General features: G+C 72.4%; 60 protein-coding genes and 1 tRNA gene (1 of these 61 cut by a window edge). 27 read left to right on the forward strand and 34 right to left on the reverse strand.

The window, feature by feature from the left end:
• The coding region (locus tag C2L59_RS04865; protein WP_103348304.1) for an ATP-binding protein at nt 1-2,088 on the reverse strand (2,088 nt) is incomplete at its 3' end.
• A gap of 598 nt (nt 2,089-2,686) precedes the next feature.
• Nucleotides 2,687-3,343 carry a transcriptional regulator gene (locus tag C2L59_RS04870; RefSeq protein ID WP_103348305.1) on the reverse strand — a complete coding sequence of 219 codons (657 nt, stop codon included), beginning with the start codon at nt 3,341-3,343 and terminating at the stop codon, nt 2,687-2,689.
• A 198-nt stretch (nt 3,344-3,541) separates the two neighbouring features.
• Here C2L59_RS04870 and C2L59_RS04875 point away from each other — a divergent pair, with 198 nt between their 5' ends.
• The gene (locus tag C2L59_RS04875; RefSeq protein WP_103348306.1) at nt 3,542-5,398 is read left to right on the forward strand and encodes a long-chain fatty acid--CoA ligase; all 1,857 of its coding nucleotides are present in this window, start codon (nt 3,542-3,544) and stop codon (nt 5,396-5,398) included.
• A 96-nt stretch (nt 5,399-5,494) separates the two neighbouring features.
• Here C2L59_RS04875 and C2L59_RS04880 read toward each other — a convergent pair whose 3' ends face one another.
• On the reverse strand, nt 5,495-6,391 hold the full coding sequence (locus tag C2L59_RS04880; RefSeq protein WP_103348307.1) for an SDR family NAD(P)-dependent oxidoreductase: 897 nt from the start codon (nt 6,389-6,391) through the stop codon (nt 5,495-5,497).
• 304 nt (nt 6,392-6,695) lie between these two features.
• Here C2L59_RS04880 and C2L59_RS04885 point away from each other — a divergent pair, with 304 nt between their 5' ends.
• Nucleotides 6,696-7,943 carry an MFS transporter gene (locus C2L59_RS04885; RefSeq protein WP_103348308.1) on the forward strand — a complete coding sequence of 416 codons (1,248 nt, stop codon included), beginning with the start codon at nt 6,696-6,698 and terminating at the stop codon, nt 7,941-7,943.
• Nucleotides 7,944-8,263: 320 nt separating this feature from the next.
• Nucleotides 8,264-9,670 carry a GGDEF domain-containing protein gene (locus C2L59_RS04890; RefSeq protein WP_103348309.1) on the forward strand — a complete coding sequence of 469 codons (1,407 nt, stop codon included), beginning with the start codon at nt 8,264-8,266 and terminating at the stop codon, nt 9,668-9,670.
• Here the strand turns inward: C2L59_RS04890 and C2L59_RS04895 are convergent.
• Nucleotides 9,648-10,517 (reverse strand): hypothetical protein, encoded by an 870-nt coding sequence (locus tag C2L59_RS04895; RefSeq protein ID WP_103348310.1) that lies wholly within the window; start codon nt 10,515-10,517, stop codon nt 9,648-9,650. The two genes, C2L59_RS04890 and C2L59_RS04895, sit on opposite strands and share 23 nt — an antisense overlap.
• 162 nt (nt 10,518-10,679) lie before the next feature.
• On the opposite strand from C2L59_RS04895, the gene C2L59_RS04900 reads away from it, so the two are divergent.
• The 3 genes from C2L59_RS04900 (at nt 10,680) to C2L59_RS04910 (ending at nt 15,300) form a co-directional block, all read left to right on the forward strand.
• A complete protein-coding gene (locus C2L59_RS04900) occupies nt 10,680-12,833 on the forward strand; it encodes a phospholipase A2 (RefSeq protein WP_103348311.1) in 2,154 nt (717 codons plus the stop codon).
• A gap of 145 nt (nt 12,834-12,978) precedes the next feature.
• Nucleotides 12,979-14,649: an LCP family protein gene (locus C2L59_RS04905; RefSeq protein ID WP_103348312.1), complete on the forward strand. Its 1,671-nt coding sequence runs from the start codon at nt 12,979-12,981 to the stop codon at nt 14,647-14,649.
• 180 nt (nt 14,650-14,829) lie between these two features.
• Complete coding sequence (locus C2L59_RS04910) at nt 14,830-15,300, forward strand: helix-turn-helix domain-containing protein (RefSeq protein ID WP_103348313.1); 471 nt, start codon at nt 14,830-14,832, stop codon at nt 15,298-15,300.
• Nucleotides 15,301-15,355: 55 nt separating this feature from the next.
• On the opposite strand, the gene C2L59_RS04915 is transcribed toward C2L59_RS04910, so the two are convergent.
• A complete protein-coding gene (locus tag C2L59_RS04915) occupies nt 15,356-16,813 on the reverse strand; it encodes an NAD(P)/FAD-dependent oxidoreductase (RefSeq protein ID WP_103348314.1) in 1,458 nt (485 codons plus the stop codon).
• Between the two features lie 113 nt (nt 16,814-16,926).
• Between C2L59_RS04915 and C2L59_RS04920 the strand changes: the two genes are divergently transcribed.
• Nucleotides 16,927-17,484, forward strand: a complete 558-nt coding sequence (locus C2L59_RS04920) for a TetR/AcrR family transcriptional regulator (RefSeq protein WP_199198925.1) — start codon at nt 16,927-16,929, stop codon at nt 17,482-17,484.
• 205 nt (nt 17,485-17,689) lie between these two features.
• Entirely contained in the window at nt 17,690-18,112 is a 423-nt protein-coding gene (locus tag C2L59_RS04925; RefSeq protein ID WP_199198926.1) for a hypothetical protein, read from the forward strand.
• A gap of 3 nt (nt 18,113-18,115) precedes the next feature.
• Here C2L59_RS04925 and C2L59_RS04930 read toward each other — a convergent pair whose 3' ends face one another.
• Complete coding sequence (locus C2L59_RS04930) at nt 18,116-18,337, reverse strand: DUF3618 domain-containing protein (RefSeq protein ID WP_004559246.1); 222 nt, start codon at nt 18,335-18,337, stop codon at nt 18,116-18,118.
• A gap of 99 nt (nt 18,338-18,436) precedes the next feature.
• Here C2L59_RS04930 and C2L59_RS04935 point away from each other — a divergent pair.
• Nucleotides 18,437-18,510, forward strand: a tRNA-Leu gene (locus C2L59_RS04935).
• Nucleotides 18,511-18,533: 23 nt separating this feature from the next.
• Here C2L59_RS04935 and C2L59_RS04940 read toward each other — a convergent pair.
• Nucleotides 18,534-19,481 carry a saccharopine dehydrogenase NADP-binding domain-containing protein gene (locus tag C2L59_RS04940; protein WP_103348400.1) on the reverse strand — a complete coding sequence of 316 codons (948 nt, stop codon included), beginning with the start codon at nt 19,479-19,481 and terminating at the stop codon, nt 18,534-18,536.
• A 71-nt stretch (nt 19,482-19,552) separates the two neighbouring features.
• Between C2L59_RS04940 and C2L59_RS04945 the strand changes: the two genes are divergently transcribed.
• Nucleotides 19,553-20,470, forward strand: a complete 918-nt coding sequence (locus tag C2L59_RS04945) for a helix-turn-helix domain-containing protein (RefSeq protein ID WP_199198920.1) — start codon at nt 19,553-19,555, stop codon at nt 20,468-20,470.
• Nucleotides 20,471-20,500: 30 nt separating this feature from the next.
• On the opposite strand, the gene C2L59_RS04950 is transcribed toward C2L59_RS04945, so the two are convergent.
• Nucleotides 20,501-21,583, reverse strand: coding sequence for an aldo/keto reductase (locus C2L59_RS04950; protein WP_103348318.1), 1,083 nt, complete (start codon nt 21,581-21,583; stop codon nt 20,501-20,503).
• 117 nt (nt 21,584-21,700) lie between these two features.
• On the opposite strand from C2L59_RS04950, the gene C2L59_RS04955 reads away from it, so the two are divergent.
• The 5 genes from C2L59_RS04955 to bcp all read left to right on the forward strand — a co-directional run bounded on the left by C2L59_RS04955 (nt 21,701) and on the right by bcp (nt 25,054).
• A complete protein-coding gene (locus C2L59_RS04955; protein ID WP_103348319.1) occupies nt 21,701-22,579 on the forward strand; it encodes an AraC family transcriptional regulator in 879 nt (292 codons plus the stop codon).
• Between the two features lie 41 nt (nt 22,580-22,620).
• The gene (locus tag C2L59_RS04960) at nt 22,621-23,508 is read left to right on the forward strand and encodes a hypothetical protein (protein ID WP_103348320.1); all 888 of its coding nucleotides are present in this window, start codon (nt 22,621-22,623) and stop codon (nt 23,506-23,508) included.
• Nucleotides 23,509-23,637: 129 nt separating this feature from the next.
• On the forward strand, nt 23,638-23,820 hold the full coding sequence (locus C2L59_RS04965; protein WP_020640913.1) for a hypothetical protein: 183 nt from the start codon (nt 23,638-23,640) through the stop codon (nt 23,818-23,820).
• A 191-nt stretch (nt 23,821-24,011) separates the two neighbouring features.
• Complete coding sequence (locus tag C2L59_RS04970) at nt 24,012-24,557, forward strand: hypothetical protein (RefSeq protein ID WP_103348321.1); 546 nt, start codon at nt 24,012-24,014, stop codon at nt 24,555-24,557.
• 23 nt (nt 24,558-24,580) lie between these two features.
• Entirely contained in the window at nt 24,581-25,054 is a 474-nt protein-coding gene (gene bcp, locus C2L59_RS04975) for a thioredoxin-dependent thiol peroxidase (protein WP_103348322.1), read from the forward strand.
• 101 nt (nt 25,055-25,155) lie between these two features.
• Here the strand turns inward: bcp and rdgB are convergent, their stop codons facing one another.
• The 5 genes from rdgB to C2L59_RS05000 are packed head-to-tail and all read right to left on the reverse strand — an operon-like array spanning nt 25,156 to nt 28,783.
• Nucleotides 25,156-25,758, reverse strand: coding sequence for an RdgB/HAM1 family non-canonical purine NTP pyrophosphatase (rdgB, locus tag C2L59_RS04980; protein WP_103348323.1), 603 nt, complete (start codon nt 25,756-25,758; stop codon nt 25,156-25,158).
• Complete coding sequence (gene rph / locus C2L59_RS04985) at nt 25,755-26,531, reverse strand: ribonuclease PH (RefSeq protein WP_103348324.1); 777 nt, start codon at nt 26,529-26,531, stop codon at nt 25,755-25,757. Before rph ends, rdgB begins: the two co-directional genes overlap by 4 nt.
• Before the next feature lie 22 nt (nt 26,532-26,553).
• Nucleotides 26,554-27,321, reverse strand: coding sequence for an MBL fold metallo-hydrolase (locus tag C2L59_RS04990; RefSeq protein ID WP_103348325.1), 768 nt, complete (start codon nt 27,319-27,321; stop codon nt 26,554-26,556).
• Between the two features lie 29 nt (nt 27,322-27,350).
• Nucleotides 27,351-28,157, reverse strand: a complete 807-nt coding sequence (gene murI, locus C2L59_RS04995; protein WP_103348326.1) for a glutamate racemase — start codon at nt 28,155-28,157, stop codon at nt 27,351-27,353.
• Nucleotides 28,154-28,783 (reverse strand): rhomboid family intramembrane serine protease, encoded by a 630-nt coding sequence (locus C2L59_RS05000; RefSeq protein ID WP_103348327.1) that lies wholly within the window; start codon nt 28,781-28,783, stop codon nt 28,154-28,156. The genes murI and C2L59_RS05000 overlap by 4 nt, the downstream gene beginning before the upstream one ends.
• A 93-nt stretch (nt 28,784-28,876) precedes the next feature.
• Between C2L59_RS05000 and C2L59_RS05005 the strand changes: the two genes are divergently transcribed.
• Nucleotides 28,877-29,737, forward strand: coding sequence for an arylamine N-acetyltransferase (locus C2L59_RS05005; protein WP_103348328.1), 861 nt, complete (start codon nt 28,877-28,879; stop codon nt 29,735-29,737).
• On the opposite strand, the gene C2L59_RS05010 is transcribed toward C2L59_RS05005, so the two are convergent.
• The 4 genes from C2L59_RS05010 to C2L59_RS05025 form a co-directional block, all read right to left on the reverse strand.
• Nucleotides 29,695-30,411 carry an aspartate/glutamate racemase family protein gene (locus tag C2L59_RS05010; RefSeq protein WP_103348329.1) on the reverse strand — a complete coding sequence of 239 codons (717 nt, stop codon included), beginning with the start codon at nt 30,409-30,411 and terminating at the stop codon, nt 29,695-29,697. The two genes, C2L59_RS05005 and C2L59_RS05010, sit on opposite strands and share 43 nt — an antisense overlap.
• Before the next feature lie 152 nt (nt 30,412-30,563).
• Nucleotides 30,564-31,514 (reverse strand): PLP-dependent cysteine synthase family protein, encoded by a 951-nt coding sequence (locus C2L59_RS05015; RefSeq protein WP_103348330.1) that lies wholly within the window; start codon nt 31,512-31,514, stop codon nt 30,564-30,566.
• Nucleotides 31,515-31,517: 3 nt separating this feature from the next.
• Complete coding sequence (locus C2L59_RS05020) at nt 31,518-31,790, reverse strand: MoaD/ThiS family protein (RefSeq protein ID WP_004559268.1); 273 nt, start codon at nt 31,788-31,790, stop codon at nt 31,518-31,520.
• A gap of 65 nt (nt 31,791-31,855) precedes the next feature.
• Nucleotides 31,856-32,263, reverse strand: a complete 408-nt coding sequence (locus tag C2L59_RS05025; RefSeq protein ID WP_103348331.1) for a Mov34/MPN/PAD-1 family protein — start codon at nt 32,261-32,263, stop codon at nt 31,856-31,858.
• 81 nt (nt 32,264-32,344) lie between these two features.
• Here C2L59_RS05025 and C2L59_RS05030 point away from each other — a divergent pair, with 81 nt between their 5' ends.
• Nucleotides 32,345-32,725, forward strand: a complete 381-nt coding sequence (locus C2L59_RS05030; RefSeq protein WP_103348332.1) for a hypothetical protein — start codon at nt 32,345-32,347, stop codon at nt 32,723-32,725.
• Between the two features lie 5 nt (nt 32,726-32,730).
• Here C2L59_RS05030 and C2L59_RS05035 read toward each other — a convergent pair whose 3' ends face one another.
• The 5 genes from C2L59_RS05035 to clpS are packed head-to-tail and all read right to left on the reverse strand — an operon-like array spanning nt 32,731 to nt 35,326.
• Nucleotides 32,731-33,225 (reverse strand): hypothetical protein, encoded by a 495-nt coding sequence (locus tag C2L59_RS05035; RefSeq protein WP_103348333.1) that lies wholly within the window; start codon nt 33,223-33,225, stop codon nt 32,731-32,733.
• Nucleotides 33,222-33,464, reverse strand: a complete 243-nt coding sequence (locus tag C2L59_RS47365; protein WP_103348334.1) for an ATP-dependent Clp protease adaptor ClpS — start codon at nt 33,462-33,464, stop codon at nt 33,222-33,224. Before C2L59_RS47365 ends, C2L59_RS05035 begins: the two co-directional genes overlap by 4 nt.
• Before the next feature lie 31 nt (nt 33,465-33,495).
• Nucleotides 33,496-34,476, reverse strand: a complete 981-nt coding sequence (locus C2L59_RS05045; protein ID WP_103348335.1) for a P1 family peptidase — start codon at nt 34,474-34,476, stop codon at nt 33,496-33,498.
• A complete protein-coding gene (locus C2L59_RS05050; RefSeq protein WP_103348336.1) occupies nt 34,473-35,030 on the reverse strand; it encodes a DUF2017 domain-containing protein in 558 nt (185 codons plus the stop codon). Before C2L59_RS05050 ends, C2L59_RS05045 begins: the two co-directional genes overlap by 4 nt.
• Entirely contained in the window at nt 35,027-35,326 is a 300-nt protein-coding gene (gene clpS, locus C2L59_RS05055; protein ID WP_103348337.1) for an ATP-dependent Clp protease adapter ClpS, read from the reverse strand. Before clpS ends, C2L59_RS05050 begins: the two co-directional genes overlap by 4 nt.
• 74 nt (nt 35,327-35,400) lie before the next feature.
• Between clpS and C2L59_RS05060 the strand changes: the two genes are divergently transcribed.
• The 3 genes from C2L59_RS05060 to C2L59_RS05070 are packed head-to-tail and all read left to right on the forward strand — an operon-like array spanning nt 35,401 to nt 37,953.
• Nucleotides 35,401-36,702: a nicotinate phosphoribosyltransferase gene (locus C2L59_RS05060; RefSeq protein ID WP_103348338.1), complete on the forward strand. Its 1,302-nt coding sequence runs from the start codon at nt 35,401-35,403 to the stop codon at nt 36,700-36,702.
• Between the two features lie 31 nt (nt 36,703-36,733).
• On the forward strand, nt 36,734-37,312 hold the full coding sequence (locus C2L59_RS05065; RefSeq protein ID WP_103348339.1) for an isochorismatase family protein: 579 nt from the start codon (nt 36,734-36,736) through the stop codon (nt 37,310-37,312).
• A complete protein-coding gene (locus C2L59_RS05070; RefSeq protein WP_103348340.1) occupies nt 37,309-37,953 on the forward strand; it encodes a bifunctional 4-hydroxy-2-oxoglutarate aldolase/2-dehydro-3-deoxy-phosphogluconate aldolase in 645 nt (214 codons plus the stop codon). The genes C2L59_RS05065 and C2L59_RS05070 overlap by 4 nt, the downstream gene beginning before the upstream one ends.
• Nucleotides 37,954-38,018: 65 nt before the next feature.
• On the opposite strand, the gene C2L59_RS05075 is transcribed toward C2L59_RS05070, so the two are convergent.
• Nucleotides 38,019-38,636 carry a choice-of-anchor P family protein gene (locus C2L59_RS05075; protein ID WP_103348341.1) on the reverse strand — a complete coding sequence of 206 codons (618 nt, stop codon included), beginning with the start codon at nt 38,634-38,636 and terminating at the stop codon, nt 38,019-38,021.
• A 211-nt stretch (nt 38,637-38,847) separates the two neighbouring features.
• Here C2L59_RS05075 and C2L59_RS05080 point away from each other — a divergent pair, with 211 nt between their 5' ends.
• The 3 genes from C2L59_RS05080 to C2L59_RS05090 all read left to right on the forward strand — a co-directional run bounded on the left by C2L59_RS05080 (nt 38,848) and on the right by C2L59_RS05090 (nt 41,988).
• Nucleotides 38,848-39,435, forward strand: a complete 588-nt coding sequence (locus C2L59_RS05080) for a biotin transporter BioY (RefSeq protein WP_103348342.1) — start codon at nt 38,848-38,850, stop codon at nt 39,433-39,435.
• Nucleotides 39,436-39,539: 104 nt separating this feature from the next.
• Nucleotides 39,540-41,588: an ATP-dependent DNA helicase gene (locus C2L59_RS05085; protein WP_103348343.1), complete on the forward strand. Its 2,049-nt coding sequence runs from the start codon at nt 39,540-39,542 to the stop codon at nt 41,586-41,588.
• 58 nt (nt 41,589-41,646) lie between these two features.
• A complete protein-coding gene (locus tag C2L59_RS05090) occupies nt 41,647-41,988 on the forward strand; it encodes a hypothetical protein (protein ID WP_103348344.1) in 342 nt (113 codons plus the stop codon).
• 53 nt (nt 41,989-42,041) lie between these two features.
• On the opposite strand, the gene C2L59_RS05095 is transcribed toward C2L59_RS05090, so the two are convergent.
• The 4 genes from C2L59_RS05095 to ctaD form a co-directional block, all read right to left on the reverse strand.
• Entirely contained in the window at nt 42,042-42,443 is a 402-nt protein-coding gene (locus C2L59_RS05095) for an OsmC family protein (RefSeq protein WP_103348345.1), read from the reverse strand.
• Between the two features lie 16 nt (nt 42,444-42,459).
• The gene (locus C2L59_RS05100) at nt 42,460-43,239 is read right to left on the reverse strand and encodes a peptidyl-tRNA hydrolase (RefSeq protein WP_103348346.1); all 780 of its coding nucleotides are present in this window, start codon (nt 43,237-43,239) and stop codon (nt 42,460-42,462) included.
• Nucleotides 43,236-44,465 (reverse strand): phosphoserine phosphatase SerB, encoded by a 1,230-nt coding sequence (gene serB / locus C2L59_RS05105; RefSeq protein WP_103348347.1) that lies wholly within the window; start codon nt 44,463-44,465, stop codon nt 43,236-43,238. Before serB ends, C2L59_RS05100 begins: the two co-directional genes overlap by 4 nt.
• A gap of 120 nt (nt 44,466-44,585) precedes the next feature.
• On the reverse strand, nt 44,586-46,373 hold the full coding sequence (gene ctaD, locus C2L59_RS05110; RefSeq protein WP_103348348.1) for a cytochrome c oxidase subunit I: 1,788 nt from the start codon (nt 46,371-46,373) through the stop codon (nt 44,586-44,588).
• A gap of 134 nt (nt 46,374-46,507) precedes the next feature.
• On the opposite strand from ctaD, the gene C2L59_RS05115 reads away from it, so the two are divergent.
• On the forward strand, nt 46,508-47,323 hold the full coding sequence (locus tag C2L59_RS05115) for a phosphotransferase (protein ID WP_103348349.1): 816 nt from the start codon (nt 46,508-46,510) through the stop codon (nt 47,321-47,323).
• Here C2L59_RS05115 and C2L59_RS05120 read toward each other — a convergent pair.
• Nucleotides 47,311-48,072 (reverse strand): alpha/beta fold hydrolase, encoded by a 762-nt coding sequence (locus tag C2L59_RS05120; RefSeq protein ID WP_103348401.1) that lies wholly within the window; start codon nt 48,070-48,072, stop codon nt 47,311-47,313. The two genes, C2L59_RS05115 and C2L59_RS05120, sit on opposite strands and share 13 nt — an antisense overlap.
• Between C2L59_RS05120 and C2L59_RS05125 the strand changes: the two genes are divergently transcribed.
• On the forward strand, nt 48,071-48,610 hold the full coding sequence (locus tag C2L59_RS05125) for a GNAT family N-acetyltransferase (protein WP_103348350.1): 540 nt from the start codon (nt 48,071-48,073) through the stop codon (nt 48,608-48,610). The genes C2L59_RS05120 and C2L59_RS05125 overlap by 2 nt on opposite strands.
• Nucleotides 48,611-48,644: 34 nt before the next feature.
• On the opposite strand, the gene C2L59_RS05130 is transcribed toward C2L59_RS05125, so the two are convergent.
• The 3 genes from C2L59_RS05130 to C2L59_RS05140 form a co-directional block, all read right to left on the reverse strand.
• A complete protein-coding gene (locus tag C2L59_RS05130; protein WP_103348351.1) occupies nt 48,645-48,953 on the reverse strand; it encodes a hypothetical protein in 309 nt (102 codons plus the stop codon).
• A gap of 167 nt (nt 48,954-49,120) precedes the next feature.
• Entirely contained in the window at nt 49,121-50,221 is a 1,101-nt protein-coding gene (locus C2L59_RS05135; protein ID WP_199198922.1) for an NAD/NADP-dependent octopine/nopaline dehydrogenase family protein, read from the reverse strand.
• Between the two features lie 104 nt (nt 50,222-50,325).
• Nucleotides 50,326-51,450: an alkaline phosphatase family protein gene (locus C2L59_RS05140; RefSeq protein ID WP_103348352.1), complete on the reverse strand. Its 1,125-nt coding sequence runs from the start codon at nt 51,448-51,450 to the stop codon at nt 50,326-50,328.
• Nucleotides 51,451-51,541: 91 nt separating this feature from the next.
• Between C2L59_RS05140 and C2L59_RS05145 the strand changes: the two genes are divergently transcribed.
• The gene (locus C2L59_RS05145; RefSeq protein ID WP_103348403.1) at nt 51,542-51,754 is read left to right on the forward strand and encodes a zinc ribbon domain-containing protein; all 213 of its coding nucleotides are present in this window, start codon (nt 51,542-51,544) and stop codon (nt 51,752-51,754) included.
• Here C2L59_RS05145 and C2L59_RS05150 read toward each other — a convergent pair.
• Nucleotides 51,751-52,869, reverse strand: coding sequence for a PLP-dependent aspartate aminotransferase family protein (locus tag C2L59_RS05150; protein ID WP_103348353.1), 1,119 nt, complete (start codon nt 52,867-52,869; stop codon nt 51,751-51,753). The genes C2L59_RS05145 and C2L59_RS05150 overlap by 4 nt on opposite strands.
• A gap of 58 nt (nt 52,870-52,927) precedes the next feature.
• On the opposite strand from C2L59_RS05150, the gene C2L59_RS05155 reads away from it, so the two are divergent.
• Entirely contained in the window at nt 52,928-53,404 is a 477-nt protein-coding gene (locus C2L59_RS05155) for an Lrp/AsnC family transcriptional regulator (RefSeq protein ID WP_103348354.1), read from the forward strand.
• Between the two features lie 2 nt (nt 53,405-53,406).
• Here the strand turns inward: C2L59_RS05155 and C2L59_RS05160 are convergent, their stop codons facing one another.
• Both C2L59_RS05160 and C2L59_RS05165 read right to left on the reverse strand, forming a co-directional pair.
• On the reverse strand, nt 53,407-53,931 hold the full coding sequence (locus C2L59_RS05160; protein WP_103348355.1) for an AAA family ATPase: 525 nt from the start codon (nt 53,929-53,931) through the stop codon (nt 53,407-53,409).
• Nucleotides 53,915-54,250, reverse strand: partial view of an Lrp/AsnC family transcriptional regulator gene (locus C2L59_RS05165; protein WP_103348356.1) — the 3' portion only. The gene runs 129 nt beyond the window's last position; only the last 336 of its 465 coding nucleotides appear in the window; the start codon falls outside the window, past its right edge; its stop codon occupies nt 53,915-53,917. The genes C2L59_RS05160 and C2L59_RS05165 overlap by 17 nt, the downstream gene beginning before the upstream one ends.

Consider the following 54,250-nt stretch of genomic DNA (forward strand, 5'->3'; position numbering starts at 1 on the left):
CGCCGGGGCGGGCGGCGGGACGGTGACCGGCGGGACCGGCGTCGGCGTCACGGCGGCGGGCGCCGTCACGGGCGGGGCCGGCGGCTCGGTGCGGTGCCGGGCCGGGCGGCGCACCGGCCGCTTGAGCGGCGCGACCTCGTCGTCGGCCGTGGTCTCCGGCTCGACCGGGTTCGGCACCAGCTCCGGCTTCGGCGGGGTGATCGGCTGCTCCGGCTCGCTTTCGGCGAGCGGGGCCAGCAGGTCGGTGCGCACCAGCACGATGGCCCGGGTGCCGCCGTAGGCCGACTCCCGCAGGTGCACCTGGATGCCGTGCCGCGCGGCCAGCCGCGCGACCACGAACAGGCCCAGGCGCGGCTCGTCCGACAGCGCCATGATCCCGAAGTCCGGCGGGTCGGCCAGCATCGCGTTGATCTCTTCGGTCTGGTCCGGCTCGAGCCCGAGGCCCTGGTCCTCGACCTCGATCACGACACCCTTGCCGACCACGTTGCCGCGGATCTCGACCCGCGACTGCGGCGGCGAGAACGACGTCGCGTTGTCGATCAGCTCGGCGAGCAGGTGCACGAGGTCGCCGACGACCGGGCCGCGGATGGCGATCTGCGGCAGCACCGCCGTCTTGACCCGCGCGAAGTCTTCGGTCTCGGCGGACGCGCCGCGGACCAGCTCGGCCAGCCCGACCGGGTTGCGCCACTGGCGGCCCGGCTGGCCGCCGCCGAGGATGATCAGGTTCTCGGCGTTGCGGCGGGCGCGGGTGGAGAGGTGGTCCAGCTGGAACAGCGTGTCCAGCTGCTCCGGGTCCTCCTGCTTGCGCTCGGCCTGGTCGAGCACCTTGAGCTGGCGGTGCACGATGACCTGGCTGCGGTGGGCGATGTTGAGGAACACCGCCTTGGTGCCCTCCTTGGTCTTCGCCTCGTCGATGGCGGCCGCGATGGCGGTCTGCTGCGCCTTGTTGAACGCGTCGGCGACCTGGCCGATCTCGTCGGTGCCGTGGTCGAGGAAGTGACCGCCCTCTTCGAGGTCGACGGGCTCGCCCGCCTGGACCCGGGCGACCAGCTCGGGCAGCCGGACCTCGGCCGCGTCGAGGGTGTCCTCGCGCAGCCGGTGCAGCCGGCCGATGAGCCGGTTCGACAGCCGGACGGCGACGAAGACCACGAAAACCGCGAACAGGACGGCGATCACACCGGCGATCAGCGACTCGGTGAACGTCGAGTCGGCGTCGTCGATCGCGGCCTGGCTGGCGTTCGAGCTCTGCAGGACGAAGATGCCCATCAGCGCGTCGCCGACCTGGCGGGCGGCCGCGCGCCACTGGTCCTGCGGCACCGGCAGCTTCGACAGGTCGCCGCGCAGGAACGCGGTCTCGACCTGGTTCACCGTCTGCCACGGCTGGCTGGCCAGCAGCTGGTCGTACTTGGCCTTGACGTCGGGGATCATCTTCGGCGCCGACGCGTCGAGCTGGGCGTGGTAGGCACCGACCTGGCCGACGTAGGCGCGGAAGTCGTCGTTCGTGAGGCCGCCCGCGGCGAGCCCGGCGGCGGCGAGCGCGTCACTGCGCTGCATCGCGTCGGCCGCGGTGAACAGCGGGATGGCGGTCAGCCGGTCGAACGCGTTCTGCGCACCACGGGCGTTCTGCGCCAGCCCGGCGACGCCGTCGGTGAACTGGTCGAACAGCCGGTTGTAGTAGGTGAACGCCTGGCTGATCTGCATCTGGCCGCTGTCGACCGCCTGCCGGGTCTGCGGCAGCTGCTGGAACAGCCCGAAGAACGTGGCGATGTTCTTCTGCACGCTCGGCGGGGTGTTGTCGTAGTCGGCGAAGTTGTCGCGGAGGTTCTCGATCTCCTTCGCGGCGGTCGCGTCCGTCTTCGGGCGGACGGCCGCGAGCACGGCGCGCTGGTTGCTCTGGCCGGCCAGCAGGCTCAGCGTCGCCTGGCGCTCCTGCTGGAGCGCGGCGAAGAACGGGATCGCGGGGGCTTCCGAGTTCCGGATGCGGCTGGTGTAATCACGAGCGGTGACCGCGTCGTAGATGAGGTAGCCCGCGAGGGCCACGCCGACCAGCAGCAGGGCCACACTGGGGATCAGCGCGATCGTGAGCACGCGCTTCCGAATCGAGGATCCCCGGTTGCGTCGAAGAGAAATCTGCTTCACCTGGGTCCGTTTTCCTTCCGGCAGTACATGGTTTCGGGTCGCCCGAGGTGGTCTGCACCCGGATTCCGACCAGCCGGATCAACATCACCGTGGTCTGCTTCGCCCGCGACGACGTTAGGCAGCCCTCCAGGGCGCGTCAAGTCCGTGGCGAGAACGTGATCTTGAACCGGTGACCCGTCCACACTTGCTGCCTGCGCTTCGAAAGTCCACCACCGCAAGTCGTGACTTTCATCGCAGGGCCACTTCGGTTCCCCGCACGGATGTGAGTACTGGAAGCGCTCCCGGTTCCGCTGCGCGTCCGGGCCGGCACCCTCTACGTACGACAGCGCCGGATCGTTCGGTGACAAACATCACGGACCTCCGCGCGGACCACCGCACACCGCGTTCGTCCGGAGTAGACAGCCGCGGGAAAGCGGAATGCGCAGGATCGGCAAAGAAGGCCGCGGATTCATCGGCTGCCGGGGCGGAATTCCCGTTATTCCGCATACGCGCTCGGCCGATCACCCGCCGTCGCGCCGAAACCGGTTCCGCGGCGCCGCCGGCCCGGTCAGCCCGGGAACTCGTCGGCGAGGGTATTCCAGAACAGCAGCTCGTAGCTCTGGAACAGCCGGGCGCAGCGGTGCGCCTCGCGCTCGTCGAGCCGCCGCGCGTCGAGCCCCGCCTGGATCGCGGCCAGCGCTTGTTCTTCTATTTCCGGGACGTCAGCGGCAAAAAAGTCGAAGAACGCGCACTGCGCATCGGTGAAGCCGTAGTGCCGGCGCATGCCGGCGGCGACGTCCCGGCAGTACCGGCCGAAGGCGGAGAAGTTGGCGAAGATCCCCGCCGCGGTCGCCGACGACTCGCCGTTCAGCGCGAGCCAGGCGACGTAGGCCGGGTACGCCTGGCAGCCCGCGCGCGGCCGTTCTTTCCCATGGTCCGGACCAGTCGCCGCCAGCAACGCGTCCAGCATCCCGTTCGCCTGCTGCTCGCCCGGCGCGAGCCCGCCGAAGAAGGTGCGCGCGTCCGGTTCGTCGGCCCGCGCGGCCAAGGCGTGGAAGCTCCGCCAGTCGCTCGAGGTGATCAGCTTCTCCTCGGCGGCGAGCGCGGCGAACACCGCGCGCGGCGCCCGGCCGGCGGTGATCAGCGGGACGAGCCGGTTGTCGCCGTCGCGCGGCGCGAGTTCGGCCTGGATCTTCACGAGCAGTTCACGAGCAGACCGCGTCATCGGTTCCCCCCTGGCGTCCGTGGCCCCTTCATTGAAGCGCGGATCGCGCGCGGCCGCCCGTGTACACAGTGGACACTCGTGGGGGCCTGACCGCTATGTCCGTTTCCCCGGCGACGCTTGACGTGGCCGCGATTCTCTATCCACCCGAGCCGGGAGCCCCTACAGTGTGGCCATCCGCAGCTTTCGAGGAGGCCAGCGTTGACCACCCCGTCCGTCGCCGAGCAGACCGAAGGCCAGACGATCCCGCGGCTGCTGCACCGCAACGCGGTCGACTACCCGGACCTGCCGGCGATCACCTCGCTCGACATCGAAGGGCACCCGACGCTGAGCTGGCGGGAGTTCCGCACCGCCATCGCCGAGGTCTCCCGCGGGCTGGCCGGGCTCGGGCTCGCCCCGCGCGACCGGCTGCTGATCATGGCGCCCGGCTGTCCGGACCACATCGTCGCCGACCTCGCCGCGACGCACCTGGCCACCATCCCCTGCACGGCCTACGCCACCCTCAGCCCGGACCAGATCCGGTTCGTCGCGAGGCACAGCGCGGCGCCGGTCGTGGTGCTCGGCGGCGAGAACGAGCTGGCGCGCTGGCGCCCGGTGCTCGACGACCTCCCGGCGCTGCGGCACATCGTCGTGCTGGACGAGGCCGCGATCCCCGAAGGCGACGACCGCTTCCTCTCCTTCGCCGAGCTCCGCGCCCGGGGCCGGGAAGCGCTTGCCGACGACCCGGAGGCGTTCGAACGGTCGTGGCCGGAGATCAAGCCGGACGACCCGCTGTCCATGATCTACACCTCCGGTACCACCGGTGACCCCAAGGGCGTCGTCCTTTCCCACCGCAACGCGATCCACCAGGCGTACGCGGTCACCGAACTGCACCACCCGCCGATGCACGCGACGAACATCGCGTACCTCCCGCTCGCGCACATCGCCGAGCGCGAGCTGTCGATCTACCTGCCGATCGTCTGGGCCGGGCACGTGCACACCCTCGCCGACCCGTCCGGCGTCGTCGGCGCGCTCGGCCAGGTGCACCCGCAGAGCTTCTTCGGCGTCCCGCGCGTGTGGGAGAAGATGGTCGCCGGGCTCAAGAACATGCTCGCCGGCGTGCCGGAGGACCGGCGCACCGCGCTGCTGCAGGCGAACGAGCTGCTGCAGCAGGGCTACAAACTGCGCAGCGCCGGGAAGCCGGTGCCCGCGGAGCTGGCCGAAAAGATCCGGCAGACCGACGAGGCCGCCCTGGCCCCGGTGCGCGCGCTGCTCGGGCTGGACAAGGTGCTCGTCGCCTCCAGCGGGGCGGCCGCCCTCCCGGTGGAGATCATCTACTTCATCGCCGGCCTCGGCATCGAGATCTGCGAGGTCTGGGGCCTGTCCGAGACGACCGGCGCGGCGACGTCGAACTCCGGTTCGGACTTCCGCGCGGGCACCGTCGGCAAGCCCCTCGACGGCGTCGAGGTGAAGGTCGCCGAAGACGGCGAACTGCTGGTCCGCGGCCCGATCGTGTTCCTCGGCTACCTCCAGGAGGACGGCACGATCGCCGACGCCACCGACGCCGACGGCTGGTACGCGACCGGCGACATCGGCACGATCGACGAAGACGGCTTCGTGACGATCACCGACCGCAAGAAGGAACTGATCATCACCTCGAGCGGCAAGAACATCGCGCCGACCCGCATCGAGGGCCTGCTCAAGGAGCACCCGCTGATCGGCCAGGCGGTCGCGGTCGGCGACGACCGTCCGTACGTGACGGCCCTGATCGTCATCGACGACGAGATCGCCCCCGGCTGGGCCGCGGCCAACGGCGTCGAGGCGGCCCCGGACGAGCTGGCGACGCACCCGGCGGTCCGCGCGGAGCTCGAGCGCGCGGTCGAGTCGGCGAACAGCCGGCTCGCGCGGATCGAGCAGATCAAGCGCTACCACGTGCTCCCGAAGACGTGGACGCCCGAATCCGGCGAGCTGACCCCGACGCTCAAGCTCAAGCGCCGGGTCATCAACGACCGCTACTCGGCCGACATCGAAGCCCTCTACGCCGCGGTCCGCGACCCCGAGCCGGCCGCCGGCGCGTAGCCCCAAGCGCCCCAATGTGGCGTTCGGTGCGTCCAACGCACCGAACGCCACATTGGGTGCGTTGGACGCAACCAACGCCACATTGGGGCGTTCGGGTCAGGCGGTGCGGGGGGAGGTGTCCGTCCACTTGCGCAGGCGCGGCGGGACGCGCTTCTCCAGGCCGTAGTTCTCCAGGTGGGCGGAGAACACCTCGTCGAACGCCTTCTGCACGGTCTCGGTGTCCCACACCGGGCGCTCGAGGATCGGCTGCTTGAGGAACGGCTGGCCCATCACGTGCAGCTGCGGGCCGTTGCACCGGATCATCTGCCCGGTGATGCCGTCCGAACCGGCGCCGAGCAGGAACAGCACGACCGGCGCGATCCGCGCCGGCGTGCGGTCCGGCGGGCAGGCGCGCAGGGACCGCTCGGACTTCCACACCATGCGCGTGTGCGCCAGCGGGCAGACGGCGTTGACGCGGATCCCGACGTCCTCGAGGTCGAGCGCCCACGAGTAGGTCAGGGACGCGACCGCACCCTTGCTCGCCGCGTACACGCCGAGCTTGCGCTGTCCGAGCGAAGCGCCCGAGGAGATGTTGACGATCGAGCCGCCGGTGCCCGCGTCGACCATCGCCTTGATCGCGGCCAGCCCGGTGTTCACCACGCCGAGGACGTTGACCGCGACCAGCTCCCGCGCCTGCTCGGCGTCGTCCTCCCAGGGCAGGGCCTCGTAGTTCAGGCCGGCGTTGTTGACCAGCCCGTCGATCCCGCCGAACTCCTTGACGCACAGGTCGACGATCTCCTGCGCCTCGCCCGCGTCGGCGACGCTGTGCCCGCTCGCGACGGCGCGGCCGCCGTGCGCCCGGATGGTCTCCGCCGTCCGCGCCGCCAGCTCCGCGTCGACGTCGTTGACGACCACCGCCCCGCCCGCCCGCCCGACGTGCACCGCGAACGCCTCGCCCAGTCCCCGCCCGGCCCCGGTCACCACGACCGCCTTGCCCTGCATCAACCCGTCCATCGCTTCTCCCCGATCTGCGGCGCCGGCGGCGCGCGGTCCGTCCACCCCGGCCGGCTCTGTGTCCAGTCTTCGCCCATTCGGTCCAACCCGGCATCGGCGCCACGACGAGCGGCCGCCGCCCTGCGCCGAGCGAGCCCGGTTCGATCAGCCCGGAGGTACTCGCGGGCCGGTCACGAGGGGGTGACTGGCGGCCGCTCCGGTGACACCGGCGCGTGACCGGCGGCATACTGTCAGTGCTTTCCGGTGGTGGACCGTGACTCCACCGGACGGGGCCGTCACTGACGAGGCACAATGCGGACGGTCCATGTTCACTCGATCGGGGGACGGTGGTGACGAGGTGACGACGCGCGCGACACCCCGGCTGCGGGCCGTCCTGGCCAACCGGGAGTTCCGCGCGCTGTGGTTCGCCGAGACGCAGTCGATGCTCGGCGACCAGCTGACCATCGTCGCGCTGGCCATCCTGATCTTCGACCGGACCGGGTCGCCGCTGCTCTCGGCGGTCGTCTACTCCCTGACGTTCCTGCCCGCGCTCGCCGGCGGCCTCGGCCTCTCCCAGCTCGCCGACCGGTACCCGCGGCGCGCGGTGCTGGCGACCGGCTCGTTCGCGCAGGCGGTGCTGATCGGGCTGATGGCCGTGCCCGGGATGCCGATGGGCTGGCTGTTCGTCCTCTTCGTCTTCGCCCGGCTGGCGAACGCGCCGTGCAACGCGGCGCAGAACGCGCTGGGCCGGGAGATCTTCGCCGACGACGACGTCTACCTGCAGAGCCAGGACCTGCGCGGGATCACGAACAACACCGCGATGCTGGCGGGCCTGGCCGCCGGCGGCCTGCTCGTGACGAGCATCGGGACGTCGTGGGCGCTGGCCATCGACGCGGTCACGTTCGTGATCGCCACCGTCGCCGTGCGGCTGCTGGTGCTGCGGCGCCCGGCCGCCGGGGCCGGGGGTGCCCCGTGGTTCGGCGCCGTCCGGCAGGTTTTCGGCGACGAACGGCTGCGGGTGCTGCTCTACCTGTCCTGGCTCGTCGGGCTCGCGGTGATCCCGGAGGGCCTCGCCGCGCCGCTCGCCGCCCAGCTGGGCGCGGGCGACCAGGCGGTCGGCTGGCTGCTGGCCGCCGATCCGCTGGGTTTCGTCGTCGGGACGTTCCTGCTGTCGCGGTTCGTCTCGACGGAACACCGCCGCAAGCTGCTGGGCCTGCTGGCCGCCCTGCCGCTGGCCGCGCTCGCGGCCTTCGCGCTGAAGCCGAACCTGGCGGTCGCGCTGGTCCTGCTCGCGCTGGCCGGGGCGACCGGCGCGTACGTCATCACGGTTACGGCCACGTTCATCACGTGGGTGCCCAACGACATCCGGGGCAGCGCCGGCGGGCTCTACCGGACGGGGCTGCGGGTCGCGCAGGGCCTGGGGGTGGGGGCCGGCGGGCTGGTCGCGCAGGCGCTCGGTTCGGCGAACGCGACCATTGCGCTCGCGGGGGCGGTGGGACTGCTCGTGGCCGTCCCGGTCGCGTTGTCCTGGCGCCGGGTCGGGAGTGCGGCACCGGAGCCGGGGTCGTCATGAACGGTTTTTCCACGGGATTCAGCCGTCACGGTTCGACATCGGTCGTCACCTCTCCGTGCAGGGCAAGATCATGAATGACATTCAGCTGGGGACGGCGAGCAATTCGCGTCCGAGTCAGCCGTCGCGGTTCGACATCGGGTCGCCACCTCCGTCAAGCGAAGCATGAACAAGCGATTGAGCCGCGTTCGACGGTCGGTTCGACCACGAACGCGGGGTTCTGTTGGTGAAGGATGATACCCGGCCACGGAATGCGTCAACACTCTGACAGGTACCGATGAGATTACTCAAGTCCCGGGCTAGGCTGGAAAGGAGGTGACCAATTGCATCCCGGACCAGACGACGACCCGGCCGCCGCCGGCGGGGCGGCCGCCCGGCGGGCGCGGGGACCGGCCGCGCACCCGCCGGTGACCGCGCACGCCGAAGGGCCAGGCGGTCCGGCCGGGCGCGACCACCCCTACCGGCCCCGCAACTGGGCGCTCTGGCGCCGCCCGCCGGTGCTGATCGTCTTCATGCTCGGCCTCGAAGCCGCCGCGATCGCCGTGCTCGCGCTTTCTTTCGCCCATTCCGCGGTGCCCGGCAATCGCGACTGGATCAATTTCGGGATCCTCGCGGGCGGCGCGACCGTCCACATTCAACTGACCCAGCGGCAGGAGGAGCGGCGGCGCAACCGGACCAAAAAAGTCCTGATCGACCTGACTGCCGTCTGGACGTTTTCCGCCGCGTTGATCCTGCCGGTGCCGCTGACCCTGCTCGTCGTTTTCCTGATCCGGCTGCAGCACTGGTTCATCGCGCGCAGGCCGGCGCACAACTTCATTTTCTCCTCGATCACCCACGGCCTGGCCGGCGCGGTCGCGCACCTGACGTACGTGTCGCTCGGGCCGCACCTGCTCGGGCAGCCCGGCTGGGGCGGCTTCTGGCACGAGGCGGGCACCATCGTGCTCACCGGTGTCGTCTACGAAGCGATCCAAATCCTCTACGTCGGCGGCGCACTGGCGCTCGGGCTCTCCTCCGAGCCGACCCTGCGTAACGTCCTGGGCAGCCCGGCCGACAACCTCCTCGAAGCGGTCACCATCGGGCTCGGCGCGGTGACCGCGATCCTGCTCGCCGTCGTCCCGCCGATGGTCGTCGTGATGGCGGTGGCCACCGTGGTCTTCAATCGGCTCGCAGAACTCGATCAGCTCCAGAACGACGTCCGGACGGACCCGAAAACGGGCATTCTCAACATGCGCGGCTGGTCGGAGTCGGCGGAGCGGGCGCTCGAACGGACCGCCCGATCGGGTGATCAACTGGCACTCCTGATGGTCGATCTGGACCACTTCAAGTGGATTAACGACACCTATGGACATCCGGCGGGTGACGACGTGCTCCGCACGGTTGCGCAAACCCTCGACGAAGTGACGAGACCCACCGACTTGGTCGGCCGATTCGGCGGTGAGGAATTCCTCGTTCTGTTGCCGGACATCGACGAAGAAGCCACCTGGGACGCGGCCGAGCGCATCCGGACCGCGATCGCCAAGCTGCACATAGTGACGACGGACAAGCGCGGCGACCCGGCCACGATCGCCGACCGCACGACGTCGATCGGCGTGGCCCGCCACCCCCGCCACGGCGACGACCTGGACCGCCTGCTCCAGTCGGCCGACGCAGCCGTCTACCTGGCGAAGGAGAACGGCCGCGACCAGGTCTGCTTCGCCCCGGACAGCCTCACGCCCCCAGCCGGACGGTGAGTTCGAGCTTCACGAGCACCTCGGCGCACGACCCGGCCGAGGAGCGGTCGAGCCGCAGCCGCTCGCCCCGGTAGCCGGCGGACTCGAGCCGCAGCACGCGCGCACCGGCCGCGGGCCGCGGGTGGCACCAGTGCCGCACGGTCCCGGCGCCGGCAGCGTCCTTGGCGAGGAGCAGGTACTCGTACCCGAGGTCGTCGGCGACCCGCCCGAGCCCGTTCCACCACAGGGACCGCAGGACGAGACCGCCACCGTCGCGGCGCAGTTCGACGGGCGGATCGGCGTCGACGTCGACCCGGAAGCCGCGCTCGCCGACGCGGACCGAGCGGACGTCGAGGAAGTCGCTGGCCTCGCCGCCGGCCTCGGAACCCAATATCTCCCCGCCGCCTTCCCGGCCGTCGGCCTCCGGCAGCAGCGCCGCCACCGCCAGCTCCGCCGCGACCCGCCCGTCTTCGCCGTCCGGCGTCACCGGCACCCCGCGCAGGTCACCCGCCAGTACCCGGTGCCCGCGGACCTCCGCCCAGCCCAGCGCCGCCGCCCGCAAGCCCGGCTCGCGCAGCTCCCCCGCGCCGCGCCGGGCCGCCCGGACCAATCGCGCCGTTTCCGGGCCCTCCGCCCCGAAGAACCCCGTCATCGCCCGCCGCAACGCACGCAACTGCGCCGCCAGCACCACCCGCGCCACCACCCCGGGATGCCGCGAAGCCAGCGCACCAGGCGCACAGTCGCGCAAGGCCGCCGCCAGCAACCTCAGCTCCGGCGTCTCCGGTGAGCGCAGGGAAGCGCCGGGAGCGAGCCGTCGCAGGGCGCGAACGGTGTCCTCCACCGGCACCGCCGATCCGCTCGAGCGCACTGCCGCCTCCTGGTCGCCGTGGCCCCTTTCCAGTGTCGGCCCGGACGGGCCGGCGCCGACAGGGGGAAACGGGCAGCCGTCCGGGCAGCCCGCGGGAAACCACCGTGCACTCCGGGGGCCAGCCCCATGCCGGCCCCGCAGCCGGGCTGGCACCCTTGACCCATGCCCGCCCCAGCCGAGCCGCCGCGTGTCCGCCGGCCCTGGTCGACGTCCGGGTGGCTGCTGCTGGTGCTGCTGGTCGTCTTCGCGTTCGGGCTGATCGCCTCGCGGCCGCCGTCGCCGCCGGACCAGGGGCCGCCCACCGGGGACGTGCTGGCCGCGCAGAACGCCATCGACGCGCTGGTCCACCCCGGCCCACACCCCGACGCGCTCGCGCGGCTGCCGAAGGACTTCACCGCGCTCAGCGGCGTCACTCCGGGCGCGATGCCGGCCCGCGACGGCACCGTCCGCGCGGTGCACGCCGACGGCGGCTGCTCGACGCCGTGGGGCGACGACAACACGAAGTGGGACTACGCCGTGCCGTGCAAGGCGCACGACCTCGGCTACGACCTGCTCCGGTACGCCGACCGCAAGGGCCACCCGCTCGGCCCCGAGGCCCGCGAGGCGCTGGACGACCGGCTGTCCCACGACATGCACCACACCTGCGACCTCAATCCGCTGAATTCGGCCCTCACCTGCCGGGTCGTCGCCTCCTTCTACTCGGCCGGGCTGGTGGTCAACTCGTGGCACCAGCGCTGGGGCCCGCCGGTCGGCGACCCGATCGGCCCGATGGTCGCCGGCGTCCTCGTGATCGGCTGCCTGCTGGTCTTCCGGCTGCGCGGCTGGCTGCGGACCCGCCGCGAACCGCGGTCGCCCTCGCCCGCCGCCGCCCCCGCCGAGGTCGGCCGGTGGGCGCTGCTCGGCGCCGGGGGTGTCGTCGTCCTGCTGCTCGGGGAGTCCGTGACGGCCCTCGCGCACTGGGCCGGCGCGGCCGAGCCGGCGTTGTGGCCGCTGACCTGGCTCACCCAGCTGGCCCCGCTGATCTTCTTCGCCGGCGGCCACGCCAACGCCGCCGGCTGGCGCGCCGAACTGGAGGCGGGCGGCGGCTACCGCCATTACCTGGCCGAACGCGCCAGCCCGCTGCTGCGCCCGGCGTTGATCTTCGCGGTCGTCGCCCTGCTGACGCCGCTCGCGCTGGAACTGCTCGGCATCCCGGCCGGGACGACGGCCACCGTCATGCGGATCGCGCTGCACCCGCTCTGGCTGCTCGGGGTCTACCTGCTGACGATCATCTGCGCGCCGCCGCTGCTGGCCCTGCACCGCCGGGCCCCGGTGAGCGCGGCCGCCGGCCTGCTCGCGCTGGTCGTGGCCGGCGAGGTGGCCGCCGACGCCGCCGGCTCGCCGCTGCCCCGCTACGCGGCGACGTTCGCTCTCGCGCTCCTCGCCCAGCAACTCGCCTTCGCGCACGCCGACGGCGTACGCCCGTCTCGACGCCTGCTCGCCACGGCCGCCGCGACCGGGGTCGCCGGTCTCGCCGTCGCGAGCGTCCTGAAGGGCGGGCCGCCCGTCCTGCTCGGCAGCCCGGGCGCCCCGGCGGCGTTGTCCGCCCCGCCGTGGGGCGTGCTGCTGCTCGGCCTGGTCCAGCTCGGCCTGCTGGGGCTGCTGGCCGTCCCGCTGGGCCGGCTCGGCCGGCGGCCCGGGGTCCTCACCGCCTCCCGGTTCGTCCTGCGTGCCCCGATGAGCCTCTACCTCGCGTTCCTCGCCGCGATGCTGCTGCTGGTCGCCGTCGTCTACCTGCCCGGCCGGATCGCCGACGGGCTCAGCTGGCTGATCCGGCCCCGCACGCTGGTCGCGATCGGGCTGCTCGCGGTGCCCGCGACGCTGGTCTTCTGGTGGTTCGAACGGCACACCCACGGCGCCCGGCAGCCGCGGGCGGCCGACCACCCCGGCCGCCGGACGGCGGTGCTGACCCGCGCCGCGGCCGGGCTCGGCATCGGCTACGCGACGCTCGGCGTGTTCGGCTTCGCGCTGACCCGCTTCGGCGGGGTGGCCGCCGACGCGGACCTGCTGGGCCTGCGCCTCGACCCCATCCAGAGCCTGGTGCACCTGCTGCTCGGGGTGTTCCTGCTGCACACGATCCGGATCGGCGCCGGCGCGGCCACCGGCACCTGGCTGACCACGGCGCTCGCCTGCGCGCCCTCGCTGCTGTTCGCCGCCGACGGCAGCACGCCCGGGTTCCTCGGCGTCACCCTCCACGCGGTGACGGCCGGGTTCGCCCTGCTGGCCGCCGCGGGGACGCTCCTGCCCGCCCGGCCACCGGCCAATGTGCCGGCCTGACCAGGCGAAACCGTCGAACCTTTGGGAAACTGGGTGGTGGATGACACATCCGTGGGGGGATGTGTAACGCTGCAGCAACCCGGGGCAGGCACCATGCGTCCCATCCCGTAGCACCACCCGATCGATGCAGTGAGGAGTCGCCCGCGTGGATCACCCGCCCCGGAACGGGCCAGGCGGCCGCCGCCCCGCCCGGCCCTGGCCGGACGAGCCAGGCCGGGACGCTCCCCGCCGCGGCACGCCGCCGTCGCGCCGCCCCGCACCCCGCCGTGAACCCGCGGACGTCCGCCGCGCCGGCCCCTCGCCGTCCCGCCGTCCCCGGCCGCGCCCGGCCCCGCGCGCCCGCCGCAACTCCTTCCGCGGCGTGAAGATCTCGCTGGCCGTCGTCTCGCTGCTGGTGATGGGCCTGACCGGGTACGCGTGGGCGGCCATGCAGGGCCTGGTCAACGGGCTGAACTACCAGAACGTGATCAGCGAGGGCGGCGGCGGCGAGAAGCCCGCGGACGGCGCCCGCGACATCCTCCTGGTCGGCCTCGACAGCCGCACCGACGCCCAAGGCAACCCGCTGCCCCGCGAGGTGCTCGACGAACTGCGCGCCGGCGACGCCGACGGCGAGCTGAACACCGACTCCCTGATCTTCGTGCACATCCCGAACGACGGCAGCAAGGCCGTCGCGATGTCCCTGCCGCGCGACTCCTACGTCGACATCCCCGGCTACGGCAAGCACAAGATCAACTCGGCGTACGCCCGGGCGATGCTGCAGGCCCGCAAGGACCTGCAGAAACAGGGCGTCACCGACCCGAAGGAGCTCGACGTCAAGGCCAACCAGGCCGGGGCGAAGGAGCTCATCGAGACCATCGAGAAGCTCACCGGGTCGACCATCGACAACTACGCCGCGGTCAACCTGCTCGGCTTCAGCGAAATCACCAAGGCCATCGGCGGCGTCGACGTCTGCCTGAACAACACCGTCAAGGACCAGTACTCCGGCGCGAACTTCACCAAGGGGCAGCACACCATCTCCGGCGTCGAGGCGCTGGAGTTCGTGCGGCAGCGCCACGGCCTGCCCAACGGCGACCTCGACCGGGTCGTCCGCCAGCAGGTGTTCATGGCCGGCATGGCGCGCAAGGTGCTCTCGGCCGGCACACTGACCAACCCGGGCAAGCTGTCCGACCTGATCGACGCCATCAAGAAGTCGGTCGTGCTCAACCAGAACTGGGACATCTTCGGCTTCGCCCAGCAGATGAAGGGCCTGACCGGCGGCCAGCTCGAGTTCCGCACCATCCCGGTGAAGAACATCGAGTACAAGACCCCCGAGGACGGCGTCGCCATCCAGGTCGACCCGGCCGAGGTGAAGCAGTTCGTCCAGAGCCTCGCCGGGCCGCAGCCGGGTCAGACCGCGCCGCCGGCCGAGCAGGCCGACCCGGCCAACAAGGCGACCACGGTCGACGTCCGCAACGCCTCCGGCCGCACCGGCCTCGCGGCGGGCGCCGCCAAGACCCTCGAAGCCAAGGGCTTCACCTCCGGCGAGACGTCCAACGCAACCTCGCGCAAGACCACGGTCATCTGGGTGCCCAAGGGCGGGAAGACCGCCGGCCAGGCCGTTGCGGACGCGCTCGGCGGCTCGCCGACGGTCCAGGAGGACAAGAGCGTCCAGGCCGGGCACGTGACGGTCTTCCTCGGCGCCGACTACCAGGGCTCGACCTCCGCCTCGAGCTCGGGCGCCGGCTCGGCGGGCGCATCGTCGCAGGCCGCCGCGCCGCCGCCGGCCGCCGAGGAGGACAAACCGATCACGGCCGAAGGCGTCCCCTGCGTCAACTGAGTCAGCCGGCCAGCCGTCGTTAACCCATTCGGCCTAACTCGCGCAATCGGTATCAAAGACATGCCCGAATTCGCGTAAGGGCCGGGCGTCAGCGCACTTACATACATGTGAGGGTGCACCTGCACGGGAATTATCACGACCGTGCGGGTGCCGTGGGAGCGCACGGCAGGGGACATTGATGTGCTGATCGACGGTGAGGAGTACCAGCGGATCCTCGGAGACGAGCTCCGCAAGCTCCGGCGCAGCCGAGGCTGGACGCGCAAGGAGCTGAACCAGCACCTGCAGAGCGAGATCTCGCTGCAGACGCTGGCCACCTACGAGCTGGGCACCAGACAGTGCTCCGTCGTGCGCCTGGTCGAGCTGTGCGTCGCGATGGACGAACTGCCCCAGGACCTCCTGGCCAAGGTGCACCGCCGGGTGTTCGTCGACGAGCCGGGCCGGGTCCGCGTCGACCTGCGCAAGGTCGTCGCCGACGCTCCGGCCGACCTGCTCCCGCTGCGCCGCTGGGCCGAGGACCGGCTGCGGCAGACCGGCGAGCACGCCGGCGGCGAGGTCGCCCTCGACCTGCCGGCGCTGGAGCGGATGGCCGAGCTGTGCCGGCTGCCGACCGTCGACCTGATCGCCCGCCTCCGCCGCTACACCTCCCGCTGATCCGCTGGTCGTGAGTGCGTAACCGGGTTCCGACCCGGTTACGCACTCACGCCCCTCAGCCGACCTGGAAGTCCTCGCGGCGCACCTTGCGCGTGTCGAGCCAGTAGCGCCAGGTGAACCCGGGCCAGATCGTCCGGTTGACGCCCGCCGCGTCCAGGTACCAGCTCTTGCAGCCGCCGCGCGTCCAGATGCCCTTCGCCAGCTTGCGCTGGATCCGCGCGTTGAACCGCTCCTGCACCTCCGGCTTCGGCTCGATGGCCCGCCCGCCGGCCAGCCGCAGCGCTTCGGCGACGTAGGAGATCTGTGCCTCGATCATGAACACGACCGAGTTGTGCCCGAGGCCGGTGTTCGGCCCGAGCAGGAAGAACAGGTTCGGGAAGCCGGCGACGGTGATGCCGAGGTGCGTCCGCATCCCCCCGGTCGCCCACTCCTTGCCGAGGTTGCGCCCGTCGCGGCCGACGATCTCCAGGTCGTCGAAGGCGTCGGTGACGTGGAAGCCGGTGCCGTAGATGAGGACGTCGGCCTCGTGCTCGACCCCCGCCGCGTCGACGACACTGTGCTCGCGGACCTCGCGGACGCCCTCGGTCACGACGTCGACGTTGTCGCGGGCGAGCGCCGGGTAGTAGTCGTTGGAGATGAGCACGCGCTTGCAGCCCATCGTGTAGTCCGGGGTGACCTTGCGCCGCAGCTGCGGATCCGTGATCGCGCGGTCGATGTTGCGCCGGGCGATCCGCTGCCCGAGCTTCATCACCCACGACTGGCCGTTGAAGCCGACGGCGCGGGCCTCGAGCAGCCAGTAGAGCAGGGTGCGGTAGGCGCGCTGGGCCGGCGGGAACGCCCGGAACAGCTTGCGGGTGCGCCCGGACATCTCGTGGTCGGCCTTCGGCATGATCCACGGCGGCGTCCGCTGGAACAGCGTCAGCTCCTCGACCTCCGGGGCGATCTTCGGGACGAACTGGACCGCGCTGGCGCCGGTGCCGATCACGGCGACCTTCTTACCCGCGAGGCCGACGTCGTGGCGCCACTGCGCGGAGTGGTACGCCGGCCCCTCGAACCGCTCGATCCCGGGCAGCTCGGGGATCATCGGCAGGTGCAGTGCCCCGACCCCGGCGACCAGCGCGTTCGCGGCGAACTCGTCACCGCCCCTCGTGGCGACGTGCCACCGGTTCTCTTCGGCGTCCCAGCGGGCGCCGGTCATCTCCTGCCCGAACCGGATGAACCGGCGCAGGTCGTGCTTGTCGGCGACCTCGCGCAGGTAGCGCCAGATCTCCGGCTGCGGCGAGTAGGCCCGCGACCAGCCCGGGTTCTGCTCGAAGGAGAACGAGTACATGTGCGACGGGATGTCGCAGGCGCACCCGGGGTAGCTGTTGTCGCGCCAGGTGCCGCCGACGTCGTGTGCCTTCTCGAGGATGACGAAGTCGTCGCGGCCCTCCTTGCGCAGCTGGATCGCCATGCCGAGACCGGAGAACCCGGTCCCGACGATGACGACCCCGGTCTCCGTGCGGTTGCCCATGACGCCTCCCGGTTCCTGTTACCCGTCGTCCATCTTACTCAGAGTAGGTTACCCGCGGTAGAGTGTGCTGCGTGACCACCGCCAAGCGCAAGCGCATGCCCCGGGCCGACCGGATGCGACAGATGATCGAGGTCGCCGAGCAGGTCTTTTCGGAGCGCGGCTACGCGGCGGCGTCGATGGACGAGATCGCCGAGCTGGTGGGCGTCTCGAAGCCGATGCTCTACGAGTACTTCAACTCGAAGGAAGGCCTGCTGCTGGCCTGCATCCGCGAGTCCCGGGCGGTGCTGCGCGAGGTCACCGAGCAGGCGACGGTCGGCGCGGCGGACGCCGAGGAGGCGCTGCGGCGGGGCCTGCTGGCGTTCTTCGTCTTCATCCGCGAGCGGCGCCAGGCGTGGTCGCTGCTGCGGCACGAGATGGCCCTGATCGGCACGCCGGCCGCGGACGAGGTCGAGGAGACCCGCCGCCAGCAGACCGACCTGATCGCCGCGCTGATGAGCGGCTACTTCGACAGCGGCGACGAGCTGCGGGCGGAAGCGGCCGCGGAATTCGTGGTCGGCGCGTGCGAACGGCTCGCGATCTGGTGCGAGCGGCACGAGGAAGTGAGCCCCGAGCTGGCCACCGGATACGCCATGGACGTGCTGTGGAGCGGCCTCGGGCAGCGTGCACGTTAGCCTGCGCGTGCACTAGGCCATTCGGTCCGTTACTCAGTGCTGTCGTGTCCTGTGACACAGAGTTGCTCTACCGTACTGCTGACAAGGTAGAAAGTGTGCTGGACCTTCGCGACCGGAGGGAGGGCGCGGGAACCACGTCACGATTGCGCGGTGGCCGCGTCACGGTTGTGTAAGGATGCTGGTGAGGGAGAGGGGCGTGAGGCAGATGGTGGAAACGATCACGGCGACGTACGTCCAGGAAGACGCCGACTGGGCCATCACGGTCAGCGGCCGCGGCAAGGAGCTGACCGCCCGCGCGCCGGGCATCATCGCCGCGCGCGACCGGGCCGACCAGCTGGTCGAGGAGCTCGCGGGCGACGCCAGGACAACGGTGGTGCACCTGCTCAACGGCAGTGCGCTGGACTTCACCAGCGCGTACATGACGGCCCGGCTGACGCTCCCGAAGCTCCCGCCGCTCGAGGTCCCGCCGCCCGGCAGCGTGCCGAAGCAGCAGACTCCGGCGTCGGCGGACAAGAAGCCCCAGCTCCCGCCGAGCAAGCAGCTCCCGAAGGCGGTCGAGGACCGCAAGGCCCCGGCAGCCGAGCCGGCGCCCGCCGCGGAGAGCAAGGCGCCGGCCAAGCAGGCCTGAGCGTTACTTCAGGAGCTTGCGCACCAGCAGGACGAGCACGAGGACACCCGCACCGATCAGCGGGAACTTGACCTTGGGGTTGTCCAGCTTGGCGCGCACGCCGTCCTTGGCCGCGTCGGCGAGCTTCTTCGGGTCGGCCTTGACGGTCAGCTGGTCGAGCGTCGCCGCCAGAGCGGTCCTAGCCTGCTCGATCTCACGCTCGATCGTCTCGGGATCGCGGGCCACGTGTCCTCCTCGCCGCATGGGACTTCCGAAGCCCAACTTAGTCGACCGCCCCGCGGCCGCCGCACGGGCCACGCCGCACGCTAGGCTGCGGAGTACCGGGGGCCCGTAGCCCAATTGGCAGAGGCACACGGTTTAGGTCCGTGCCAGTGAGAGTTCGAGTCTCTCCGGGCCCACTCGAGTGGCGTCCACCCCGGATTCACCGCGGCTCCACCACGATGTGCGGCGCCAGCGCCCGCAGGAAGTCCGCCGCGTCGAACATCTCCCCCGGCGCCGCGACACCCGTCGCCCGTGTCCGGCCGCTGAGGATCCGTGCCACCGCCTCCACCGCCAGCGGTGCGCTCACCGCGTAGATGTCTTCCCCGCGCGCCACCATCCGGCGCTCTTCGCCCCCGGCGCGTACGACCACCTCCACCACGAACGTCTCCGCCGCGTCGCGCTCGCCCGCCGCCGCCAGGCTCTGGGCCGCGTCCGCCGTCAGGTAGCTGGTGACCTCGCGGACCTTCAGGTGCCGGGGGATCGTGACGATGTCGGCCATCGAGAACTCGCCCAGCACCGGGCGGGTACCGAGCGGCTCGGGGAACGGCCACTCCAGCGCCGGCAGGGCGTCGTCGAGGTACTCCAGGCGACCGCCCGCGTACCTGATGCGGCGGCCGTCGCGGCGCTCGCGGGACACCCGGCCCGCGGCGAGCGTGCCCGCCGTCGGGTTCCAGCCGCTGAGGCCGTAGGCGACGTGCACCTCGTCGGCCGCCGCCCAGCCGTCCATCGCCGCCGTGGCCAGCAGGTCCGCCAGGCCGCCGAAGAACGCCATTGCGGGCACCACCGCGGTGCCGGCCGTCAGCTCGAAGGTGTCGAGGTTGGCCTCGATCTCCGCGGCGACGTCCACGTACGGGACGCCGGCGCGGATCGCCGACTCGGCCACCGGGCGCGCCGTCACGGCGAACGGGCCCGCGCAGTTGATCACCGCCGCCACGCCCTCCAGGGCGCGGTCGAGCGACGCCGGGTCGTCGACCGACGCCGGCCGGCCGCCCGGCAGCCGGGCCGCGTCCCGTCCGGAAAGGACCGGCTCGAAGCCGCGTTTCCGCAGCTCGGCCACGACGAAGCGGCCGGTGTGCCCGTAAGCGCCGTAAACCAGTACCGAAGTCATGACGATCATCCTGACGACGTCCGGACGCGGTCACCAGTGTCCGGAACGACGTGCTGCGTACACTTTCGGACATGCTCGCAGTCGCCCTCGCGGCCACCGACGGGATGCTCTCGTTCGAGCTGACCATCGCCACCGAGGTGTTCGGCGACGACCCCCGCTACGCCTTCGCGGTCTGCGGCTCGCACGCCGTCCGCGTCGGCCGCTTCCTGCTCGAACCGGACCACGGCCTGGACCGGCTGGCGAGCGCGGACACGGTGCTCGTGCCGGGCTGGGCCGACGTCGACGCGCAGCCGCCGGCGGACCTGGTCGACGCGGTGCGCGCCGCCCACGCGCGCGGCGCCCGGGTGGCGTCGTTGTGCACGGGCGCGTTCGTGCTCGCGGCGGCCGGCCTGCTGGACGGCTTGCGCGCGACGACGCACTGGGCCCACACGGACGTCCTCGCCGCCCGCTACCCGCGCGTGACGGTGGACCCGGACGTCCTCTACGTCGACAACGGCCAGGTGCTCACCTCGGCGGGCAAGGCCGCGGCGATGGACCTGTGCCTGCACCTGGTCCGCTCCGACCACGGCCCGGCGGCGGCCAACGCGATCGCCCGCCGCCTGGTGGTGCCCCCGCACCGCGCGGGCGGCCAGGCCCAGTTCGTCCCGGCCCCGGTCCCCGCCCGCGACGACCACCCGCTGGCGGCCCTGCTGCCGTGGATCACGGCCCGCCTCGACCACCCGCTGACGGTGGAGGACCTGGCCCGCCGGGCGAACATGAGTTCCCGCCACCTGGCCCGCCACTTCCGCGCGGCCACGGGCACGACGCCGTTGCGGTGGCTGCTGAACCAGCGCATCCGCCGCGCCCAGGAATTGCTGGAGAACACGGACGCGGGCATCGACGCGGTGGCGGAGGCGGTCGGCATGGGCACGGCGACGACGTTGCGGCGGCACTTCAACCGGACGGTCGGCGTGCCGCCGGACACCTACCGCCGCACGTTCCGCAGTTAGCGGTTCCCCAGCCCTCGCCCGCCGCACCGGTCAGTAGCGGACGCCGCTCTGCAGCAGCGGCGGGTACACAGTGGACGGTTCGCCGTCGACCGTCGCGCCCGCGTACTGCAGCATCGCCCGCTGGGCGCCGTGCATCGGGGCCGGGTAGTCCAGCTCCGGCGCCGACACCTCGTCCAGGGTCGCCAGCTGCGCCGGCGTCAGCGTCACGTCCAGGCCGGCGAGGTTGCCGGTCAGGTGCTCCAGCCGCCGCGCCCCGACGATCGGGACCACCGTTGCGCGCCGCGCCCGCAGCCACGCCAGCGACACCGCCGCCGACGTCGTGCCGGCCTCCTCCGCGATCGCGGCGACCGCGTCGATCACCGCGAACTCCGCTTCGGACGGACCGCCGACGAACGCCGCGCGGGCGGAATCCGGCGCCGAAGCGCCCCGCCGGTACTTGCCGGACAGGAACCCGTTCTTCAGCGGGCTCCACGGCACCAGGGCCAGCCCCTGGTCCAGCGCGAACGGCGCCAGCTCGCCCTCGACCGTCCGCGCCAGCAGCGAGTACTCGACCTGCAGCGCCACCAAGGGCGTCCAGCCCCGCAGCAACGCCGTCGTCTGCGCCTGCGCGGTGACCCACGCCGGCGTGTTCGAGAACCCGACGTACCGGATCTTGCCCGCGCGGACCAGGTCGTCGAGCGTCCGCAGCGTCTCCTCGACCGGTGTGCCGCGGTCCCAGTTGTGCAGCCAGTACAGGTCGAGGTAGTCCGTCTGGAGCCGCCGGAGCGTCTCGTCGAGCTGGGCGATGATCGACGCGCGGCCGGCGCCGCCGCCGTTGGGGTCGCCCGGGAACATGTTGCCGAAGAACTTCGACGCGAGCACCACCCGCGCCCGCCGGCCCGGGTGGGCGGCGAAGAAGTCGCCGAGGATCTTCTCCGAATGCCCGTTGGTGTAGAAGTTCGCCGTGTCGACGAAGTTGCCGCCGAGGTCCAGGTAGGTCGCGAGGATCTTCTCCGACTCCGCAACATCGCAGCCGGCGCCACCGGGATCCGTCCCGAAGGTCATCGCGCCGAGCGCGAACGGGCTGACGCGGAGGCCGGACCGGCCCAGGGTGACGTAGTGGTCGAGTGGCACGAAACTCTCCTTGCTCAATGGTTTAGTGCACTCAGGAAACCGCGAACACCCTGCTCATCGGTAGACCGATCGTTGTCACCTCTTGCACAATCCTCTCGGCTTCGGTTGTCTGGACGTGTGCTCGACGAACTCCGCGACCTCGTCGCCCGGCACGCGCACGGCGACCTGCACACCCCGGTACCCGGCCTGCTCCTGTCCAGAGTGGACACGAGCGAGCCGCACCACTCGCTCGCCGAGCCGCTGCTGGTCGTGATGGCCCAGGGCGGCAAGCGGCTGCTGCTCGGCGAGCAGGTGCACGAGTACCGCGCCGGGCAGTACCTGCTGGTCGGCACCGACCTGCCGGTGACCGGCCACTTCGTCGGCGCCACCCCGCGGACGCCCGCGCTGGGCCTGGGCCTGGCGCTGCGCCCCGCGGCGATCGCGCCGCTGCTGCTCGGGGCGCCACCCCGCACGCCACCGGCGTCGCCCATCGCCATCGGGGACGCCGGTCCGGAGCTGCTCGACGCGGCGCTGCGGCTGCTGCGGCTGCTCGACCACCCGGCCGACGCGCCCGTCCTCGCGCCGCTGGTCGAGCGGGAGATCCTCTGGCGGCTGCTGACCGGCCCGCACGGCGGCCTGGTCCGCCGGCTCGGCCTCACCGGCAGCGGCGCCGCCCACGTCGGCCGCGCGATCCGGTGGATCCGGCACAACTACGCCGAGCCGATGCGGATCGGGGCACTCGCGCACCTGAGCGGGCTGAGCGCATCGGCGTTCCACCGTCACTTCCGGACGGCGACGGCGATGAGCCCGCTGCAGTTCCAGAAGCGCATCCGCCTGCAGGAGGCCCGCTCGCTGCTGCTGGCCGGCGCGGGTGACGTCGCCGGCGTCGGGCACCTCGTCGGCTACGACAGCCCGTCGCAGTTCAACCGCGAGTACCGTCGCCTGTTCGGCGCGCCGCCCGGCCAGGACGCGACGCGCCTGCGCGAAGCCGCCACCGCCGGGCCGCAGCTGCCCTGAGGGGTCCGATCCGTTCAAGACCGCCGTGCGACGCTGGCGGCATGTCCGTGAACCTCCCCGCGGCGGCGTCCTTCATGGCGACGCACGCCCGCCTCCTCGACCGCCGCCGCTTCGACCTGCTCGGCGGCGCCACGAACGCCGACGCCGTGCTCGCCGCGGTCGACGGCTACCGCAACCCCGACGGCGGCTACGGCTGGGGCCTCGAGCCGGACCTGCGGGCCCCGGAAAGCCAGCCCGGCGGCGCCCTGCACGCCTTCGAGGTGTTCGAGGAGATCGCCCCGGACACGACGCCGCACGCGGCGAAGCTCTGCGACTGGCTGGCGACGGCGTCCCACCCGGACGGCGGCCTGCCGTTCGCCCTGCCGGTGGCGGACCCGGCCGGCTGCGCGCCGTTCTGGGTCCAGGCCGATCCGGCGGTGGCCACCCTGCAGAGCACCGCGTTCGCCGCCGGCGTGGCCCTGCGCGTCGCCCGCCACGATCCGGCCGTGCGCGACCACCCGTGGCTGACCGCCGCGACGCAGTACTGCTTCCGCGCGATCCGCGAGCTTTCCGCGCCACCGCACGCGATCGCGTTGTCCTTCGCGGTCCGGTTCGTGGACGCGGCCCACGAGCTCCACGCGGAGGCGCCCGCGTTGCTGGACCACCTGGCCGCGTTCGTCCCGGCCGACGGACTGGCCCCGGTGGCCGGCGGCGCCGACGGCGAAACCCTGCGCGCCCTGGACTTCGCGCCGCTGCCGGACCGCCCGGCCCGCGCGTTGTTCGCCGACGGCGTCGTCGACGCCGAACTCCGGCGGCTCGCGAACGAGCAGCAGGACGACGGCGGCTGGCGGGTCGACTTCGCGAGCTATTCACCGGCCGCGGCCCTCGAATGGCGGGGTTACGCGACCGTCCGTGCGGTGTCGGTGCTGCGGCGTCACGGACTCGCCTGATCTGCTACACGGGAGGCGCCGAGGTTCACCCGGCCGTGGGGTGTCCGGGGTGGACGGCCGCCGGCACCTTCCGGGGCACCCGGCCGAACCCGTACTGTAACCGGCGGAACCGGTTCCCGGAGGTGGAGCATGTCGTCGCGCAACCCGTTGCGCTGGTTCGCCCGCTGGGCGGACTGGTTCGAGGAGCGCGGCGTGTACGTGCCCGGCGAAGAGAGCCGCGCGGTCGACCCGATCCGGGATTTCGGCTGGCTGATGGCCGCGTGGGTGGCCGGCGTCGCGATCTTCATCCTGTTGTTCGCGCTTGCGGTTTAAGTGGCATGTGGCCAGAGATTGTCACCAGCCGTGCCGTTCCGGTCACGGATTGGCCACGGGGCGGCACCAGGTGCGCGACAACCCCCGGTCGCGCCTCGTAACCACGCGCGATCACGGCCAGAGTGGAGCGGGTTCGCCCGGCATCCCCGTTTGCCGAACGGCACCCCGACCCGCCGACTGGAGTACCCGCGATGGCGCTCGCGCGCACGTGCAAGATCATGTTCACCTCAGGACTGCTCGGCCTGGCGGTGGCGTGCGGGGTCCCTGCGGCGCACGAGGGCACCGCGGCCCTCGGCGCGGGCGGCTCGCCCGCGGGGGCCGGCGCGTCGGCCTCGCAGGCGGGCAACGACCTCAAGTTCGGCGCCGACCACCGGTTCCCCAGCGGCCTCACTCTCTCCGTCGGCTCCCCGACGTCGTTCCGGCCCAGCCCGTCGGCGTACCCGCAGAGCCCGCGCGGCGCGGCCTTCGACGTCGAGCTGACCAACGACGGCTCGACGACGTACAAGCTTTCGGGCCTCACGGTCACGGCCACCGTGGCGGGGGCGGCGGTCAAGCAGGTCGTGGACACGACCCAGGGCTTCACCGGCATCACCGACGCGGGCAAGGACGTCCTGCCGGGCCGTTCGGTGCACCTCACGCTGGCGTTCGCGGTGCCGCAGGAGCAGACGCAGCTGCGGCTCCAGCTCCGCCCGAGCGCGACCGAACCCACCGCGGTCACCTATTGTGGCCCCGCCTGAGGGTCCGCCGTTAGGCTCGGGGCATGACCGAGCGCCTTTCCCCGGGTGACGAAGCCCCGGACTTCACCCTGCCCGACAGCACGGGCGAAGAGGTGTCGCTGAGCGACTTCCGCGGCCGTTCCGTCGTCGTGTACTTCTACCCGGCGGCGAGCACCCCGGGCTGCACGAAGCAGGCCTGCGACTTCCGCGACAACCTCGCCGAGCTGAACGGCGCGGGTTACCAGGTCGTCGGCATCTCGCCGGACAAGCAGGCGAAGCTGGCGAAGCTCGTCGAGAACGAAGAGCTGACGTTCCCCCTGCTGGGCGACCCGGACAAAGGCGTCATCGAGGCATGGGGCGCGTGGGGCGAGAAGCGCAACTACGGCAAGACGTACATGGGCGTCATCCGGTCGACGTTCGTGGTGGACCCGGAGGGCAAGATCGCCAACGCCTGGTACAACGTCCGCGCGACCGGCCACGTGGCGAAGCTGATCCGGGACCTCGGCCTGGCCTCCTGACCCACCCGATCACCGGCCTGCTCCCACCCCGTTCCGGCGGTTCGAGGGTGGGAAGCAGGCGGAAGGTGGCTCCGGGCGATCCGGCCCGGCGTCGAACTCCGTCAACCCAAGTCCCGCAGCGCAGGCAGCAGAAGCCGGAGGGCCAATCCTCGGTGTGAAGCGGCGTCCTTCTCCGCCGGCTCCATTTCCGCCGACGTCCGCCCCTCCCCGTCGGGCCGGAAGATCGGGTCGTAGCCGAACCCGTTCGTCCCGCGCCGCTCCCGGATCAGCGTTCCCCGCCACTCCCCGCGGACCACCGTCTCCTCCCCCGACGGCAGCACCAAAGCCGCGGCGCAGACGAACTGCGCCCCGCGCCGATCGTCCGGCACATCCCGCAGCTGCCCCAGCACCAGGTCCAGGTTCGCCTCGTCGTCCCCGTGCCGCCCGGACCACCGGGCCGACAACACCCCCGGCATCCCGTTCAGCGCATCGACGGCAAGCCCCGAATCATCGGCAATGGCAGCCAATCCGGTCGCAGCGACGGCGTCCCGGGCCTTCGCCACCGCATTGCCTTCGAAGTCCGGTGCCGTCTCCGGTGCTTCCGGGAACGAAGGCACATCGGCAAGCCCGATGACCTCGACGCCGGAAAGCCCTTCTGCAGCAACGATCCGCCGCAGCTCGCCGAGCTTCTTCTCGTTGCGCGTGGCCAGAAGCAGCTTCGTCACTTCGCGCCCTTCTTCTTGTCCGGACGCGGCTCCGGCAGCTCACCCGGGTACGGCAGCGCCAGCGCCTCGTTCTGCAGCCGGGTCAGTTCCGCGCAGCCCGCCAGGGCCATGTCCAGCATCGTGTCCAAAGTGGACCGGGCAAACGTCGCGCCCTCGCCGGTGCCCTGGACCTCGATCAGCGTTCCCGCGTCCGTCGCCACCACGTTCATGTCGACCTCCGCGCGGGAGTCCTCCTCGTACGGCAGGTCCAGCCGGACCCGGCCGTCGACCACGCCGACGCTCACCGCCGCCACCGAGGACGACAGCGGCTGGGGGTCGTTGAGGCGGTTCGCCGCGCCCAGCCAGGTGATCGCGTCCGCCAGGGCCACGTACCCGCCCGTCACCGCCGCCGTGCGGGTGCCGCCGTCGGCCTGGATGACGTCGCAGTCGATGACGATCGTGTTCTCGCCCAGGGCCGCCAGGTCGATGCACGCGCGCAGGGAGCGGCCGATCAGGCGGGAGATCTCGTGCGTGCGGCCGCCGATCCGGCCCTTCACCGATTCGCGGTCGCCGCGGGTGTTGGTCGCGGACGGGAGCATCGCGTACTCCGCCGTCACCCAGCCGAGGCCGGACCCGGCCCGCCAGCGCGGCACCCCTTCGGTGACGCTCGCCGCGCACAGCACCCGGGTGTTGCCGAATTCGATCAGCACCGACCCGGCCGGCCACTGCTGGAACCCCCGGGTGATCTTGATGTCGCGGAGCTGGTCGTCGGTCCTGCCATCTTTACGAGCCACGGGTGCACTCTATGACCGCCGTTCAGACGTCGTAGACGGCACCCTGCTTGACGACCTCGGCCCCGGGGAACCCGGCCGACGCCTCGGCCAGGACCGCGCCGGCGTCGGTCCACGGCGCGATGTGCGTGAGCAGCAGCCGCCCGACGCCGGCGTCGCGCGCCAGCTCGCCGGCCTGCTTGCCCGACAGGTGCACCCCGGCCGGGCGCTCCGCCGAGTCCGTCCACGACGCCTCCGCGAGCAGCAGGTCCACGCCGTCGGCGAGCTCGTTCAGCGCCGGGCAGGGCCCGGTGTCGCCGGTGAACGCCAGGATCCGGCCACCGTAGGAAATTCGGAGGCCGTACGCCGGCGTCGGGTGGTCGACCTCGACCGCGACCACCTCGAACGGCCCGATGCGGAACGGCTCGGGCCGCAGCGGGTGGAAGTCGTAGACGTCGGACAGGTCCGTGGTGGCCCGCTCGGTCTCGTTGGGCGCGTACGCGTTCGCCAGCCGGACGGGAGCGTCCGGCGGGGCGTACAGCGGCAGCAGGCGCGGCCGGGCCGGGTACGGCGGCGCCGGGTGGTAGCGCCGCAGGACGGTGAGCGCGCTGACGTCGGCGCAGTGGTCCGGGTGCAGGTGGCTGAGCACGAGAGCGTCGAGGTCGAACGGGTCGGCCACGGCCTGCAGCTGCGCGAGCGTGCCGTTGCCGAGTTCGAGGCCGAGCAGGAAGCCCTCGGCCTCGAGCAGGTAACCGGACGCGGCGGCGTTCGGCCCGGGGATGCTGCCGGAGCACCCGAGGATGGTCAGTCGCACGACGACACCCTAAGCGCCCGCACGGCCGTTCACGCGGTTGTGGGAGCGAGGACACCCGGGGCGAAGCCCATGAAGCGCTGCGCGAGCCGGGTGAACGGCTCCGCCGAGCCGGTGGCGAGGAACTCGTGCCGCGGCGCGGTCTCCCGCGCCGTCAGCAGGTCCCGCTCGGTCAGCACGCGCACGAGGTCCTTGGCCGTCTCGTCCGCGCTGCTGACCAGGGTGACTTCCTGGCCCATCACGATCTGCAGCACGCCCTGCAGGAGCGGGTAGTGGGTGCAGCCGAGCACGAGCGTGTCGACCCCGGCGTCGAGCAGCGGCTGCAGGTAGCCCTGCGCGAGCCCGAGCACCTGCCGCCCGGTCGTGATGCCCCGCTCGACGAAGTCCACGAACCGCGGGCAGGCGACGCTGGTGAGCGTGATGCCCGGCGCCGCGGCGAAGGCGTCTTCGTAGGCTCGCGACCGCACGGTGCCTTCGGTGCCGATCACGCCGACGCGGCCGGTGTGCGTCGCGACGACGGCGCGGCGCGCGGCGGGCAGGACGACCTCGATCACCGGGACGTCGTAGCGCTCGCGGGCGTCGCGCAGGCAGGCCGCGGACGCCGTGTTGCAGGCGATCACCAGAGCCTTCACGCCGCTCTCGACGAGCTCGTCGAGCGCCGCGAGGGCGTAGCTGCGGGCGGTGGCGATCGGGAGCGGGCCGTACGGGTTGTGCGCCGTGTCGCCGACGTAGCGGAGCTGCTCGGCGGGGAGCTGCTCGAGGATCGCGCGGGCGACCGTCAGCCCGCCGACGCCGGAATCGAACACACCGATCGGGGCATCAGCGGGCGAAGGTGTCACACCTCGAGGTTACCCGGGACGGGCTTGCGGGACCGGCGGGTGGTCAGCCAGGCCGCGAGGACGCCGGCCAGCGCACCGAAGAGGTGGCCCTGCCAGGAGACGCCGGGGTTACCCGGCAGCAGCCCGGCCAGCATGCCGCTCCACACGCCGAGCAGCACGACGGCGACGACGATCTGCCCCGCCGCGCGGTTGAACAGGCCGCGGACCAGCAGGTAGGCGAGCCAGCCGAAGGCCAGCCCGGACGCGCCGACGGTGACGCCGTCCGAGGGCCCGAGCAGCCACACGCCGAGCCCGGAGACCACCCAGATGATGGCTGTGACCAGCGCGAACCGGCCGATCCCGGCGGCCATCGCGAGGAAGGAGAACACGAGCACGGGCACGGTGTTCGCGAACAGGTGCGACCAGCCGGCGTGCAGCACCGGCGCGAACAGCACGCCGTCGAGGCCGGACAGCGCCCGGGAGTGGATGCCGCCCTGGTCCAGGTCGCCGGGCAGGATCACGTCCACCAGCTCGACCAGGTAGAGCAGCAGGGTGAACGACAGTGCCACGATCGCGGCCGCCGGCGGTTTCGGCGGCAGCACGCGCTTGGCGACGTCGGTTTCCGGGGCGGGGTTCAGTGTGCTCACGTCTTCGAGGCTACGACGGGCCGCGGCCCCGCCACCTCGGGTGAAATCCCTGATCCGGGAGTTTTGTCGGTGCCCGCCGCTAGCGTGGCGGGCATGGGGAACTTCGACGTCACCGGATACCTGCAGCGGCTCGGCCTCGACGCCGAACCGCCGAGCGCGGCCGCCCTGCGGCGGCTGCACGCGGCCCACGTGGAACGGGTGCCGTACGAGCCGCTGGAGATCCAGCTCGGGCGGACGACGCCGCTCGAGCCCGCGGCCTCCCTGGCGCGGATCCTGCAGGGCCGCGGCGGGTACTGCTACCACCTCAACGGCGCGTTCTCGGAGCTGCTGCTCGCCCTCGGCTACCAGGTCACGCGCCACCACGGCGGCGTGCAGGGCGACCCGGCGGACGAGCCGCACGTCAACCGCAACCACCTGGCCCTGACCGTCACCGGCCTGCCCGGGGACCCGTCGGCGGCCTGGCTGGTGGACGCCGGGCTGGGTGACGGCCTCCACGAGCCGCTCCCCCTACGGGAAGGCACCTACGTCCAGGGCCCGCACACCTACCGGCTGCGGCCGTCGGAGGTGGCGCCGGGCGGCTGGCGGTTCGACCACGACCCCTCGGGCAGTTTCACCGGCTTCGACTTCGCGCCCGGTCCCGCGCAGATGGCCGACTTCGCCGAGAGGCACACGTTCCTGTCGACGGCGCCGGAGTCCGGGTTCGTGCGGGTCTGCGTCCTGCAGCGGCGCGACGCGACGGGCGTGGACAGCCTGCGCGCGCTGACGCTGAACCGCCACGGCGCGAAGGAGCTGATCGGCTCACCGGCCGAATGGTGGGCGGCGGCGGGTGACGTCTTCGGCATCCCGGCGGCGCAGTTCACTGCGGAGGAGCGCCAGCGGCTGTGGCGGCAGTGCGTCGCCCAGCACGAGGCTCACGTCGGCGGCAAGGGCAGCGAGGTGGTGCCCAGCGCGTAGGCCACCGCCGCGTCGGCGTGCAGGCGGGTCGTGGGGAACGTCGGCACCGGCGAGTCTTCCGGGCCGACGAGCAGCTCGATCTCGGTGCACCCGTAGACGACGCCCTCGGCGCCGGCGTCGACGAGCCGCGCGATCACGCCGCGATAGGCCTCGCGGGACTCGGGCTCGACGACGCCGAGCACCAGTTCGTCGTAGATGACGCGGTGCACGAGGTCGCGGTCTCCGGCGCCGGGCACGAGCACGTCGAGCCCGTGCGCGGCAAGGCGGTCGCGGTAGAAGGGCTGCTCCATGGTGAACCCGGTCCCGAGCAACCCGACACGGCGGATCCCGGCGGCCTTGACGGCCGCGGCGGTGGCGTCGCCGAGGTGCAGCAGCGGAATGCCGAGCCCGTCTTCGAGCTGCTCGGCGACCTTGTGCATGGTGTTGGTGCAGAGGACGACGAAGTCGGCGCCCGCCGCCTCGAGGGCCTTGGCGGCCCGGTTGAGCTCGGCCCCGGCGTCGTCCCAGCGACCGCCGGCCTGCATGGCTTCGATGGCGGCGAAGTCGACGGAGTAGAGCACGGTGTGCGCGGAGCGGAAGCCGCCGAGGACGGTTCTCACGCGTTCGTTGACGAGCCGGTAGTACTCGGCCGAGGATTCCCAGCTCATCCCGCCGAGCAGCCCGATGACCTTCATGGGACCAGGATGCCTAAGCCCAGAGCTGCCCGTCGAGCCGCTCGGCCGCCTCACCACGAGCCGCCACCTTCTCCAGCGCCGGCGCCGGCGCCGCGCCCGTCGAACTCACGAGCCGACCGGGCCGCCCCCGAACCCCCAGAAGCCGCCGCAGCTCAAGCCCAGAGCTGCCCGTCGAGCCGCTCGGCCGCCTCATCGAGTGACCCGGCGTAAGCCCCCGTGGACAGGTACTTCCACCCGGCGTCCGCCACGACGAACGCGACATCCGCCGCCTCGCCCCGGGCCGCCGCCTTTTCGGCCACCGCCAGGGCCGCGTGCAGTACCGCGCCCGTCGAAATCCCCGCGAAGATGCCCTCGTGCTCCAGCAGCTCCCGCGTGCGCCGCAAAGCGTCGTACGCCCCCACCGAATAGCGGCCGTTGAGCACCGAAGCGTCGTACAGCTCCGGGACGAATCCCTCGTCGAGGTTGCGCAGGCCGTACACCAGCTCGCCGTAGCGTGGCTCGGCCGCGATGATCTGGACGTCCGGCTTCGCCTCGTGCAGGTAGCGGCCGACCCCCACCAGCGTTCCGGTCGTGCCGAGGCCGCCGACGAAGTGCGTCAGCGTCGGCAGGTCCTTCAGCAGCTCCGGCCCGGTTCCGCGGTAGTGCGCGTCGGCGTTGGCCGGGTTGCCGTACTGGTAGAGCATCACCCACTCGGGGTTCGCCTTCGCCAGCTCCTTCGCCCGCCGGACGGCCTCGTTCGAGCCGCCCGCGGCCGGGGAGAACACGATCCGGGCGCCGTACGCCTGCAGCAGCTGCTTGCGCTCGGTCGAGGTGTTCTCCGGCATCACGCAGACCAGCCCGTAGCCCTTGAGCTTGGCGGCCATGGCCAGCGAGATGCCGGTGTTGCCCGACGTCGGCTCCAGGATCGTGGAGCCGCGCCGCAGCTTGCCTTCGCGCTCGGCGGCTTCGATCATGGCCAGTGCGGGCCGGTCCTTGATCGAGCCGGTCGGGTTGCGGTCCTCCAGCTTCGCCCACAGCCGCACGTCGTGCGTCGGGGACAGCCGGGGCAGCCCGACCAGCGGGGTGCCGCCGAGCGCGTCGAGCAGGGACTCGAAGCGAGCCATCGATCAGCCACCGGCCACGGCGGGGAGGATGGTCAGCGTGTCGCCGTCCTTGACCTCGGCCTCGAGCCCGCCGGCGAAGCGCACGTCCTCGTCGTTGACGTAGACGTTGATGAAGCGGTGCAGCTTCTCCTCCTTGACCAGGCGCGCCTTGATGCCGGCGTGCCGGGCCTCGACGTCGTCGATGACCTCGAGGACGGTCGCGCCCTTCGCCTCGACGGACTTCTCGCCGCCGGTGTGGGTGCGCAGGATCGTCGGGATGGAGACGGTCACGGCCATGGGTTCTTACCTCCGGTGGGTTCTTACACGCAGACGCCGTCGGCGCGGCGGTTTATTCCGACAGGTCAGTCGACGATCTCGACCGGCTCCTCGGTGATCTCGGCGTCCACGATCCGGTACGACCGGAACTCGTGCACTTCGGGGTCGCGGGTGGAGACGAGCACGTAGTGCGCGTCCGGCTCGGCCGCGATGTTCGCGTCGGTCCGCGACGGGTAGGCCTCGGTCGCGGTGTGCGAGTGGTAGATGACCACCGGCACCTCGTCGTTCGCGGCCATCTCGCGGTAGAGCTTCAGCAGGTCGCCGGAGTCGAACTCGTAGAACGTCGGCGACCGGGCCGCGTTCAGCATGGGGATGAACCGCTCGGGGGAATCCGAGCCCTCGGGCCCGGCGATCACCCCGCACGCCTCGTCGGGGTGGTCACGACGGGCGTGGGCGACGATCTCGTCGACGAGGTCACGGCGGATCCGGAGCACACCGACATCTTAGGTGGTGGACAAAGCGGGTCCAGATGATGAGATATACCGCTCACCAGCCGTTCCCGGGATACTGGGCCGATGCCGTTGTCGTCGAAAGTGCGCGACCGGTGCCGGAGGTACCTCGGTACGGACGAGCGGATCCAGTACGTGATCCCCGCGATGTCGCTCTACGTGCACCGGATGCGCGCCCGGGTCGGCTTCCTGATCATGGTGACCGACCGGCACGTCACGCTCCTGGCCTGCAGCCGCTGGACCCTGAACCGGCCGAAGCAGATCTGGGAACGCCTGCCGCGCAGCACCGAGCTGGGCCCGCTGGAGATCCACCCGTCGCTGGGGCCGATCCTGTCGGTCGCCGGGCTCGACCTCGAGATCGACGAGGAGTACGTCGCGTCGGTCCGCGCGGCGAACCTCGAGGCCGGCGGCGACGCCCTGCCCGAGGACCCCTACCCGGGTGGCTGACGGGGTCAGATCTCCAGGAACACCGGCACGTCGTCCCGGGACAGGGCCGCCGTGGCGACGTGGCTCTCCAGCGCCTGGAGCCAGGCGAACTTCGTTTCGGCGCCCCAGCGCGTCGAGAACAGCTCGTCGACCGGCACCTCCCAGCGCGGCCTCCGCAGGTACGCCGACTGGGTGTGGGCGAGCACGAGCCGCAGGTCGCGGGCGCCCGCGAGGTCGAGCTCCAGCTCGGTGCCGCCGGACCACGCCTCGAGCACCCGGGTGAACGCCGCCACCACCTGGGCGCGCATCGCCGCGCCGTGCCGTTCCCGGAAGGCCGCGCTCGGCTTGCGGTGCCGGTAGGCGTCCGGGAACAGCGTGGTGTCGGTGATGCCCTTCCGCCCGGAGCCGTCCAGGCGGGACGCGACGTCGGAGAGCATGCGGTGCAGCACCGACGCGGTGTTGGGCCCGAACGCGATCCGGGTGCGCCCGGACCATGCGGTGATGTGCGCGAAGTCGGTCACGGGGCCGGCTCCAGGGTCGCGCGCAGGCCGCGGACCTGCAGGGCCGCGACGAAGTTCTCCGCCGAACCGGCCGGCAGCGGGTCGAGCCCGGCCGAGCCGGTCGTGTGGATCCGCTCCGCGGCGGCCCAGGATTCCTCCGCCGGCAGGTCGAGGAGCTCCGCCAGCACCAGCGCCACCCCGGCGAAGCTGTTCACGTTGTCATCGTGGATCCGGACGACCCACTTTTCGTCGAGCTGCACCCCGGGTTGATCCGAGCCGGGCAGCTCGGCGTTACGCGAACGCTTCCGGCCAGACGTCCCGGTAGGCCGGCACGCCGCCGGCCGTGGTCGCCGCGAGCAGGCCGTGCACCATCGCCCGCGCGAACACCCGGGCCGCCGCCGAGCACAGCGCGTCGAGGGCCGCCGGCCGGGCCGCCGCACCGAACGGGGCGGTCGCCTCCGGCAGCTCGCGCGCGCCCGTGGCCAGCGCGAACACCGTGTCGCCGTCGAACATCGAGTGCGCCGGGCGCACCGCACGCGCCAGCCCGTCCTGCGCCGCGACCGCGATCCGCCGCGCCTCGGCCTTGGCCAGGGCCGCGTCGACCGCGACCACGCCGATCGTCGTGTTGAGGTCCGTCCGGCGGGACGGCAGCTCGGCGGCCCGCGAAGGCCACTTCACGCCGAAGTCGCCGTGGTCGGCCGCGTACGCCCGGCCCGTCGAGAGGTCCACGGCCTCGCCGGCCGCGTTGACCGCCGCCAGCGCCCCGACCGTGTACTCGCCGACGACCTCGCTCGCCGAGCCGATGCCGCCCTTCAGCGACCCCACGGCCGCCCCCGCGCCCGCGCCGACCGTGCCCTGCGCGAAGGAGGCCGAAGCCGCTTCGCACGCCGCGTAGCCGAAAGCCGCGTCGGGCCGGTTGCCCCACTCGCTGCGTGGCAGGTCGAAGAGCACGGCCGCGGGCACGATCGGCACGACCTCGTGCGGCTGCGTCCCGACCGGAAAGCCCAGGTTGCGCTCCGCGAGCCACCGCATCACGCCGTCGGCCGCGGCCAGGCCGTACGCCGACCCGCCCGAGAGGCACACGGCGTTGACCCGCTGCACCAGGTTCTCCGGTTCGAGGAGATTCGTCTCCCGCGTGCCGGGCGCGCCGCCGCGCTGGTCGACCGCACCGACCGCGCCCTCGGGGACCAGGACCACCGTCGTCCCGGTGGCCCAGCCGCCGCCGACCCGCTCGTGGTGCCCGACCAGGACACCCGGCACGTCGGTGATCATCCCGTCAGCGCCTGGATCAGCGTCTCCTGCACCCAGGTCAGCCAGTGGTAGACGCCCAGGTGCGGCGCGCGCGGGTCGTCCTCGGGCAGCTCGTCGGGCATGTCCTCGGTGACGTCGAGCGCGGTGCCCAGCGCCAGCCGGACGTCGTTGAGCGCGCCCAGCCAGGCGTCGGCCTGCTCCTCGGTCAGCCGGACGTGGCCGCCGTCGCGGGGCAGCGTGTCGAGCACGATCTTGGCCACGCCGACCTTGATGTCGAGCAGCTCCGGCTCGTGCAGCGACCGCATCGCCGCGGAGGCGTCGATGTCTTCCCGCGACGGGTTGTCCGGGTCGAGCTTGTGGAAGTCCGGGAGCAGCCGCGACAGCACCGGGTCGTCCGGGGACTCGGTCGGCCCGGTCCGGATGCCGGTGAGCTCGGCGAGCTCGTCCTGCGGGGCCTCCTCGGCCCGCGCGGTGAGCATGTCTTCGAGCTGGCTGACCAGGCCGCGCAGCACGGCCGCTTCCTGCTGCTCGAACCCCGCGTGGATCACCGCGCCCTTGCGCCGCCAGCCGTTCACGAAGGCTGCTCCATGGTGGCCCAGAGGCCCGCCGCGTGGAGCTTCGCCACGTCCACCTCGACCTTCTCCTTGCTGCCGGACGACACGATCGCCTTGCCCTTGTGGTGCACGTCCAGCATCAGCTTGGTGGCGTGGTCGCGGCTGTAGCCGAACAGCTTCTGGAAGACGTACGTCACGTACGACATCAGGTTCACCGGGTCGTTCCAGACCACGGTCCGCCAGGGGGTGTCCGACTCGGCGACTTCCGCACCGGCCGGTTCGACCTGCGTCTGTTCGGATGCGACAGGCGTGGACATGCACCCCATGGTGTCACGGGGGTCACCGGGTACGCCGCGCCAGGTCCGGCCATGTGGGTGAATAGGCTTACCCCATGGGCTCACCGGAACCGGCCACGACCAGCACTGCGCTGCTCACCGACCACTACGAGCTGACCATGCTGGGCAGCGCGCTCGCCGACGGGACGCACGCGCGGCCCTGCGTGTTCGAGGTTTTCGCCAGGAGGCTGCCGGACGGCCGGCGCTACGGCGTCGTCGCGGGCACCGCCCGGGTCCTGGACGCGATCGCGGACTTCCGCTTCACCGACGCCGAGCTCGCGCAGCTGGAGGCGACCGCGGTCGTCGACGACGCGACGCTCGCGTGGCTGGCGGACTACGAGTTCTCCGGCGACATCGACGGCTACCCCGAGGGCGAGCTGTACTTCCCGGGCTCGCCGATCCTCACCGTCACCGGCTCGTTCGCCGAGTGCGTGCTGCTGGAGACGCTGGTGCTGTCGATCCTCAACCACGACAGCGCCATCGCGTCGGCGGCGGCCCGGATGTCCGGCGCCGCGCACGGCCGCCCGATCATCGAAATGGGCGGCCGCCGCACGCACGAGTACGCCGCGGTCGCGGCCGCGCGCGCCGCCTACCTGGCCGGCTTCGCGACGACGTCCAACCTGGAGGCCGGCCGCCGCTACGGCATCCCGACCCGCGGCACCGTCGCGCACGCCTTCATGCTGCTGCACGACAGCGAGGAGGCGGCCTTCCGCGCCCAGGTGGGCAAGATGGGCGCGGACACGACGCTGCTGGTCGACACCTACGACATCACCGCGGGCATCGAGACCGCGGTGCGCGTCGCCGGGCCGGAGCTCGGCGCGATCCGGATCGACTCCGGCGACGTCGGCCCGCTCGCCCGCCGCGCCCGCGAGCAGCTGGACTCCCTCGGCGCGAAGGACACCCGGATCGTGGTGTCCGGCGACCTGGACGAGCACGCCATCGCGGCGCTGCGCGCGGAGCCGGTGGACGCCTACGGTGTCGGCACCTCGGTGGTCACCGGGTCCGGCGCGCCGACCGCCGGCATGGTCTACAAGCTGGTCGAGGTGGACGGCAGGCCGGTCGCCAAGCGCAGTGCGCACAAGGAGTCCCGCGGCGGGCGCAAGTCCGCGCTGCGGCGCCACCGCGGCACCGGCACGGCGGTCGAGGAGGTCGTCTGGACGACGTCGGGGGCCGCGCCCGAGGCCGAGGCCAACGACCGGCCGCTGCAGATCCCGCTGCTGCGGGCTGGCCGCCCGGTGCCGGACCTGCCTACGCTCGACGACGCCAGGCAGCGGCTGCGCCGCGGCCTGGTCAGCCTGCCGTGGGAGGGCCTCAAGCTCTCGCACGGCGAGCCCGCCATCCCGACGCAGTTCTTGTGACCGACGCTGTCTTTGAGAGGGAGGTCGACCGATGGGGACCGCACTGATCGTGGTCGACGTGCAGAACGACTTCTGCGAAGGGGGTTCGCTCGGCCTGCCGGGCGGGGCCGCCGCGGCCGCCGGCATCTCCAAGCAGGCCGCCGAAGGTGGCTACAGCCACGTCGTGGCCACCCGGGACAACCACATCGACCCCGGTGACCACTTCAGCGAGACGCCGGACTTCAAGGACTCCTGGCCGGTGCACTGCGTCGCCGGCACCGCGGGCGCGTCGTTCCACGCCGCGCTCGACGTCGTGCCGATCGGCGAGGTGTTCTCCAAGGGCGAGTACAGCGCCGCGTACTCGGGCTTCGAAGGCGCGGCCCGCGACGGGAAGTCCCTGGAGGCGTGGCTGCGCGAGCACGACGTCACCGACGTCGACGTCGTCGGCATCGCGACGGACTTCTGCGTCCGCGCGACGGCCCTCGACGCGGCGAAGGCGGGCTTCGGCGTGCGGGTGCTGCTGGACCTGACCGTCGGCGGCTCGCAGCCCACCGTGGACGCGACGCTGAAGGACTTCGACGAGGCGGGTGTCACCTACACCGGCACCGCCGCCGTCGGCCCGGCCGCGTGAAGGACCTGCAGGCCGCGCTGGCGGAACACCGGCTCGTCGCGATCCTGCGGGCGTCGGACGCGTCCCGGTTCGCCGACGCGGCGATGGTGCTGCACGCGGCGGGCGTCCGCCTGCTCGAAGCGACGCTGACGACGCCGGGCGCGCCCGCGGCCATCACCGCGCTGCGCCTGGCGCTCGGCGAGGACGCGCTGATCGGCGCGGGCAGCGTCCGCGAGGCGTCCGATGTGGACATCGCGGTCGACGCCGGTGCCGCGTACCTGATCACGCCGACGGTCAACCCGGCCGTGCTCGAGCGGGCCGCCGCCCTGGACACCCCGGTGATCTGCGGCGCGCTGACGCCGACGGAGATCGACCAGGCGTGGCGGCTCGGCGCGGCCGCGGTCAAGGTGTTCCCGGTCGCGGCCGTGGGCGGGATCGCGTACCTGCGCGCGGTGCGGGCGCCGCTGCCGGACGTCCCGCTCGTGCCGACCGGCGGCGTCCACCTGGCCGACGTCGGGGGTTACCTGCGCGCGGGCGCGATCGCGGTCGCCGCGGCGACGCCGCTGCTGGGCGACGCGCTCTCCTCCGGCGGCAGCCTGCCGGACCTGGCCGCGCGAGCGGGCGAGTTCGTCGCGGCCGCCGCCCGCTTCACCACCGCCTGACCGGCGCTTTCACGTAAAGCTCCGCTTTGCACCGCAAAGCGGCACTTTCACGTGAAAGTGCCGCGCTACTTCTTGCCGAAGGGGTCGCAGGCGGCCGTGCCCAGGTAGATGTCCCCGCTCGCCGGGCCGCCCTGCGGGAACAGCTTGATGTGCACCGCGTGCGTCACCAGGCTGCCGTCGGGCGGCTGAGGGGTCACAGTCTCGTTCAGGGTCACCGTCGCCAGCGCGGTGCCCGCCGCGCCGCCGGGGATGACGATCCGGTGGTTCGGCGGGATCTGCGACGGCACGGTGACCCCCTCGACGGCGCCGACCGTCACTTCGCCGCCGCTGCCGATGTCGGTGGTCGCGCACTTCGCCGTGAAGGTGCGCACGGTGAGTTCCGGACCGCCGTAGCGCTGCAGCACGGTCGCCCGGAAGCGGCGTCCGGACGCCTGCGCGATCGCCGCATCCCCGGACCGCCCGCACCCGCTTTCGCCGGCGCCGAACACGGCGATGTCGCCCGTGGCACCGCCCTGCGACCAGCCGTTGTACGGGCCGTCGGCGGTGCACTTCGCCAGCTCACCGGTGACGATGTGCTCGTTGTCGATGGTCACGTCCACCGAGCCGGAAGCCGCCCATCCGGTGGACGTCACCGGGGGCGCGGCACCGAGGAGCGGCCCCGTCAGCGCCGTCACGGCCAGCAACCGAAATGTCCGCTTCCTGGCGTTCCGCATGCGCCGGCCTCCTCGGTTCCGTGACTGTTCGCAGTCCCCCACCTTCGTCATCGGCCGGTCCGGCACCGGCCCTGATCGGGTCCACCCGGACGAGTGGCCGGTGAGGAACGCAACTCGGCGGGTCCGCGGGCGGGTAACGAGCGTTAACCTCGGGCGTCGCCTGTTCCCCTCGGGAGGTTTCGTGTCTTCGCTGTCCTTCGCCGGCAAGCGGCCCGTCCTGGCCGACCTCGTACCCGGTTCGCTCGTGCGGGACATCGCGCTGGTCGCCGGCGGTGCCGTGCTCACCGGCGCCGCCGCGCAGCTGACGATCCCGGTGCCGGGCAGCCCGGTGCCGATGACCGGCCAGACGTTCGCCGCGCTGCTCGTCGGCGCGTCGCTCGGCATGTCGCGCGGTGCCGCGTCGATGCTGGTGTACCTGCTGGTCGGCGCGGTGGGCGTGCCGTGGTTCCAGCACGGCACCGCGGGCCTGTCCGGCGCCAGCGCCGGCTACATCGTCGGGTTCGTCTTCGCCGGTGCCCTGGTCGGCGCACTGGCCGGCCGCGGCGGCGACCGGACGCCGCTGCGCACCGCGGGCACCATGGTGCTCGGCAACGTCGTGATCTACGCGTTCGGCGTGCCGTGGCTGATGGCGTCGACCGGGTTCGACCTGTCCACCGCGTTCGCCAAGGGCGTCACGCCGTTCCTGGTCGGGGACGCGGTCAAGATCGTCGTGGCCGCCGGGCTGCTGCCGCTGACCTGGAAGCTGGTCTCGGGCCGCAGCGAGGACTGATCGCTCGTCGCGGGGCCTTCCGTCCGGGAGGTCCCGCGACGCGAGTGGCCCGTTCGCGACGGAGCACCGATCTCTGTCGGTGCCGGCGGCTAATGTGTGTCGCTGTGCCCGCCCGAACCGATTTCCCCGGCGTCCTCGAACTCCTCACCCACGCGGTGGAGTCCGTGGGCGGTGCCGAACGCCCGGGCCAGGTCCAGATGGCCGACGCCGTCGGCCGCGCCATCCGCACCGGTGAGCACCTGGCCGTGCAGGCCGGCACCGGCACCGGCAAGTCCTTGGCCTACCTCGTGCCCGCGATCCGCCACGCCGTCGAGAAGGAAGCCACGGTCGTGGTCTCCACGGCCACGATTGCGCTGCAGCGCCAGCTCGTCGACCGCGACCTCCCCCGCCTCGCGAAGGCCCTGAAGAAGCCGCTCGGCCGCGAACCGACCTTCGCGATCCTCAAGGGCCGCCGCAACTACATGTGCCTGCACCGGCTGGATTCCGGCGCGCCGGACGAGCCGGAGGACGCGCAGCTGTTCGACCCGTTCGCAGTGTCCCGGCTGGGCAAGGAGGTCACGCGGCTGCGGGAGTGGGCCTCCGACACCGAAACCGGCGACCGCGACGAGCTCGTCCCCGGCGTCACCGACCAGGCGTGGCGTCAGGTTTCCGTGACGGCGAAGGAATGTCTCGGCGCTTCGCGCTGTCCGATCGGCACGGACTGCTTCGCCGAGAAGGCCCGCGCCGAGGCCGGCCGCGCCGACGTCATCGTCACCAACCACGCGCTGCTGGCGATCGACGCGCTGCAGGGCTACCAGGTCCTGCCGGACCACGACGTGGTCATCATCGACGAGGCCCACGACCTGGTCGACCGGGTCACCTCGGTCGCCACCGGCGAGCTGACCAGCGCGATGTGCGCGGCCGCCGCGCGCCGCTGCGGCAAGCTCATCGACGCCGACGTCGCCGACGGCCTGCTGGAAGCGGGTGACGGGCTGGCCCTGATCGTCGACGACCTGCCCGCGGGCCGGCTGGACGAGCTGCCGCGGCCGCTGCAGGGCGCGATCCCGGCGGTCCGCGACGCCGCGCACCGGTGCATCACGGCGCTGGGGTCCGACCGCAAGGAGGACGTCGAGGGGGCCACCGCGCGCAAGCTGGCGCGGTCGCTGCTCGACGAGGTGCACGACACCGCGGTCCGGCTGCTGGAAGCGTTCGACGAGGACCAGGCGCACCAGCGCGACGTCGTCTGGCTCTCCGGCGACAAGTACTCGTCGAACCCGCGGCCGCCGGCGCTGAAGGTGGCGCCGCTGGGCGTCGCGGGCCTGCTGCGCGAGCGGGTGTTCAACCAGCACACGACGATCCTGACGTCGGCGACGCTGACCTTGGGCGGCACGTTCGACACGATGGCGCGCCAGTGGGGCCTCCCGCCGGGCGCGGCCCGCGTCGAGCAGGCGCCCGGCGCCGCGACGGAGAAGGAAGCGCCGTCGGACGACGCGGGCCCGAAGTGGACCGGCCTGGACGTCGGCTCGCCGTTCGACCACCGGCGCAACGGCATCCTGTACCTGGCCAAGCACCTGCCGCCGCCGGGCCGTGACGGCCTGACGTCGTCCACAATGGACGAACTGGCCGAGCTGATCGAGGCCGCGGGCGGGCGCACGCTCGGCCTGTTCTCCTCGATGCGGGCGGCCAAGCAGGCCACCGAGGAGATGCGCGGGCGGCTGGACTTCCCGATCCTGTGCCAGGGCGACGACGCGACGTCGCTGCTGGTCCAGAAGTTCTCCGAGGACGTCCGCACCTGCCTGTTCGGCACGCTGAGCCTGTGGCAGGGCGTGGACGTGCCCGGCCCGTCGCTGCAGCTCGTGGTGGTCGACCGGATCCCGTTCCCGCGCCCGGACGACCCGGTGTCCTCGGCGCGCCAGCGCGCGGTGGAAGCTCGCGGCGGCAACGGGTTCCTCACCGTGGCGGCCACGCACGCGGCGCTGCTGCTGGCGCAGGGCACCGGGCGGCTGCACCGGGCGGTCACCGACCGCGGCGTGGTGGCGGTGCTGGATTCGCGCCTGGCGAACGCCCGCTACGGCGGTTTCCTGCGCGCGTCGCTGCCGCCGTTCTGGCCGACGATGGACCCGAAGGTGGTGCGGGAAGCGCTGCGCCGGCTGGACGCAGCCGCGCCCGCGTGACGCGGTCCACAGCCGCGCCCGGTACGGTGAAGCCACCGAAGCAACAAGGGAGCACCGGTTGACCCAGGATTCGTCCAGCGCCCAGTCCCGGACCGTCAGCGTCGACGACACCGGCGTCCGGCGGCGGCTCGCGGACGGCAGCGAAGAGGCTGTCACGTGGGCCGGCCTGTCGTCGGTGATGGTGCGGGTCATCCCCGACGGCCCGTGGAACGAAGACGTGTTCTTCATGCTGGTGGGCACCGACGGCAAGGGCACCGCGGTCCCGAGCGGCGACCCGGCGGCCGACGCCCTGATCGAGCGCCTGCAGGCGTTGCCGGGCTTCGACAACGAGAAGTTCATCGAAGCCATGACGACGGACGCGGACCAGGCTTACGTCGTCTGGGAATCCGCGCAGAACTGAAGTGCGCTGCCCGGTCGGCGGCGAAGAGAGCCTGAGCCCGGTCGCACCGGACCCTAACCCGGAAACTTCTCCGTCACCGGGATCCCCTTCTTGAGCGTCCGGCTCACCGTGCAGAGCCGGTCGATCGCCCGGTCCACGGCGCCGGCCAGCGCGTCCCGCTGATCCGCCGTCAAAGTCGACACGTCGACATCGAACGCGACGTGCACGGCGTCCAGCTCCGAAGCCCCTTCACGCCGGTCGGCCTTAACTGCGACCCGGAACTTCGCGTCTTCGCCGATTCGCCGCGTGATCAGCTCCTCCGCCGTCACCGCGCTGCAGCCCGCGGCCGCGATCTGCAGCAGCTCGGCGGGCGAGAAGGCCCCTTCGGCGCCCTTGCGGCCCAACCGGACCTCCGCGCCACGCTCGTTGCGCCCGACGAACGTGTGCTCGCCCGTGCGTTCCACTTCCAGTGCCATGCCCGCTCCAACCGGGTCAGGAAGCCGGTTGTTCCGGCTCCCACTGGGCAAGAACCGTGATCGTGCCCGGGTCGACCTCGGTGAACCCGGCGTCCCGCACGGCGATCACCCGGTCGCGCCGCCACGCGCCCTCGGGGTCGTCGCCCGGGTGCAGTTCCTTCCACTGCACGGCGCTCGCCGCGCGCACGGCCGTCCGGTAGCCCTGTCCGGCCCAGGCCGCGCGCTGCCCGTCGTCCAGCAGCGCGGCCAGGAGCATCGTCGCGTGGCCGACCTGCGCGGCGGCCTTCCCGACGGTCATCGGCACGTGCGGGTTGAGCAGCAGCAACGGCACGCCGGCCGGGATCGGGCCCGGCTCGTCGGGCGGCAGTTCGCTGCCCGAGATCTGCAGCCGCGCGACGTCCTTGGGGGTCTCGGTGACCAGGCCCGGCACGAGGGCCCGCGCCTCGGCGCCATCGACCTCGACGGTGATGCCCGGCAGGTCCTGGACGGCCGCCCAGTGCGCGCCCCGCGCCCGGCGCGCGACCTTGCGGATCCGGTTGTCGAGCCACGCGTGCATCGGCTCGGCCCACTCGCCGCCGGGCGCGGAACGCTCGTCCAGGCACACCGCGAGCGCCGCCGTCGCCGCCGCCTCCAGCAGCGGCGTGCGGCCGGGCGGCTCGGCGCGTTCGATGCGGAGGATCACCGGCATCGCGCGGACTTCCTCCGGGAGCTCGTCGGAGGTGTCCGAGGTGTCTTCGGCCGGAAGCCCCAGCCAAAACGCGTAGCGGGCGCCCAGGGGGTCGAGAACGCTGCTCACGGACGCATCAGCTCGAGCCCGTCGGCGGCGTCGGCCGCTTCGACCTCACCGCGGGTCAGGCCGAGCACGAACAGCACGGCGTCGAGGTACGGGTGCGACAGCGCGGTGTCGGCCACCTCGCGCAGCGCGGGCTTCGCGTTGAACGCGACACCCATGCCCGCGGCCGAGAGCATGTCGATGTCGTTGGCGCCGTCCCCGACCGCGACGCACTGCTCGAGCGGGATGTCGTACTCGGCGGCGTAGCGGCGAAGCACCTTCGCCTTGCCGGCCCGGTCGACGACGTCGCCGATGACCTTCCCGGTGAGCTTGCCGTCCTCGATCTCGAGCTCGTTCGCCACCGCGAAGTCGAGCCCGAGCTCGGCCACCAGACCGTCGATGACCTGGGTGAACCCACCCGAGACCACGCCGGTCCGGAAGCCCATCCGCTTGAGCGTCCGGATCGTCGTGCGCGCGCCCGGGGTCAGCTCGATCGAAGCGGCGACCTCGTCGATCGCCGTCGCCGGCAGCCCGGCCAGCAGCGAGACGCGCCGCTCCAGCGACTCGGTGAAGTTCAGCTCGCCGCGCATGGCCGCTTCGGTGATCTCGCGGATCTCCGGCTCGACGCCGGCGTGCGCGCCCAGCATCTCGATGACCTCGCCCTGGATCAGGGTCGAGTCCACGTCGAACACGACGAGCCGCTTCGCGCGGCGCGTGATGCCCGCCCGCTCGACGGCGATGTCGACGCCGGCCTCGACGGCGGCGTCGGCGAGCTCCGAGCGCAGCGCGGCGTCGGCCTCCGGCGTGTCACGATCGACCGAGACGTACAGCTCGAGCCCGGTCACGGGGTAGTCGGCGACGCTGCGGATCGCGTCGATGTTGGCGCCCAGCGAAGCCAGCCGGCGCGCGACCTCCGAGAAGCCCCGCGCGGTCACCGGGCGGCCCAGCACCACCAGGACGTGGGTCGAGTCGCGGCGGCCGAGCGCGAACGGGTCGTCGCCGATCGCCGGGCCGATCTTGACGTCGACCTGCATGCCGACGGACGCCATCGCCTGCTCGACGGTCTCCTGCAGCCCCTCCGGGTCGCGGTAGACGCCGGCGAGCACCCCGAGCACCAGCTGCCCGCGGATGACGACCTGCTCGACGTCGAGCACGTCGACGTCGTGCCGGGTCAGCACGGCGAACAGCACGGAGGAGACACCCGGCTTGTCGGGGCCGGTGGTCGTGATCAGGACGGGGGTCTGGGTCACTCTCGTCATCCCTCGCTCGACAACGCTGCACGGTCAGTCTGCCGGTCCGGGGTCGAACATAAGTAGAGCGCGTGCCCGGCTTCACATAAGCCGGGCACGCGCTCACTCGTTCAGGTGGTACTACTTGTCGCCCTGCTCGCTCGCGTTGTCCTGGGAGTGGTCTCCCGGGATGACCGCTTCGGTGAGCAGCTGCGACGGCGCCGCGTGGCTGTTGACCTTCTGCTTCCCGAAGAAGCCGATCTCGCCTTCGGAGTGGATGCGCTCGATCATGTGCGGGTAGTGCAGCTCGAACGCGGGCCGCTCGGAGCGGATCCGGGGCAGCTCGGTGAAGTTGTGCCGCGGCGGCGGGCAGGAGGTCGCCCACTCGAGCGAGTTGCCGTAGCCCCACGGGTCGTCCACCGTGACGATCTCGCCGTACCGGTAGCTCTTGAAGACGTTCCAGATGAACGGCAGCGTCGAGGCACCGAGGATGTACGCGCCGATCGTGGAGATCGTGTTCAGCGTGGTGAAGCCGTCACTGGTCAGGTAGTCCGCGTACCGGCGCGGCATGCCCTCGGCACCCAGCCAGTGCTGGACGAGGAACGTGCCGTGGAAGCCGATGAACGTGGTCCAGAAGTGCCACTTGCCGAGCTTCTCGTCCATCATCCGGCCGGTGATCTTCGGGAACCAGAAGTAGATGCCGGCGAAGGTGGCGAACACGATCGTGCCGTAGAGCACGTAGTGGAAGTGCGCGACGACGAAGTAGCTGTCCGACACGTGGAAGTCGATCGCCGGCGCGGCCAGCAGGATGCCGGTCAGGCCGCCGAAGAGGAACGTGACGATGAAGCCCATCGAGAAGATCATCGGCGTTTCGAAGGACAGCTGGCCCTTCCACATCGTGCCGATCCAGTTGAAGAACTTGATGCCGGTCGGGACGGCGATCAGGAACGTCATGAAGGAGAAGAACGGCAGCAGCACGGCGCCGGTGGCGTACATGTGGTGCGCCCACACCGCGACCGACAGGGCCGCGATGGCCAGCGTCGCCCAGACCAGGCTCTTGTAGCCGAAGAGCGGTTTCCGGCTGAACACCGGGAAGATCTCCGACACGATCCCGAAGAACGGTAGCGCGACGATGTAGACCTCTGGATGGCCGAAGAACCAGAAGAGGTGCTGCCAGAGGATCACGCCGCCGTTTTCGGGGTCGAACACGTGCGCCCCGAGGTGCCGGTCCGCCAGCAGGCCCATCAGGGCCGCGGTCAGGATCGGGAAGGCGAGCAGGACCAGGATGCTGGTGACCAGGATGTTCCAGGTGAAGATCGGCATCCGGTACATCGTCATGCCCGGCGCGCGCAGGCAGACCACGGTGGTGATCATGTTGACCGCGCCGAGGATGGTGCCGAGACCACCGATCACCAGGCCGGAGATCCAGAGGTCCGCGCCGACGCCCGGCGAGTGGATGGCGTCCGACAGCGGGGTGTAGGCGAACCAGCCGAAGTCGGCGGCGCCACCCGGGGTCAGGAAGCCGGACATCACGATCAGGCCGCCGAAGAGGTACAGCCAGTACGAGAACGCGTTCAGCCGCGGGAAGGCGACGTCCGGCGAGCCGATCTGCAGCGGCAGCACGAAGTTCGCGAAGCCGAAGAGGATCGGGGTCGCGTACAGCAGCAGCATCACGGTGCCGTGCATGGTGAACAGCTGGTTGTACTGCTCCTGCGACAGGAACTGCTGCCCGGGCCGCGCCAGCTCGGTGCGGATCAGCATGGCCATCGCGCCGCCCGCCATGAAGAAGGCGAACGACGTGACCAGGTACATGATCCCGATCTGCTTGTGGTCCGTCGTGCGGAACAACCGCAGCAGGTACGAACCCTTAACCGACTCGCGCGCGGGGTACGGGCGCGTGGCGATCGGCTTGGGGGCTACGGCCGTCACTCCTGCCTCCAACACTGAAACCTTGTGGTGGTCATCGTCGCGCCACCGAGTCGGGCGAGACCCGATCCGACGGCTTGAGGGGATCGTAGCCCTCGCTACCGACAGTCGCGCGCACCGGCTGGCAAGATCGGGGCGTGGCCGACGACTACACCCGCGCGGCGGTCCGCGCGGCCCGCGCCGTGACCACCTGGTTGGGCCTGCCCGGCCACGAGCCCGAGGTGCTCCACGAGCGGTCGAACGTGCTGGTGAGACTGGGTTCGCTGGTCGCCAGGGTGCCCGCGACGACCCGCCTGCTCCGGCCGGAACCGGCACCCTGGCTCGCCCGCGACGTCGCCCTCTCGCGGTTCCTCACCGACCGTGGTGTGCTCGTCGTCTCACCCACCACCGATCCCCCGGCCGGGCCGCATTTCGCGGACGGCCTGCCGGTCACGCTCTGGCACCACACCCCGCACGACCCGGCCCACCGGTACGCCCCGGACGTCGTCGCGCGCTCGCTCGCCGAGGTGCACGCGGCCCTGCGCGAGTACCCGGGCGAACTGCCCCGCCGGGGGCCGCTGGCCGAGCTGGAGGGACTCTTCGGCCGGTTCGGGCTCGACCCGCGCCTGCGCGCGGAAGCCGCCCGGCTCGAAGCCGCGTTGCCGGACGGCCCGGACCAGCCGCTGCACGGCGACGCCCACCCCGGCAACCTCATCGCGACCGCGGCCGGGCCGTGCTGGCTGGACTTCGAGGACACCTGGCGCGGGCCGCTCGCCTGGGACCTCGGCATCCTGGCCCGGCAGGGCGGCCCGGAGTACCTGGCCGCCTACCCCGGCTCCGTGTCCGAGGAAGCCCTTCGCGCGTACACGCGGTTGCGGGAACTCTTCGCCGTCGCCTGGCGGTTCGTGATCGCCCAACGGTTCCCGCACCGGCTCCCCGAAGCCGAATCCGCGCTCGCCGCCTACTTCTCGTGAGTCGCCGGGTACCAGGACAGGATCGCCTCGACCACGCCCGCGGGGTCTTCGAGCGGGGTCAGGTGCCCGGCGTCCGGCAGCACGACGAGCGTCGCGCCGTCCACGGCTTCGGTCATCGCGCTCGCCGCGGCCACCGGGGTGATCGGGTCTTCTTCGCCGACGATGACCAGCGCCGGGATTTCCGACGCCCGCAGCAGGTCGAGCGAGTCAGGCCGGGTCCGCAGCGCCAGCGCCGTCCAGGAGATGCCGGCGGGCGGCTGGGATTCGATCATCTCGCGGACCGTCTCGACGAGCTCGGGCCGCTGTTCCCGGGTCGACGCGGCCAGCAGGGTGGGCAGGTTCGCCTCGGCCAGCCAGGTCTTGGTGCCTTCGTGCTCGACGCGCGCCGCGACGTCCAGCCGGGTCTGCGCGGCCTCGGGCGTGTCGGGGGCGGCCTTGGTGTCGATGAGCACGAGCCCGCCGACCCGGTCCGGCGCGAGCCGCAGCACGGCCATGGCGAGGTAGCCGCCCATCGAGCAGCCGCCGAGCACGACGCGGTCGAGGTCCAGCCGGTCGAGCAGGGCGACGACGTCCCGCGCGGCGTCTTCGAGACTCGGTTCGCGATCGGTCTCCGGCAGCGGCGAGCGGCCGAGGCCGCGCTGGTCCGGGGTGATCACCCGAAGGTGTGAAGCGAGGGGCGCGCGCACCGCGTTCCACATGCGGGAATCCAGGGGGAAGGCGTGGAGGAGGACCAGCGGGAGTTCGGTCATGCGCGTCATTTTGTCGGACCCCCTCGCTAGCTTCGCCGATGTGTTCACCGACATCGAAACCGACCGGCTGCTGCTGCGTCCGCTCCACGAGGCGGACCGGCAGGCGATGGTCGACATCCACACCGACCCGCGCACCAACCGCTTCCACCCCGACCCGCCCGACGTCCCGCGCGCGTCGGCGATGTTCTCGGAGTGGCTGGCGCACTGGGCCGAGCACGGCTTCGGCTACCCCGCGGTCCTGGAACGCGGCGGCACCGAGGTGCTCGGCATGTGCGGCGTGCGGCTGCGGGAGTTCCAGGGCGGGAAGGTGCTCAACCTGGGCTACCGGTTCCGGCCGTCGGCCTGGGGCAAGGGGTACGCGGTCGAGGCCGGGCAGGCGGTCCTCGGGTGGTGTGCCCGCGAGCTGCCGTCGGTACCGGTGCTGGCGAGCGTGAGCATCGCGAACAAGCCGTCGCTGAGGGTGGCGGAGCGGCTCGGTTTCACGGAGTACACGGAGGAGATGTACGACGGCGCGATGTCGCGCCACTACCGGCGCTGAGCCGGCCGGCTGTTTGACAACTCCAGAGCGAACCTCACCAGCGGCGGTGCGGCCGCCGCCGGGCCCGCGCTTCCCAGCAGGCCCGGTGCCAGTGCCGCCGGTCGGCGACCGAGCCGGTCTCGTCGGCGGGCCAGACGACCAGGTGCGGCGTCCCGGGGCGGATCTCGTGGTCACAGCCGGGGCAGCGGTAGAACTTGGTCGCCTGGGCCCCGGGCACGGTCCGCACGAGCCAGTCCCCGTCGGTGCCGGACTCGGCCCGCGCCCACCCGGTGGCGGCCCCGAGGTCCCGCTCGGGCGGCGGCCCACCGTCCGCGCGGCGGCCGGGACGGTTGCGTCGTGGCACACCCAGACGGTAACCGCCCCCCACCCAACGCCCCCTCAGGTCCCCGACCCGACCCTCCAGGCACGCGAGTCGACCTGCCAATCACGCGAGTCGATCCTCAAATCACGCATGATGACCCGCCAATCACACGTGATGCCCGCCCGATCACGGGTGATGCCCCGGAGGGCTCAGGCCGCGCGGTCCGCCACCCGCTCCCCGGACCGCAGCCGGCCCAGGATCTCGTCGTGGCCGAGGCCGTCCCACCCGAGCCGGCGCAGGGTCCGGCCCGTCCGGCGGAAGTCCTCGCCGCCGAGGACGGACATGATCGTGATCGCCGCGTCCACCACCGGCGTGGCGACCCCGGCACACCGCGCCAGCGCCTGCAACGGCACCAGCGTCGAACGGATGTCCTCGCTGAGGAACCGGTGGTCGAGGCTGGTCGGCGCGGCGATCGTCCGGTACGGCTCCACCGTCCGCAACGCGTCGAGCAGCGTCGTGGCCGGGCAGCCGTAGTACCGGTCGAGCACCTCCGTCATGGGCAGCAGCCGGGCACCGTACGCGTCGGCGACGGCGGCGAACTCGGCCTCGGTGCGCTCCAGCAGGGCGATCGTCCGCGGCGATACGCCTTCGACGTAGAAGAGCAGCGCCTCCGCCCGGTCGATGGTGCCCAGGTTGGCGAGCGCGATCGGCACGTGCGCGACCGCGCCGAAGTCGTGCAAGCCGCGTTCGACCGGGTTGCGGGCGACCTCCAGCATCGGGAACCACTCCCGCAGCAGCCCGGCGTGCCGGGCGACGGCGGCGGCGGTACTGCCGGAGATCAGGTTCCAGCCCTTCACGCCCAGCACCGTGACACCGCCGGTCCCGGCCGGCCGCGCGGCGAACAACGCGTCGGTCTCCACGACGTCGACGTCCGGTGCCCCGGCGGCGGCCAGCGCGTGCGCGAACTCGACACTCCCGCAGAGCTTGCTGGAGAACAGCACCACCACCTGCCCCGGACGCAGGTGCGGGGCGAGCCGGGCGGCGACCTCCGGGTAGGCGGTCGTCACGGTGGCCACCAGGACGACGGCCCGCCGCGCCAGCCCGGCCGGGTCGGCGGTCACCTCCCGGAGCCGGAAGCGCCCGTCGAGCACCCCGTGCGCGGCGATCTCCCGGCGGCGCGCGATCTCCCCCACCGCCTCGAGGTCCCGCGTGTACAGGTGCACGGGCAGCTCCCGCGCGGCGAGGTAGGCCGCCACGGCCCGGCCCTCGCCACCCGCCCCGACGACCCCGATCCCGTCCAGCACGCTCATTCCGCCCCACTCCCGTCAGTCCCGTCAGTCCGGTACGCAGTGGACGAGTCGGCACCGGGACGGCGAAAGTTCCCGCCGGAGCACGTTCCCGGAAACCGGGCGGGTCAGCCCTGGGCGAGGGCCAGCGGCACCAGCTGCTCGGCCGTGGTCAGCGAGCCGTGCTGGCCGATCAGCGACGACTCGACGGCCTCCGCGAGCCCCCGCACCATCCCGAACCGGCCGCGGGCCGCGGCGACGACGTCCCCGATGCGCGGCAGCACCCGGTCGCTGACCGTGTGCCCGAACCAGCCCTCGGCGACGGCCTCCTCCCGCGAACGCACCCAGGCCCGCTCGCCGAGCACCGCCCGCCAGGCCGCGAGGACGTCCGCGGCCGCGCCCGGCTCGGTGTAAACGTGCCGGGCCCGGACCTCGCCCCCGAACGTCCGGACCCCGGACAGCAGCTCGGGGACGTCTTCGAGGTCGAGCGGGTCGTCGACGGCCACCATCCCGTGGTCGGCCACCACCGCAAGCAGCGCACCGGGCGGCAGACCGTCCACAAGGGACTCGACGAGCCGGTCGACCTGCCGCAGCTGCATCCGCCAGGCGGCCGAACCGGGGCCGTGGACGTGCCCCAAGAGGTCGAGTTCGCTGTGGTAGGCGTAGCAGAACGCCCGCCCGCCGAGCACCGACAGCGTCCGCGCGGCGAGGTCGCCCAGCGCGTGGACGCCCGCGTAGCCGGCGCCGCTCTGGGTGGCCAGGGTCAGCGCCGTGTCGCGGAACTTGGCGGACGACACCACGGTCGCCTCGATGCCGGCCGAGGCGGCCCGCTCGAACGTCGTCGGCAGGGGCTGGACCTCGCGGGGCGGGAGGGCGCCGCGCAGGTCGCTGCCGTCTTCGTGGCTGCACCAGCGCAACGCGTTCAGCACGCCGGTGCCGGGCATCTCGAACGTGTAGCCGACCATGCCGTGCTCGCCCGACGCGAGCCCGGTGCCGATGGCCGCGACGCCGGCGGCCGTCGTCGCGGGGAAGCCGACGCGCAGCGGCTCGCGGGCGAGCTCGGCCAGCACCGGGGCGTCCGCGGCGTGCTCGGCGAGCAGTTCCCAGCCGAGCCCGTCGACGAGCAGCACGCCGGCGCTGCGCACCTCCGGCACCGCCAGCGTGTTCGCGCAGCCGGGCACCCCGAGCGCGGCGAGCAGGGACGGGACGACCTGGCCGAGGTGCGGGACGTCGGCGAGCGGTGGCGGCTGCACGCGCCCAGCTTCCCACCGATTGGCGCCGCCGGGAGCCCCGGGACGGAGGCCGGGGATGGTCACGGCGGGCGCCACCGGCGATAATCGCGGCATGCCGACCTACGCCTACCGCTGCCGCGAGTGCACCGAGACCTTCGAGCTCCTGCGCCCGATGAGCGAATCCGGCGCGCCTGCCAGCTGCCCGGAGGGCCACGCCGACACCGTCAAGCTGCTCACCACCGTCGCCCTCACCGGGGCCGCGGGCGGTCCCGCGGCCCCGGCCGGCGGGGGCGGCGGCTGCTGCGGTGGCGGCTGCTGCGGCTAAACCGCCTTCAACGCCTGCTCCAGATCGGCCCACAGGTCCTCGACGTCCTCGAGCCCGGCGGAGAGCCGGATCAGCTGGTCGGAGACGCCGGCGTCGTGGCGGTCGCCCTCCTCGACGATCCGGTGGCTGATCGAGCCCGGGTGCTGGATCAGCGTGTCGACGCTGCCGAGGCTGACGGCCGGCGTGATCACCCGGACCGCGCCGATCACGGCGTGCGGGTCGCCGTCGACCTCGAACGCCACCAGCGGCCCGCCGATCCACGGGTAGTGGACGGCGGTCACGGCCGGGTGCTCGCCGAGCCGTGAGGCCAGCGTCGCCGCGGTCGCGGACGCCGCGGTGACGCGCAGCGGGAGCGTGGAAAGCCCGCGCAGCAACAGGTATCCGGCGAGCGGGTGCAGCACGCCGCCGGTGGCGAAGCGGATCTGGCGGAGCCGCGCGGCTTCTTCGGCGCCGCACGCGACGATCCCGCCCATCACGTCGCCGTGGCCGCCGAGGAACTTCGTCGCGCTGTGCAGGACGATCCGGGCGCCGTGGTGGCCGGGGCGCTGCAGGACCGGGGTGGCGAACGTGTTGTCCACCAGGAGCGGCACCTCGCCGCAAGCCACGGCCAGCTCGGCGATGTCGGCCTCGGCCAGCGTCGGGTTCGCCGGCGTCTCGACGAACACCAGGCCGGTGTCCGGCCGCAGCGCAGCGGCGACGGCGTCCGGCGCGGCCCAGGTGACCTCGGTGCCGAGCAGCCCGGACTCGAGCAGGTGGTCGCTGCAGCCGTACAGCGGGCGGACCGCGACGACGTGCCGCTTCCCCTGCGCCACCGCGGAAAGCAGGCAGGCCGAGACGGCGGCCATGCCGCTGGCGAACGCGACGCCGTGCTCGAAGCCCTCGAGTTCGGCGAGGGCGCGCTCGAACCGCTCGACGGTCGGGTTGCCGACGCGGCCGTAGATCGGGGGGCCGTCGAGCTCGGCGCCGGCGGCGAAGGCGTCGATCCGGGCGGCTTCGGCGGCACTGTCGCGGGACGGGTAGGTCGTGGACAGGTCGAGCGGAGCGGCGTGCACACCGAGGTCCGTGAGGTCGTCACGGCCGGCGTGGACGGCTCGCGTGCGCAGCGAGGAAGTCATGTCAGCATGGTCGAGCTTTCCCCGGACCAGGAGCAACCGTCTCGGATATCATTCGGCGATGCCCGCTTCCGTCGAACTGAGCCCGGTCGACCTCGAGATTCTGCGGCTGCTGCAGAACGATGCCCGGATCACGAACAAGGACCTGGCGGCCGCGGTCGGCATCGCGCCGTCGACGTGCCTGGACCGCGTCGCCCGGCTGCGGGACACCGGCGTCATCACCGGGCAGCACGCGTCGGTCGACGCGGCCAAGCTGGGCCGGCCGCTGGAGGCGTTCCTGTTCGTCCAGGTCCGCCCGCACCGGCGGCCGCTGGTCGACCCGTTCATCGAGCACCTGCTCTCCCTGCCGGAGGTGCGCGCGGTCTACCACCTGACCGGGCCGGACGACTTCCTCGCGCACGTCGCGACCAGCTCGGCCGGCGAGCTGCAGCGGCTGGTCCTCGACGAGCTGACCGCCCGCGACGAGGTCGCCCGCGTCCACACGAACCTGGTGTTCCAGCACTGGAGCGGCGGCCCGCTGCTGCCACCGGGGGCCTGACATCAGAGGCTCTCGAGCCAGCGGCGGGTCTCGCGCGGAGACCTCAGCCGGACGACGGCCGGGCCGGACGGCTCGGCCGCCCAGGCGCGGATGCGCGCCCGTTTGTTCGCGAACGACCTGAAGTGCCAGCGGATGATCGAGTCGGCGGAAAACACCTGGCGGAACGACTCGACGTTGCCGTTGCAGATCCGCTGACGCGTCACCACCCGCACCAGCGTCCGGCGCACCAGGCGGCCCAGCGAAAGCCAGCGCGGGTAGTCGAGGCCGACGATCAGCTGCGTGCGCGGCAGCACGATGTCCTGCCAGCTGCCGTAGACGGCGTCGAGGACCCAGCGCTCCTGCGCGCACACCTCGCCGATCCGGCGGCGCTGCTCGTCGTCGGGGGTCCCGACCCAGCCGGGGTTCCAGCAGATCTCGTCCGCGGCGTGGTGGGGCAGGCCGGTCCGCTCGGCGATCCGGGCCGCGAGCGTCGACTTGCCCGAGCCGGTCACGCCGACGATGGCGATGCGGTCAGGCATCGAGGTCACGGGCGGGCTCCCGGGGGCCGCGGAAGGGCAGGACCTGGCTGTAGACGAGGTTGGTGGTCGTGCTCCCGAACTGGCACAGCTCGTCCACGGTGCGCTCGAGGTGGGCCATCGAGGCCGCGGCGATCTTGAGCGTGTAGCAGTCGTCGCCGGTGGTGCGCAGGCATTCGAGGATCTCGGCACGCTCCCCGAGCAGCTTGTGCAGCGGCTCGTGCCGGCTGCCCGGGTACTTGAGCCGGACCACGGCGAGCACCGGGTAGCCGGCCTTGCCGAGGTCGACCTCCGCGCGGTAGCCGGTGATCACGCCGGCCGCCTCGAGCCG

The sequence above is a fragment of the Amycolatopsis sp. CA-128772 genome (assembly GCF_002904295.1).
GTDB lineage: Bacteria > Actinomycetota > Actinomycetes > Mycobacteriales > Pseudonocardiaceae > Amycolatopsis.

Bases quoted from the DNA above. Each gene is read 5' to 3' on its own strand.
- C2L59_RS05045 (WP_103348335.1), bottom strand. From the start codon at position 34,476: ATGATCACCGACGTGCCGGGTGTCCTGGTCGGGCACCACGAGCGGGTC.
- C2L59_RS05005 (WP_103348328.1), top strand. From the start codon at position 28,877: ATGGGGAACTTCGACGTCACCGGATACCTGCAGCGGCTCGGCCTCGAC.
- C2L59_RS05010 (WP_103348329.1), bottom strand. From the start codon at position 30,411: ATGAAGGTCATCGGGCTGCTCGGCGGGATGAGCTGGGAATCCTCGGCC.
- C2L59_RS05095 (WP_103348345.1), bottom strand. From the start codon at position 42,443: ATGGCACTGGAAGTGGAACGCACGGGCGAGCACACGTTCGTCGGGCGC.
- clpS (WP_103348337.1), bottom strand. From the start codon at position 35,326: ATGTCCACGCCTGTCGCATCCGAACAGACGCAGGTCGAACCGGCCGGT.
- C2L59_RS04900 (WP_103348311.1), top strand. From the start codon at position 10,680: ATGCCCGCCCCAGCCGAGCCGCCGCGTGTCCGCCGGCCCTGGTCGACG.
- C2L59_RS05150 (WP_103348353.1), bottom strand. From the start codon at position 52,869: ATGACTTCCTCGCTGCGCACGCGAGCCGTCCACGCCGGCCGTGACGAC.
- C2L59_RS04885 (WP_103348308.1), top strand. From the start codon at position 6,696: ATGTTCACTCGATCGGGGGACGGTGGTGACGAGGTGACGACGCGCGCG.
- C2L59_RS05015 (WP_103348330.1), bottom strand. From the start codon at position 31,514: ATGGCTCGCTTCGAGTCCCTGCTCGACGCGCTCGGCGGCACCCCGCTG.
- C2L59_RS04965 (WP_020640913.1), top strand. From the start codon at position 23,638: ATGTCGTCGCGCAACCCGTTGCGCTGGTTCGCCCGCTGGGCGGACTGG.
- C2L59_RS04880 (WP_103348307.1), bottom strand. From the start codon at position 6,391: ATGGACGGGTTGATGCAGGGCAAGGCGGTCGTGGTGACCGGGGCCGGG.
- C2L59_RS05060 (WP_103348338.1), top strand. From the start codon at position 35,401: ATGGGCTCACCGGAACCGGCCACGACCAGCACTGCGCTGCTCACCGAC.
- C2L59_RS04970 (WP_103348321.1), top strand. From the start codon at position 24,012: ATGGCGCTCGCGCGCACGTGCAAGATCATGTTCACCTCAGGACTGCTC.
- C2L59_RS04915 (WP_103348314.1), bottom strand. From the start codon at position 16,813: ATGGGCAACCGCACGGAGACCGGGGTCGTCATCGTCGGGACCGGGTTC.
- C2L59_RS04945 (WP_199198920.1), top strand. From the start codon at position 19,553: ATGCTCGCAGTCGCCCTCGCGGCCACCGACGGGATGCTCTCGTTCGAG.
- C2L59_RS04960 (WP_103348320.1), top strand. From the start codon at position 22,621: ATGTCCGTGAACCTCCCCGCGGCGGCGTCCTTCATGGCGACGCACGCC.
- C2L59_RS05120 (WP_103348401.1), bottom strand. From the start codon at position 48,072: ATGACCGAACTCCCGCTGGTCCTCCTCCACGCCTTCCCCCTGGATTCC.
- C2L59_RS05155 (WP_103348354.1), top strand. From the start codon at position 52,928: ATGCCCGCTTCCGTCGAACTGAGCCCGGTCGACCTCGAGATTCTGCGG.
- C2L59_RS05125 (WP_103348350.1), top strand. From the start codon at position 48,071: ATGCGCGTCATTTTGTCGGACCCCCTCGCTAGCTTCGCCGATGTGTTC.
- C2L59_RS04920 (WP_199198925.1), top strand. From the start codon at position 16,927: ATGCGACAGATGATCGAGGTCGCCGAGCAGGTCTTTTCGGAGCGCGGC.
- C2L59_RS05030 (WP_103348332.1), top strand. From the start codon at position 32,345: ATGCCGTTGTCGTCGAAAGTGCGCGACCGGTGCCGGAGGTACCTCGGT.
- C2L59_RS05135 (WP_199198922.1), bottom strand. From the start codon at position 50,221: ATGAGCGTGCTGGACGGGATCGGGGTCGTCGGGGCGGGTGGCGAGGGC.
- C2L59_RS04940 (WP_103348400.1), bottom strand. From the start codon at position 19,481: ATGACTTCGGTACTGGTTTACGGCGCTTACGGGCACACCGGCCGCTTC.
- C2L59_RS04870 (WP_103348305.1), bottom strand. From the start codon at position 3,343: ATGACGCGGTCTGCTCGTGAACTGCTCGTGAAGATCCAGGCCGAACTC.
- C2L59_RS05065 (WP_103348339.1), top strand. From the start codon at position 36,734: ATGGGGACCGCACTGATCGTGGTCGACGTGCAGAACGACTTCTGCGAA.
- C2L59_RS04925 (WP_199198926.1), top strand. From the start codon at position 17,690: ATGGTGGAAACGATCACGGCGACGTACGTCCAGGAAGACGCCGACTGG.
- bcp (WP_103348322.1), top strand. From the start codon at position 24,581: ATGACCGAGCGCCTTTCCCCGGGTGACGAAGCCCCGGACTTCACCCTG.
- C2L59_RS05145 (WP_103348403.1), top strand. From the start codon at position 51,542: ATGCCGACCTACGCCTACCGCTGCCGCGAGTGCACCGAGACCTTCGAG.
- C2L59_RS05020 (WP_004559268.1), bottom strand. From the start codon at position 31,790: ATGGCCGTGACCGTCTCCATCCCGACGATCCTGCGCACCCACACCGGC.